Here is a 48,838-nt window from a genome sequence, read left to right as displayed (position 1 = left end):
CCAGCGCGAACATCACCGCGGGCCCGACGACCCAGTTCACCACGACCGAGGAGACCAGCAGCCGGGTGTCGCGGGTGACGGTGTCCAGCCGGTCGTAGCGGACCTTGGCCAGCACCGGGTACATCATCACCAGCAGGCCCAGGGCGATGGGCAGGGAGATCCCGCCCACCTCCATGGAGGCCAGAAGTTCGTTCAGCCCCGGGACCAGGCGCCCCAGGCCCAGGCCCACGGCCATGGCGAGCAGGATCCACACCGCCAGGAACCGGTCCAGGAAGGAGAGTCTCGCGACGACGGACTCACCCGTACCAGTGGTGGTCTTGTCGGTCGAGGCCATCAGCAGGGCCTCCTGTTCTGGGAGGCGTTGCTGGTACGGGCGGTGGCGGCCAGGTCGGCCAGGGACTCGGACAGGGCTTCCAGGGCTTCGGGGCGCAGCCGGTAGTAGGTGAACCGGCCGCAGGGCTCGGTCTCCACCACCCCCACCTCGCGCAGGATCCGCAGGTGGTTGGACAGGTTGGTCTGGCGCGCCCCGGTCTCCTCGACCAGGTGCGTCGTACACAGGGTCTCCCGGGCGAGCAGGGACACGATCCGCATGCGCAGAGGGTCCGCCACCGCCCTCATCATCTCAGTGTCGACTGATATCAGCATGTGCTGATACTATCCCATCATCCGAGGCTGATGAATTGTCGAACGGCCTCTTCCCTCGCAGAGGATTCAAGAGTATGACCACTCCCGAGCCGCAGCCGCTCCTGCACGAGAGCGTCCACGTCGGCGCCGCCCGCCTGGCCACGCGTCACCGGGGCCGATTCTCCACCGAGACCGTGCAGGCGCTCATCCTCGACTCCTACCAGCGCCTGGCCGCCACCGCCCGGGTCACCGCACACCTGAACGTGCTGGCCGAACGCCTGGCCGCCGAACGCCTGGACGCCCTCGCCTCCATCCAGCAGGCACCGGACTCCCGGTCACCCCGAGTGCTGTTCGTGTGCACGCAGAACTCCGGACGCTCCCAGATCGCCGCCGCTCTGCTGGCACACCACGCCACGGGACCGGTCACCGTCTCCTCCGCCGGCACCGAACCCGTCGCGGACGTGGAGTCGGATCTGGCCAGAGTCCTGCACGAGGTGGGGGTCGACCTCGGTCCGGCCTATCCCAAGCCGCTGACCCAGGAGGTCGTCGAAGCGGCCGACATCGTGGTCACCCTGGGCTGCGGCGACGCGTGCCCGGTCGTACCCGGCAAGCGCTACCTGGACTGGCCCACCGCTGATCCCCACGGCGCTTCCCTCGAGGACCTTCGCCACATCCGCGACACTATTGACACACACGTCGGCGACCTCGTGGCCTTCCTGGCCTCGCCGTCCATCACCACCGAAACGAAGTAGAGGCAGTACCCATGACCAGCTCCGCCAAGCCGTCCGTCCTGTTCGTGTGCGTCCACAACGCGGGCCGCTCCCAGATGGCCGCCGCCTGGCTGTCCCACCTGGCCGGGGACCGCGTGGAGGTCCGCTCCGCCGGATCCGCGCCCGCCGACGCGCTCAACCCCGCCGTGGTCGAGGCCATGGCCGAGGTCGGCGTCGACATCACCGACCAGCACCCCAAGATCCTCACCGTCGAGGCCGTCGAGGCCTCCGACGTGTGCGTGACCATGGGCTGCGGCGACACCTGCCCCATCTTCCCCGGCAAGCGCTACCTCGACTGGACCCTGCCCGACCCCGCCGGACAGGGCGTGGAAGCCGTCCGCCCCATCCGCGACGAGATCAGGAAGCGCGTCGAGGAGCTGATCGGCGAGCTCTCCCCGGGCGGCGGCGAATAGCGCACCGTGTCGGTGAGCGCCGACGTCAGAGGGTCTTCGTCCTCCTCCGGCGTTTCGCGTACCTGGCGGATCCGCAAAGCAACCCCTGGCTGCCCTCCGGTCCGGAAAGACGGCGCGGGCGACGGTGACGGGGTCGAAGACCCCTCGTACTCCTCCTCCAGGTCGCGTGAGGCGACCTTCAGGGCGTATTGCTGGCCGACGGTGAACCGGTGGAAACGGTCGGTCACGGTCTCTTCTGGTGCCGGACCGCGGGTGCGAGTCGCTCGATGTGGCCGCTGATCTGGGCGAAGGCGTCCTCGAAGGCGGTGGCGGTGTCCGCCCGTATCGGATCGGGGACCGACCAGTGCAGGCGATCGCGGGCGGGAGGAAGCTCCTCGTGGGCGCTGTCGCAGACCGCCACGATCAGGTCGTCCTCGCGCAGCACGTCGTCCACGTGGGCGGTGGTTCGGGACCCCAGCCGCAGACCATGGCCCCGGGCCGTGGCCAACGCGCCTTCGTGGACGCGAGAGCCGGGATGGGTACCGGCCGAGGCAGCGGGGACCGGGCTGTGGTGTTCCCAGAGCGCGGCGGCCAGTTGCGAGCGGGCCATGTTGTGGGTGCACACGAACACCACGCGGGGCGTGTGCAGGAGGGGCGCCAGTGTCAGGGCCGTGAGCGCCTCGGGGCGAAGGCGGATGTAGACCCGGCGCTGGTCGGCCTCGGAGCGGACACGGGTGATGACGTCGGCCTCCTCCAGAACGCGCAGGTGGTAGGCGACGAGATTGGAACGCATCCCCAGCAGTTCGCCCAGTTCGGTGGGGGAGGCGTCACCCGTTCGCAGGGCGTCGGTGACGGCCAGGCGGGCACTGTCCGCCAGCACCGCGTGCAGCCTGGCCCGCTGCTCCAAAACAAGCTCAGCGCTCATCGGACCAACGTTCGCAGGGTGAATATCCGAGGACAAGACCTCGCTCCTTCTACTCGCTCGAAACCCACCTGGGCCTCGGTGACCGCTCTGGAGTGCGCCATGCCCGTCGCGCGGGGACCACAACGCTTCCGATGCACTCGTACGTCGCCACCCACCTTCGGCCCGACCTCCCCAGGCTCGACCCGGGTACCCCGCTGTCTTCGGGCGACGGGGGTTCCCGCTTTCCTGGAGAGCCCGGCCGACTCCCCGTGATGCCGCCCAGCCAACGGTTGACGGCCTCCGCGCCCCGGACCGTGGTGAATTCTCTGCCGGCGTGGAGGAGAGACGCCGTCGCTTCGAGCCCACCGCACGCGAGCACCCGCCCGAGTACGCCCCGGTGGTCACCGGCCTCGAAGCACGACACCAGACGGCAGTCGAAGTAGGCCACTCCTTCGACCGCCACGGGGAGGCCCGTGACCGGGGCCGGGCGTGACGGGATTCCCTTCCAATACCGGAAGCCTCTCGGCCGCCCGGGGGCGGAGAAGCGTAAAGCGACAGATTCCTGGTGCACGGCTAGGCAATGTTTTTTTGGGACCTCCGCTTCGCTTCGGTCCGCGTTCGGGCACCCGAAGCACGGGAACCTTCGGCGCCTACGGCGGGTTCGCTCGTGCCCACCCGTCACCCACCACCACCCTCAACCGACGCCTACGGCGCAGCTCTCCCACGGAAACCCGCCTCCGCCACCTCCAGAACCCCGTGGGTGCCCGAACCAACCCCCCACAAGCTGAGGCCGGTTCAAGAAACAGACCCTAGGGCGGTCACAGCGAACTCGCCGCTGTCACGGATCGTGCACAAAGTCCTCGACACCCCTTTCAGGTAGCACACCACCAGCGGCGGTTCCATCGAGGCGGTCGCCAACGAGCTCACCATGACCGTGCATAAGCCCCCGTCAGCACCGGTCGCGCTCACGACCGAGACACTGGAGGGAATAGCCCGAGAGGTTCCCCGAAGATCGGCCTCCGGGGTGTCCAGAAGATTCCTGGAGGAAAGGGGCATGAATTACTCCGTTGAGGTGAGGACAAATCCCACGCGTCAAGGGCTCTGTCGAGTCCGTGGGGCACTGCTCTCCGACCGGCCTCGACCGCGGTGTGAGTACCAGCAAGTCGGGGTCCGGGCATGTGGAGGAGCATTCGTGCAGGGAATCGCGGGTGTCGTGGTCGATGAGGATCGTGACTACGTGTGCCTTCAGGGCGCAGGACCCGCGGCCCGGGGGAAGTCCGCCGCGCTACCCGTCGTTCACATGGATATCCTAATCCGCCGACACCGCAGAGGAAACGGCAGTCGCAATGATGATTCAACGACACAGAACGTGGTACATCCCATGGGAGATTTCAGCCGACGTCACGTTCTGCGCTTGACAAAAACTCTCTGGCGCGTATCGGGTGTACTTGCGCTCCCCATTTCACCCTCGCTGTTCAGAGATGACTCTCTCACCACCCAAGGCCCATCCCACGGCGGGAGTCGGTTGTTGGAAATAGCTCCAAACAGGATACGGAAAAGCCCGGCCAAGTTCCCTTGGCCGGGTTCCGGTCCATGCACACCGGTCGTCAGGTGATGGCACTCGCGGGGATCGGCTGATCCCCGCGGCGTTCCAATAGGGACGCGATGACGTTCCAGTTCGCGGCGCAGGCACGCGCGACGACTGCGATTCTGGCGGCCTGATGCGGGGGGATGTGTTCTACGAGATCGGCCTCATCGTGGCGTATGACGCGGGCCTCGAGCCAGCGGATCATCGCACGGCCCTCGTCGCTGTACCGGAGAGTGGGGTCCCTCTTGAGTGAGTCGAGTACAACCCCGAGGTCGATGGGTCGGACCTCGGCGGAGTGCTGCCTCGCGCCTTTCACCCTCGCACGGACCCGTCCGTTCAACGCGGTCGAAGCCAACTGCTCAGCGGTGATCAACGCGTCGCCGACAACATCGCCGCCCGTCCGGGGCGCGGAGGTGTCATCGCAGGGCGGGGGGTTGCCTTCGCTTCTCAGCCGGTCACGGATGTCCCGCACCGTCTCCACGGAAACACAGGTCAGCCTGGAGATTTCCCGAAGCGATGTCTCCGGGTTCTGCGACAGGAGGTCGGCAGCCTGTCGGCGCCTCTCGTCAGGGTTGACGGCTCGGACGCGGCCGTCGAGCCCGACCCGGACCGCGGACCGGGCCGCGGGGTCGGTCGAGGCGCGACGCAAGGCACCGATCGTCTTTCCGGACAGGCCGACCCTGGCGGCGATCGCCCGGTCCGACCATTGGGGGTGACTGGCCAGGATCTTCTTCGCGGACTCCTTACGGTCGGACAGGGTCAGAGGGAGCCCATGGCGGATGTTCGCTTCGACCGCGGCAAGAAAACAGTCGGGGACCGAGCCGTCGAAGTAGACCACTTCGATGCTTGTGCGACCGCTCACCCGTGTCGCGTGCAGACGGTGCATGCCATCGATAACCCGCATCGTCGACCGGTGGACGAGGATCGGAGGTAATTCATCAATCTGTTCGGCCAGAAGTGTCACGTGATCGCGGTCGATCCCTTCCACCCGGGGGGAATCGGCGTCCAACAGGACGTTGACCGGGACTCGCTCCGAAGTGGTCGCCATCTCAGCTCCTTTGACAAAGAACGCCATCCATGGTCAGCGTGACGGATTCGGTACGGCCGCCGGCGATGCGCCCGATTTCTTCGTGGTCGGCCGAGGCCGGGACGGATTCGGCGCGGAGCGCGTGGGCGTGGGCGTGGAGGCCGTGGTCGAGCCGGGCGGGAAGAAGAAGACCGAGGACATGCCGACATGCACGGAGTGTCGGCCCAGTGCTGGGGTGAGTACTCACGGAGATCAAGGATAAAGAGTATTCTCTCCATTTTCAATCGGCAGCAGACCGCCTGCTCTGTTTTTCTTGGTTGTTTGGAACCGCACGCGCACGACGATGGCACCGGGTCGGACACGGATAGTCGCGCTATTGGTTCTTGTCGCAGGTGGCGGACGCGCACTCCCGGCGTTCATGATCATATCGATCTCGGAAGGCAGGACAGTGACGAGACAGGAACAGTCGGAGCGGACGCGTGTTCTTCTCACCAAGGCCACGAGCGCGGAGTCCTTCGGTCCGGATGCGCTGGTACAACTCTGAATCGGGTCAGTAACAGGGTTGACGTGACCATAGGATCACTGGCCTTCCACTTTTCGTCCACGCCGGCGTTGGCCGAAGCCGCGCGCAGGAGGTACCGGCGTCACGCGCCGTGCGGTACAGCACGCGACCCGGACCGCAGGTTTCCCCTGGAACGGGCTCGATGCCGTCCTGCGGATCCTCACCGAGCCCCACGAGAGGAGGCCTCGGCACGGGCGGCGGCACGGCTCTCCCTTGAGTGACCGGGGGCCTGACCACGACGGCGGAACTCCTGGCCACCGGAGCCGAAGCAGCGATGGTGCGGGATCTTCCCGCGCAGCCGGAAACAGGCGCGGATGATGTCCACAGCAGACTCCCCGAGGCCTGGCGGGTGGTTCCTCCCCGCCCTCGCCCCGGCCCCGAGTGCCAAGAGGCCGCAAGAACGGACTTGGATCCGCAGCCTCCACTCATGGCAACAGTGCTCGCTACTGGGATCATGGGTGATGCCACAACGGCACCCTGATCGAGAAGACGTCGGTGCTCTTTGCCCGGTTCGCGAGGCGCCACCGAATGACTCAACAGCCAATGCTGTTGACATGAATGATTACTGTTGATAGGAGTAGGGTTATGTCGAAGGAACTGGACATCCGGCTGCTCGAAGGCGAAGAGCTGTCGAACTGGGAGCGGGCGCGGCGGCTCGTTCCCAAGCTGAAGGCGCTGGCCGACGAGAACCGTACGATCCTGTGCCTCCTTCTCGCCGAGCGCCCGCACACCGTCAAGGAACTCCAGGAAGCCACCGGACTCAGCCAGACCCTCATCAGTCACCACCTGCGCCCCCTGCGCGAGCAGGAACTCGTCAAGGTCGTGCCCCGTGGCCGGTCCAACGTGTACGCGCTCTGCTGCGAGGAGTTGGGGATGCCGGTCCGCTGGCTTGCCTCGCTCGCGGCGCTGACCCCCGAAGGCGCCAAGGCGTGCTGCCTCAGCGAAGAAGACGACGAAGCGACTACCCCCCCAGAGGAACCAACAGATGTCTGAAAACTGGATCGAGACGATCAGGACGTTCGGAACGATCGCGATTGAGCTGGTCCTGCTCTTCTTCGCGGTCGCGTTCCTCGTCGCCCTGCTGCAGCGTCGGTTGGGTGAGGAGAGACTCCAGCGCTGGCTGGCGGGAGGAAAGCTGACGGCCCCTCTGAAGGGTGCCATTCTCGGTGCGCTCACCCCCTTCTGCTCGTGCTCCACGCTCCCGATGCTCATGGGCATGCTGAAGGTCGGGGCGCCCTTCCGAGCGGCGGCGGCGTTCCTGCTCGCCTCTCCCCTGCTGAATCCCATCATCCTCGGTATCACCTGGATCCTCTTCAACTGGCAGGTCATGGTCGGTTACTTCCTGGTGGTCTTCGTCAGCACGATCTTGCTCGCTCTCCTCCTGGAGGCGCTGGGGATGGAGAAGTACGTCCGCCGGGTCAAGGTCAGTGCGGAGGGACACAGCGACGCCCCCTGGCAGGGCCTCAAGGCCGAGGCCCGTCCCGCCTGGGACCAGGCCGTGTCGTTCTTTAAGCCGCTGGCGATTCCGATGCTGATCGGTGTTTCGATCGGCGCCTTCATCTACGGTGTGGTTCCCGAGACCTTCCTGGCCTCCGTCGCGGGTCCTGACAACCTGTTCGCCGTGCCGGTCGCCGCGCTCATCGGCATCCCCCTCTACATCCGCACCGAGGCCGCCCTTCCCATCGGCCTCGCCCTACAGGCGGCAGGGATGGGGCTGGGCCCGGTTTTCGCCCTCATCATCGGTGGGGCCGGAGCCAGTGTTCCCGAACTGGCCATGCTGGCCGCGATCTTCAAACCGCGTTTGGTCGGCGCCTACGTCGCCTGTGTTCTGTTGGTCGCTATCGCCGGTGGCCTTCTCATCCCCCTCCTGGTCTGATTCCCTCCGTTCCCACACCCGCGGTTCCTCTCCGGTCGACGACCGTGAGAGGGGCCGCGACCGTCGTTCCGTGGGTAGGGCGGTGGCCGGTTTCCCACAGCGGAGGTCATCGGCACATCGCTGCCGTCGGTGCGGCGACGGTGCGCGGTGGGTTCGGCCGTAGGCAGAGCAAAGAGCCGGTGGCCCCGTCGAGGGACGGGGCCACCGAGCCGGAAGTCCGATCCGCCGGGGATCAGAAGTTGACCGAGACGACCTTGGCCGGGCCGGAGCCCTTGGTCGCGGTCAGGGTGTGGGGGACGTTCGGAGCGATGTAGAAGCTGCCGCCCTGGGGAATCGTCGCCTCCTTGGGGTTGGCCGGGTCACCCCACTTGAAGTGGATGTCGCCCTCCATGCAGAAGATGATCTCGTGGGCGTCGTGACCGCTGTTGAACGCCGCCTTGTCCGGGTCGTCGACGTTGACCTCGAGGAGCAGCGGGACGAGCTTGGGCAGGGTCCGGGTGCGCACCAGGCAGTTGTAGGTGTAGTACTCGGTACCGTCCCGCATGCCCTCAACCACCGGGTTGTCACTCGGCATCTGGACGCGGACGCCCTCGTCGAGGTCGGTGACGAACCCGGGGGTGAGCTCCGAGGTCGAGGTCCCCAGGATGCCGGCGATCTGGGTCAGCTTCTCGAGGGTCAGCTCGCCGCCGCCCTTCTCCTCCATGGCGACGACGTCGTCGACGCTCAGGTCCAGCATCTTCGCGAAGGACCCTCGGTCCATCTTGATGTGTTCGCGGCGGTCCTTGATCTTCTGACCGTAGGTCTCTTCAAGGGCAGGAGTCGCTGCCATTTCTCTTTCTCCTTCGGTGATTCGGTGGTGGCGAAGCGGCAAAGGAAACCAAGCGGTGGTTCGGCTGACACGTCCGATGGCGAGTCCGCCGAGCGGGACCAGGTGGCCCTGGCACCTCCTTCTCCCCTTCGCGGGTCACGGTGCGGGCTCGCACCGTGAGGTCGTGATGGCTCCGCGCCGTACAACGGCTCAGGTCGTGGCCGAGGGGGACGAGATGCGCGTGCACGAGACGCCGTCTGGCCAGTCGCCGAAGGGACGGAACAGGTGGGAGTAGTCCGTGCCCTGCGCCGATCCGCGCATGATGAAGCATTCGGCCCCGACCGAAGCGCAGGCCAGGAGCGCGTCGAGTTTCGTCTTGAGCGCCCCAGTCGAGTCCCACGGGCTCTTCGCCCACAGCGCTGAGTAAGCGCGCTCGGGGAAGGCCGGGTCGACATGGGCCAGGATGTTCTTGCCGTTGGGGCCGTCCAGCAGGATCCCGGGGACGTCCGTCAGGCTGACCACCCGCAAGTCGGCGTCCAGGGCTCGGACGAGGAACTCCGGCACTCGGTCACTGGAGATGCCGTGGAGCCTGCCGTCCACGTCCAGGACGCTGTCGCCGGACAGGACCGGAAGGGCACCGGAGTCGAGAACCTTGGTCAGGACGTCGCCGCGCACCGAGAACGATCCGTCGTCGTCCAGGACCGACATCGCGCCGAGCTGGAGGGGAAGCGCCCGGACACCCTGGCGTCGCAGGGCTTCCGTCCACGACCAGCGGACATCCGCAAGCGCTTTGGTGAGGGGGATGCACCCGAACGGGTCGGCGCCGTCGTTTCCGCGGAGTGCCCCGTGGCCCACGGCCCCGCCGCCGGTGATGAAGACGAGACGTCCGCGGTGCCCCTGGAAGAGCCTGGAAACCATTCGAGCGTAATCCGCTATCGCTGACATGTCGAGGCTGTTCTCAACGCTCTTGTCGGAGAAGAGGCTTCCGCCGATCTTGAGGGCGAGGACGGTTGTCTCCTGCGAGCCCTCACGGGGATCTGGACGTTCTCTGCCGAGTCGCGTGTCGATCACGGGGATGACGCTCACTGTAATCGTTCTCCACTTTCATGCAGGGTAGACAGGTTCGCGTCCGCAGCAGGGCGATCCGCCGCCCGGCGGAGTGAAGTGCGAACATGAATTCCGAATGAGCGACTTCCGAAATACCTGCGGCGCGCTCTCGGCCGACGGGGAGGACGGTGGGGGTGTCGGTTCTCAGGATCGCTCTTCGGAGGCGGCCCTGCTACTTCGAAACAGCAATTGTTCGACTGAGATGAACCTTAGAGGCGACATGTCGGACATGTCCAGAGGGTGTGGCACATGCTTTCCCTTGGCGTACCTCGATCGGCCCGTTCGATACGGCAAGGGAGGAGTTGTCGCACGTGGGAACACCTGAAGGCAGACATCTCGGTTTGACGGCGTCAGCACCGAAAGGGATTGCGCGTTGCACCTGGCAGAAAAAACAGCCTGCACCGATCACTTGATCGATGCAGGCTGTTTTTTCTGCTGGTCGATATTACTTCCAGGGAAACCTTGCCACGAGCCCCCGAGAGTTCTTTTCGGTTGTCGACCTAGCGGGAGGAGGTTTCCTCAGCCCTCACGTCGACCTTCGCCGGGGTCTCCGCCTGGGGCGTCTCGTCTTCCTCCTCGGTGACGCTCACGGCGCCGCAGCAGCTGTCCAGCTCTTGCTTGGAGCCACCGCCGGTGAGCTTCTTGAAGAATCCTCCAGCCATGTTCGGCCTCCAATCTGTTTTCGTTCCGACGAACCGCTGGTGTCCGCCAGAGGGAAATCGATGTCCCGCTCTTCGAATAGCCGTTGGAACAAGAGGTCGGGTCAAGGACCCCAGCACACGGGAATCCACGTCAGGATGGTTCCCGGATGGATTCCTTCCGGCCTGCGGAGCGTCGTGATGGACCTCTGGGATGGGGAACGTCTTTCTCCTCTCCATTAATAACAACAGCCAACGCTGGTGTCAACCATGGAAGTTGATCGAACTTCGGTGGTCTCAGCGGACCAAACGCCTCAGGAGCATGCTGACCAGTTCAAGGGCGAAGACCACTGTGAATGTCATGAGCGTGATCAGGGTGATGACCTCGTATTCACGCGTCTGCGTTGCCTGCAGGAGATAGAAGCCCACCCCGCCGGCTCCGACGAGCCCGAGCAGGGTCGCGGACCGGATGTTCACGTCGAGTTGGTACAGGAGTCCGCCGATGAGTGCGGGGGCCGCTTGGGGAAGGACCGCGGTGAAGTAGCGCTGGGTCCTGGACGAGCCGAGCGCGGACATCGCCTCCAGTGGCCCGGCATCGACCTCTTCGAGAGAATCGGCGACGAGTTTTCCCAGGAGGCCGACGGACCCGAGCGCCAGCGCGAGCACCCCTGCCACCGGCCCCAACCCGATCACCACGACGAACACAATGGCCACGACCAGTTCCGGCAGCCCGCGGACCACGAGGACGAACCCTCGGAACAGCCCGTGCACCGCCTGGTTGCCCGAGATGTTCCGGGCGGCGAGTGTCCCGACAGGCACCGCCAGCAGTGCACCCAGGAAGGTAGCCGCCAGGCCGATCTGGACGGTCTCCACCAGGGCAAGCAGCAGTCGGTCCAGCATTCCCGCGTCCCCGGGCGGCCAGAACAGGCCCAACGTCGTGAAGAATCCTGTCCAGCCGGCCGAGGCCCTGGCCTCCAGTGCACCGCTACCGAACAGGGACGCCACCACAGCGACGACGACGATGACGCCGTACACCCAGCGGCGTGCTCGGGCGAAGCCGAAGGGGGGAGAGACCCGTCGTGCCGTTCCCGCTGGTGAGGCCGTGAGGGACGGTGCGTCCGTTCCAGAGGCTGGGCGTCCGGGGAACAACCGGGTACGGAAGCCGTGCGCACCGAATTCGTCGTCCCCGGACCCACGCAGGAGCATCCTGCGGATCGAGGCGGACACCATCTCGGTCAGCAGGCACAGCAACAGCAGGATCAGTGCCCAGGAGATCCCGAGCCCGAAGTCGAGGCGTGCGAACGCGTTCGTCATCTCGAAACCGATGCCCGCCACGCCCACGATTCCGAGGACGGCCGACACCCGCAGGTTGATGTCGAAGCGGTGGAGCCCGATCGCGATGAACGACGGCAGGGCCTGGGGAACGACCGCGGTGAGGAGCCGTTGGGCACGGGTGGCGCCGATACTGTTCAGGGCTTCCCGAGGACCAGGCGATGTCTGCTCGATCGCGTCGGCGTAGAGCTTGCCCACCATTCCGATCGAGTGCAGTCCCATGGCGAGGATGCCCGGGAGCGCCCCCAGCCCGAACAGCCGGACGAAGAGAATGGCGAGGACGACGTCGGGAACGGCGCGGGCGGCCACGATCAGTCCACGTGACGTGAGCCGGTGCGGTCTACTGGGGGCTGTCACCGATGACGCCCACACGGCCAACGGAAGGCTGAGCGCGACGGAGAGCAGTGTGGCCAGGAGGACGGTGCCCAGTGTGATCCCAGTCTGCTGAAGCACCTCCTCAGCGCTGGGGAAGGACAGGGGCCAGGTCCGCCGTATGAACATCTCGGCATTGGAGATCCCTTGGACCAGAGCCGCGATGTTCACTCCGAGGGAGTTCAGCGACCAGGTACCGGTCCCGACGAACAGGCAGAGGAATCCGAGGACCACCCCCGTACTCCGCGAAGGGCGCCGCGGGCCCTCCGGGAGGGGCCCGCGAACAGGTGAGCGTACCGGTGGTGGCGCGATCATCCTGTGGCGTCCAATGCCACCGTTCCCACTCCCGGCGCGGTGCTGTAGACACCCATCGCGGTCGTGGTGTCCAGGGTGGCCGTGGAAGCGTCCAGCATGACCTCGCCGTCGCGGAGCCCGATGACCCGGTCCGCCCACCCCAGGGCCAGGTCGACCTGGTGCAGACTGCCGATGACTGTCAGCGACCTCTCCCGCGCGATCTCGCGCAGCAGCCGCATGACCGTGTCGGCACTGTCCGGATCGAGCGAGGCGACGGGTTCGTCGGCGAGGAGAATAGCCGGATGCTGCATCAGCGCTCGTGCGATGGCCACACGCTGCTGCTGACCGCCCGAGAGGGTGCTCGTGCGCTGGAACGCGTGATCGGCCATACCGACCCGGTCGAGGTGCTCCAGCGCTTCCAGACGGAGGACGCGTGAATAGGAGAACAGGCCGAGCCGGGGACCCACCAGTCGCCCGAGCGCGCCGCTGCACACGTTCTCCAACACGCTCAACTGTCCGACAAGGTTGAATTGCTGGAAGACGAAGCCGGTTCTGCGGCGGAGCTGACGCAGCTGGGACCCACGTGCGCGTGCCACATCGGTGCCCAGCACCCGCAGGCTGCCACTGGTCGGCCTGTGCAGACAGCAGATATGCCTGAGCAGAGTGGACTTACCGGAACCGGAGCGCCCCAACAGCGCCAGGATCTGTCCCCTCGGGACATCGAACCCGACCCCGCGCAGCGCGGTCACTCCCCCGTCGAACTCCTTCGTCACCTGTGTCAGTGAGACGACCGGCCCACGACCGACATCGTCGAATACCGCTTGACCTGCCATGTGAACCTCGTATCGTCCGTCGGGGTGGGGATGCCGGTGCGCACGTGCGCTAGCCCGTCTCGCAGGCTTCGGCCTGGGTGATCTGGCAGATCTCGCGGATGGGGTCGTAGAACGAGTCGTCGGCCTCCGTGAACCCCCAGTAGCCGGCGATGTCGTCGACGCCGAGGGCGTCGGCGTTCCCCCGCTCCAGCACCGCTTCGGTGATCGCGTCGCGGAGTTCGGGATCCAGGGAGTTGAGGATGGCCAAAGGGGAGTTCACGACCGGGTCGGACGTCCAGATGACGGTGTAGTCGTCGTGGTCGATGCCCTCCTGCTCCGGCAGGACCTCGTCGTACAGCAGGTCGCGGACGGCTCCTGCGTCGCACTCTCCGTCCCGGACCGCCAGGAGGGAGGCGTCGTGCCCGCCGGAGAACCTCTCGGTGTAGTCACCCTCGCTCAGACCTGCCTCCATCAGTCCGGCCAGCGGGTAGAGGCGGCCAGAGGTGGAGTTGGGATCGACGAAGCAGACCGTTTTTCCCCGCAGATCGGCGAGTTCGCTGATGCCACTGTCGGCTCGCGTGACCATGTAGGAGTGGTAGCTGGGGTTGCCGCCCTTCTCGTAGAGTTCGGCCGCGATCGGGGAGATGTCGACCCCCGAGTCCCTCGCCAGGACGTAACTGAAGGGCCCGTACATGGCGATGTGGACGGTGCCCGCACGCTGGGCCTCGATGAGCGCGGCGTAGTTCGTCATGACCTGTAGATCGACCTCCTTGCCGGAGGCGTCGGCGATCAGGTCCGCGAGCGGCTCGTACGAGGCGTTCAAGGAAGCGGCGTTCTCGTTCGGGATCAAACCCAGGACGAGTGTGTCGGGGTCGGAGGCGCTTTCGGCGCTTGAGGCGCCGCCGCAGGCGGTCGCCAGCGCGACAGTGAGGGCCACGGCGCAGAGCGCAGTCGTTCTGGAGAGCTTTCCGGGCATGGTGCAAGCCCTTCCGGTCAGAGGAGGACGAGTTGTCTGGGGATACGGACTGTGTCAGTCGCCCACAGCACTTGAGGGGAGCCTGCGCACCGCGGCCGCGAAACGGTCCCGCATGACCTCGGGCGGGTGAGTGCTGGTCGCGCGCGGAGGCATGGGACCGCTGCGCGCACGGGTCGGCACGACGAGCATGTGCGGCCCCGGGGAGGACAGCGCCGCGGTGACACCCGTGTGGAGTTGCTCAGGGGTGGCGCATCTCCTGGCGTCGGCGTACCCGGCCGCCGCGGCCACCTTCTCCAGACCCGTGGTGTCCGATGTCGTGCCCTGGCCGCCGGTCGACTCGTGGATACCGTTGTCCAGCACGACGTGGACGAGGTTGGGCGGCGCCTGGGCGCCGATCACCGACAGCGCGCCCAGGTGCATGAGCGCGGCGCCGTCGCCGTCGAGGGCGACGACGGGGCGGTCGGGCCGGTTGAGTGCGATGCCCAAGGCGATCGAGGAGGCGTGCCCCATGGAGCCCTGCATATAGAAGTTGGCCGGCCGGTCCTCGACCCCGAACAGCTCGCGTCCGGTGTAGCCGGTGGTCGCGACCACCGGGGCGTCACCGATGAGCTTGGTGATCAGGCGGACGGCGTCGACGCTGTCCATCCGATCGGTGCCCGCGTGTCCGCGCGCGGTCCCCCGGGCCCGTCCCGCGGCGTCGACCGCGTGCTTCTCCACGAGTACGAACGGCGCGTGCCCCTCGTCCAGTGCCGTCGTCACGGCTTCCAGGATCTCCTGGAAACGCGCTTCATCGGCATCCGCGCGCAGTATCCAGTACGGCAGGCCCAGGAGGTCCAGGTAAGGAGCGGTGGTCGGTCCCATGACGGCGTGCTGGGGCTCGTCGTCAGCTGGGTCGGGCCAGCCCCGCAGGCTGACAAAGGTGAGCACCGGAATCCGGTAGGTCATGATCAGCGAGGTCAGGGGGTTGACGAGGTTACCGAGCCCGGAGTTCTGCAACATGATGTAGGCGCGCTCACCGGCCAACGCGGCACCGGCGGCCGTGGCGAGCGCACCACCCTCGTTGGCCGCGGCGACATAACGGCCCGGAGTCCGGCTCAGCAGGGAGATCGGTCCACCGAAGTACGAACAGGGGACGCCGCTGGCGAAGCCGAAGCCGTGCCGCTCCAGCTCGTCGCAGAAGAACGCGGCGGAGATCATCGTCGTCCCTCCTGGGCGGCTCCGGTCGGGCCCGGCGCTGCCGGGTCGAGGGCGGGCTCCCGCAGAAGCGAGGGCGCGGTCATCGGCGGGGGGACGGGAAGCCCGAGGAGGCGCAGGACGGTCGGGGCGACGGAGGTGATCGCCGCCGGGTCCGTGGACAATACGGCATCGCTCCGTGTGCCCGCCGGAGCCAGGACGCAGTGGACGGGATTGTGCGTGTGTCCCCCGTAGGGGACGGCCTCACCCTTTCCGGCGGACCGCAGCATCTGCTCGGCGTTACCGTGGTCGCCGACGACCAGCATCCACCGGCCTGCGGCTCGTGCCGCTGCGTGGATGCGCGACACCGCCGTGTCGACGGCCTCGGCCGAGCGCCGGGTCGCGTCGAAGTTTCCGGTGTGCCCGACCACGTCGATGTTGGCGAGGTTGGCCGCGATGAGGTCGATGTCGTCGCGTCCGCACGCTTCGGCGATGGCGTCGGCCACCCCCGCGGCGTTCATCTCCGGGTGTTCGTGGACCGGCCCGTCGGGGGCACCGGTGATCTTGAGGTGTTCCTCCCCTTTCCTCGGCCGGGAGTCCCGTCCGTTGAGGAAGAAGGTGACGTGCTCGAATTTCTCCGGCTCCGCGACGCGCAGCGACCGTGCGCCGGCTTCTTCGAGCACATCGCTGAGTCCTCCCGAGGCGTCCGCCCGGGAGACGAGTGCGGGGATCGCGGTGCGGGTGTCGTACTGGGCCAGACTCAGCAAGCGCACCCGATCCCGGCCGCTCGCGGCGAGGAGGTCCGCGACCATGTCCGCCAGCGGCGCCGTGCGGTCGCTGCGGAAGTTGGTGAACAGGATGCCGTCGCCGTCCTCGACGCGTGCGCGGTGTCCCGAGAGGCCGGTGACGGCCGTGGGCGGGATCGCTCCGTCACCGACCGAGGGGAGCAGCGCGTCCTGGGGGGTGACGGCGGTGTGCTCCGCGTCGCCGTCCAGGAGGAGCCGCGCTGCCGCGGCCGTCAGGTGCTCCTTCCCGCTCTTGTCCATCGCGTAGTCGCGGCCGACCACTCCGGAGATCGAACCGACCCCCCGTTCCTCGGTCATGGCGGCGAGCCGGGACAGGTACCGCGCGGCTGTGCCATCGGCCACGTCACGGCCATCGGTGATCACCCAGATCCGGACCCGGTACAGCGCGGCCTCCCAGGCCGCCCGCAGGATCTCCGGAAGGTGACCGATGTCGGAGTGGATCCGCCCGTCCGAGCACAGGCCCACCAAGTGGAGGGTTCCCCCGTTCCGTGCCAGCGCAGCACACATGTCACGCAGCAGCGGGTGGGACCGCAGATCGCCTGAGGACACGTCCCGCTCGACGCGCAGACTGTCGTACTCCACGGCACGGCCCGCCCCCATGACCAGGTGGCCGGTCTCCGAATTGCCCACGGTTCCCTCGGGAAGGCCGACCGAGGCCCCGGAGGCGTCGAGAAGCCGTCCGTTGGGTCCGCCGGAGAGGGCGTCGAGGAACGGAGTGCGGGCCGCGGTGAGGGCGTTTGCGGGGCTGTGTGGTGCGTACCCCCAGCCGTCGAGGACGAGAAGGACGCCAGGTGCGAGAGTGGTCACCGGTCGCCTCGCAGGGCCTCGAAGCGGTCCCAGAAGTCAGGGAAGGACTTGGTCACGCACGCGGGGTCGCGGATGACGACGCCGGGGGTGCGCAGACCCGCGACGGCGAAGGCCATGGCGATCCGGTGGTCGTCGTAGGTGTCGATCACCGCTCCCTGGGGCTCCTTGCCGCCGTGGACCGTCATCGTGTCCTCGGTGGTGTCGACGGAGACGCCCATCTTGCGGAGTTCGGTGCTGACCGCGTCGATCCGGTCGCACTCCTTGACGCGCAGGTTGCCGATTCCGGTGATGTGGGTCGTTCCGCGGGCGTAGGCGGCGACGACGGCCAGGGTCGGGGCGACGTCGGGCATGTTCGACATGTCGATGTCGATCCCGGTGAGCGGTCCGCCCGTCAACGTGATGCCGGTGGTGTCGGAGCGGTCGGCGCACCCCATGTCGGCGAAGGCGGTGACCAGGCCGACGTCTCCCTGCGCGGAGTCCAGACTGATCCCCGGGATGGTGACCCTCCCGCCGGTGATCGCGGCCGCGGCGAGGAAGTAGGACATGCCCGAGGCGTCGGACTCCACCGTGATGTCGCCCCCGCGGTAGCGCACGGCACCCGGTACGGCGTAGCGCTCGTACCCCGACCGCCGGAGGGGGACCCCGGCGGCGGCCATCGCGGCGATCGTCATGTCGACGTAGGGCTTGGAGACGGGGTCTCCGTCCACGACGAGTTCGAGGCCCGACTCCGTTCCGACCGAGCCGATGAGCAGGCTACTGGTGAACTGGCTGCTCACGGTGCCGTCGACGCGGGTGAAGCCGCCGCGCAGGGTGCCGCCGCCGATCTCGATCGGCGGCGAACCGTTGCCCGCGGTGCTCCGGACCTCAGCGCCGAGCTTGCCGAGCGCGTCGAGGAGGTGGCCCATGGGCCGCTCGCACATGCGCTTGTTGCCCGTCAGGACCGTGCGGCCCTCCGCCAGGGCCGCCATGGTGATCAGGAAGCGGATCGGCGTACCCGCGTTTCCCATGTCGATGGCGATGTCGGGCGCACGCATGGGGCGGCCGTTGGGGACCACCGAGAACGTCTCGCTGTCCGCGTCGGCCTCGACATCCACGTGTCCGAAGGCGCGCAGGGCCTTGGCCAGGAGCAGGGTGTCCTGGGAGTGCAGCGCGTGGCGAAGGACCGTCGGCTCCGGAGCCAGTCCAGCGATCGCCAGAAACCGGTTGGTGTAGCTCTTCGAACCGACGACGGTGACCGTGGCGTCGAGTTCCCTGAGGGGGGCGATGCTGACCTCGGGGAGGTCCATGACCGGATTGCGGGTCGAACGTGTCACAGCTGTGCCCATCCTTGGGTCGGGGTGAGGGTGGTCGCGGTACGCGGGTTGGCGAAGTGTCAGGTCCGCCGGTGGACCTTGTGCTGCGCGGCTTGGGCTCGGGGTCTCAGGACGAGGAAGTCGACGTTCACGTGTGCGGGACGGGTGACTGCCCAGGCCACGGCGTCGGCGACGTCCTCGGCCAGGAGGGGCTGGTCGACCCCCGCGTAGACGGCTGCCGCACGGTCTTTGTCACCTCGGTAGCGGTTGAGGGAGAACTCCTCCGTGTGGACCATGCCGGGGGCGATCTCGACGACGCGCACAGGCTGGCCGCACAACTCCAGGCGCAGGGTTCCGGCCAGGGCGTGTTCGGCGTGCTTGGCGGCGCTGTATCCCCCACCGCCTTCGTAGACGGTGAAGGCAGCAGTCGAGGAGATGACGACGATGGTCCCGTCCCCGCTCTCGGTGAGGAGCGGGAGCAGTGCCTGCGTGGTCGCAAGCACTCCCACGACGTTCGTCTCGAACATGGTGCGCCAGTCGGCGGGGGCTGCGTCCGCGACCTCTTCGGTCCCGATGGCGCCGCCGGCGTTGTTGACGAGTACGTCGCATCGGGTCAGTCCGTTGACGACGGCCGCGATGGCCGATGGGTCGGTGACGTCCATGGGCTGGACGTCGACCGCCTTCCCGTCCGCTGCGATGCGTTTGGCGACCTCTTCCAAAGCGCTGACCCTGCGGCCGGTCAGGACGACGCGGTAGCCCTCGTCGGCCAGCCGGTAAGCGGTGGCCGCACCGATCCCGCTTCCGGCACCGGTGACGAGAGCGGTCCTCTGGGCCCCCTCCGGAGAAGAGCTCATCGGTACGCGTCCTTCCGCGGCACAGAGGTGGTGGAGAAGAGCGGTTCCTCGGTCGGTGCCGCGATCTGGGTCAACCAGACGTGGGCTCCAGGCTCGAGGAGGAGACGGAGATCCGCTCCACTCTGCCCGGACGTCTCGACCGAACCGCCGAGGAAGGCCAAGTGAGCCTTGCTCGCGGCTACCTCGGGAAAGCACGAGGTAACGGTGAACTCCGCCTGAGTCGAGGTGGGATTGTGCACCCCGAGCAGGCTGACCAGCGTGTTCGGGGTGCGCTCGAGGCCGTTCGGTGATACGCGGAAAGTACTTCGCAGTCCGCTTCCCAGATCCAGGCTCGATACGGAGGCTGCAGGTGAGAGAACGTGGGAAAGATCCAGATCGTTTCCCGCACAAGCGGACGGATAACCGACCCCAAGTGGTTCGCAGACCATCTCTTGGCGGCGCAGTCCGGTTTCACCCATGATGCTCGTCATCGATTTCCGCATTTCGTCTTTGGCTTTTGTTTCGATATTGGATCCAATGACGATTTTGACTGTCAAGGGACCTTGGGTGTCAAAAATTCAGCAGGCGAAGGAAGGCATGAGAGAGAAGGTATGAATCAGCAGAAGAATTGTCAATGAGCCGACCAGGGAGGCATGCAACGAAGGTGTCGCCTGTGACTCTCGTGAAAGCAGAGAACAAAGAGGCAGTAAAGTTACAAATATCACCTTGGTGGCTATTTATGGTGGATTGCCGGACACCGTTGCGTCACGGAACCTTGCCTGCCGGAAAAGCCGGCCCAGGAGACGTTCACCGCAGGGGTTTCCCCATGGCAGGGCGTCTCCGGGGTCGGTGGCCGGGGCTTCGAGTTGCATAGCTCGATCACACCCCTCGGCCTCCCCAACACCCGATCGAACAGGACGCCACCGGTGCCCTCGGTCACTGTCCGACTGAGGAATTCCTCAGTCGAACTTGAGTCATCCCTCCTCGAGTAGTCGAAAAAACCCACAAGGAAGCCCCTTGACCTGGACCGATCACCTGGGAGCGGTGTTCTGACCTCAGGGCTCGGGCGGTCGCCCGGGACCCGCTGCCTCATCGGCGAAGGCGTGCCTCCCGTAGGAATCAGGAAGCGGTGACGGCCACTGTGAGCCCACGGACCGAGTGGCGCTCGAGAGAGGAGGACGATCCGTGAAATCGCAGAGCCAGGCCCTCTCGGCGGGAGGAATCCCGGCTCCGGGCTACCTGCTGCGTGTCAGCGGGTGCTTTCCCGTTTACACCTTGGTGACGCGGCAGGCGAAGCACTTGTAGGCCTGCTGCCCTGAGACATTGTCGAAATAGCGGTCGTCGGTCAGCAGATTGGCGGACTCGTAGCGGTCCGCACCCGAGACGTCACCGACCACCTGCGAGGGGCCGAAGGTGCTGGGCACGAAGATCGTGTCCTCGCGGATGCCCTCCCAGAGAAGAGCGGTTCCGGTGACCGCTCCGCGGGGACTCTCCACACGAACTTGTTCCCCCTCGGCGATACCGTTCCTCTGGGCTGTTCGAGGATGGATCTGGATCAGGCGTATCCCGTTGAGTTGTTTGCCCATGGGGGTCCACTGCGTGACCGAGGCAAAGTGCACCACGCTGGGCCTGCCGGTCATACCCATCAGTGGGTAGTCCCTGTGCACGTCACCTCGGGCCTGGACGCCCAGCCGAACCTTCACGGTGTTGGCGTGGGGGTAGAGGGGGTTGGTGACGAAAGCACTGGTGTACTCGATGGTCGGGTGCCCGCCGGTTACCTCGGGATGGGTGTAGAAGATCGGCAGAGCGGAGTGACCGGCCCCGGCCAGGGCCTCCTCCAGTTCCTCGGTGTGGATCTCAACCTTCCCAGAAGGGGTGAGGAAGCGTTTCCCCTTGCTTTCCTCCCCCAAGGAATCAGCCGCTTCGTACCAGCTCGGGTGATCCATGTAGAGGGTGCTCACTCCAGGGTGCTCGGAACCGGGGCAGGGCCAGCGCAGGGGTTCCCTTCTGGCGCTCATCCGTTCGGCGTCCATGCCCTTCATCCCCGGGGTGTGCGCCACGAACTGCGACCACAGGGTTCGGTAGTCCTTCCACTCGGCAGGAAAGGCGTTTGCCCAATAACCTCTGGGACTGCTGGTGTCCACCTCTTCCAGGGTATGAGCGAGGTCGATCCAGATCTCCCAGTCCGGACGTGACTCCCCGACCCGCGGCACAGCCTGGTTCTGCCATCGAATCGCGCGATCGTCCCGACGCATGTAGACGCCCTCCATCTCCAGACCACTGCACACCGGCAGGATGATGTCGGCGAAGTAGGCGGCCTCTTCCATGAACAGGCCGGTATAGACATAGAAGTCGAGCTTTTCAAACGCCTTGCGCACCCTGGCGGTATTCGCTGATGACAGGAGTGGGTTGCCCTGGGTGATGACGGCCCTGAGCTGGTAGGGCTTTTTTTCCAGGATGGACTCGGCGAAGTAATCGGGGCCTACCGGCAGCGCCTCTGTTGTCTCGGGAACGGTCGATTCGAGCGGAGGCAGGTACATTTTTCCCGGCCATGTGTTGTGCATGAAGTTGCAACCACCGCCGGGTCGACCGATGTTGCCGGTAATCGCGGCAAGGAAGGCCAGGCAGCGATAGGTGTCGAAGGCCCCGAGTTGATGGGAGATACCAGCGTTGCAGACGATGGCGGCAGGAGGCGCGCTGGCGTACTCCTCAGCGATCTGCTTGATGGTCTGGGCAGGCACACCGGTGACATCGGCGGCCCATTCGGGTGTGTAGGCGTGGTCGACCAGATGGCGGCGCAATTCCTCGAATCCCACCACCCATCGGTCGATGAAATTCCTGTCATACAAGTTCTGCGCCACGACGTGGTACAGGATCGCCAGCACAAGCGCCTGGTCGGTGTGGGGTTTCGGGGATACCCACAGGTCGGCCTGGGCTCCGGTGGGCGTGAGTCTGGGGTCGACCACGACCAGTTTCGCTCCCGTCCTGGCCCGCTCACGCAGCAGGTACTCGAAGGTGACTGGGTGGGTTTCAGCCTGATTGGTTCCGAGGAACAGAAAGTACCTGGCCGAACCGAGATCGTGTTCACCTGTGGCCTCGTCCACGCCGTAGCCGTTGGTGAAGTAACCCAGTCCGAAAGTGCTGGACAGGGCATTGGCCCCTGCGTCGTTACAAACCGGCCCCACGTCGGTGTTGTTGGGGCTTCCGAGTAGCGAGAACAAACGTGCGATCAGGTCCGCGGAGCCCCGGGGCATACGGCCGGTGGTACGGTTGGCGACGGCTCGGGCTTCTCCTGCGTCACGTAGTTCCACCATCTTCTCAGCGATGGTGCGTAGCGCCTTGTCCCACGAGACGGGCTCGAAACGCGATTCCTTGCTGCCCTTCTGTCCTGAGACCCGGTGCAGGGGCGTGGTGATCCGGTGATGGTTGTAGACCAACTCGGGCATCATCTTCGCTTTAACGCAGAGGTTTCCGTCCTGGACGCGGTCCTCGTCTTCACCACTGATACCGATCACACGTCCAGACTTCAGAGACACCTTCATGCCGCAATGAGAATTACAGAACTGACATGCGGTGTCGACGATCTCTTCCGGAGATAGCGCAGCAGATTCCTGGGTGAAGTCGAACCCGTCTCCGCTCACCACGGAATTGCTCGACGTTGCGCCATGGCCGGAGTCCGGACCCGACGAGAGAGACGTCGGAGACGGGGCAGACGAAGTTTGCAAGCCCAGTGCCATACCACCTCCGACGAGACCGCCCTGGAGAAAGAAAGAACGACGACTTGATCCCGGATTTTCGACTGACATCTGAATTCTCCCTTTGCCACGCCTGGTGCATGGGCGACAGGCACGAGGACAGATTTCGACCCCTGCCCCAAAAGAAATGATCGCACCCAAATCTTTATAAGACACACCTGCACTCCAGAAAATCTCCCGACACCCACCATGGAAAGACTGAGGCCCTGGAGCCACACCAGGCTGCCACCCTCCACTTCAGAGAGCAACCCTTTCGTGGTAGGCGGTTATTGCACATACCTGCCTTCTTCCCTGTTGTTTGACATTGGGATGAGCCCCGTGGATCATGAGGCGTTTGCCATCCCACGTCGCATGAATTAGTGGTCGATCACCGTGCTGCTTCGCGGATACTCGAGCACAGGTCACAGCCAGAGCGAAGGTGCACCACCCAAAGCGGGACAGCTGTCCCAAAGGAGGGCAAAGAGAAGCACAGAGACCAAAACTGTGGCCGAACCCGGTCACAGCGGAGATCTCTACTCACACGAGAGGACAGGGCTTCTGGAGCTGACTCTGCTCCATTACCACACCCTGATACAAGAAGGAGACATTAAAAGGATGCACCTTCTGGAAACCTTGAGATGGTGTCTGTTCGTGTCAACTCAGGGTTCTGCTATCACAGTGAGCCGGAGGACGGCATGTGGCCGATTTCCTCGACCTGGGGAGGGAAAGATCAGCACGGATCCGCACGGCGCAATTCCTCGCCGGAACGTCGACGGCCGAGGCCAGCACTGGTCAGCAGTTGGGCCCAGCGCAACGCCAGATACCGCACGCCCTGGTCCCAGGGGTGAGGCGCTCCAAGTTTCCCGGCAGGGGCCAATAGCATGGCCCCGGCAGAAAAGAAAGGGCGAAGGAGCAGGCGTCCTGTGCTGCAATCGAGATGCCAGGGCCGGGTTGGAAGTCAGCTTCCTCCACGAACACTTCTGCCGGATACTGGCGCCCATGGCGATCATTCACAAAGCTACTGTCACCCCGAGCAAAATGACGTTGATCAGCGCCTGGTTGGACAGCCAATCGTGGGCGGGTCAGGGGTCCGACGAGAACCTCGGCAAGTACAGGTTCGACGACCCGGAAGGGGAGGTTGGCGTGGAGGCCTTCCTGCTCCGACGCGGGGCACGATTGCTCCACGTGCCGCTGACCTACCGGGGCGAGCCCCTACACGGTCACGAAGAGCACCTCGTCGGCACGTTGGAGCACTCCACTCTGGGGACACGCTGGGTCTACGACGGAACCAAGGACGCAGTGGCCGTCGCCTGCTTCCAGCGCGCCCTCGCCGGAGAGCAGGCACAGGCGGAGCTGGAGGTCTGGCAGGAAGGCCGCCTCCTGGAGCGGAGGCCCCAGCAGGTCCTGGTCTCCAGTGAACCAGAGACCGCCAATGACGCCGATCGACTGATTCCACACAGGAAGATGCTGCTTCCGCGTGTCCTGGGAGCCGCCCCCGAGGGGAGACGATGGCTCCGGGCCCGGTGGGGCGACGAACAGGCGGTGGTCGCGGTGCTGGTCTAGATGTACCGTCCTGAGGGGTTGGGTGCTCTGGTCAGCAGTCGCAAGCAATCAGTGATCGCTTGATCGGGGCGCCCACCAGGCGGCTGCGCCACATCGCGGTACTACGTCCGGCTTCGTCCAGGACCAACACTTTGCACCGGAACTCGGCTGGGTAGCCACGAAGTCACACGATGTTCTCCTTGAGGATACGTGGTCTCCAAATCTAGAAACCCGTCTCCAGAAAACCCAGGACGCATCAGGCCAGTACTGGCTTACTCTGGAACGGCTACCTGTCTACGCTCCCGAGCTCAACCCCGTGGAGATGTTGTGGTCAGCCATCAAGGCACGGGAGCTGGCTAACCCTGCCGGTGACCACCTGGCAGAGGTCGGTGACGCAGCCAAACAAGGCACCAATCGCGTCTGCGAAGACGATCGGCTTCCATGGTCCTTCCTGACCCACGTGGGCTTGAAGATCCATCCTCCAGCCCCACGCAGATAACGAAAAACTGAGTAGGCTGCCTGTTCCACTACCTCCAGCACGGCGTTCCCTACGACGAGACCACCGTCTTCCCGAACCCGCTCGAACTCGAGCTGCGGGTCGTGGCTTGACACCTTGTATCCATCTGATGCCTGCGGGTAACAGCCGATCGCCGAGTACCAGCGCTGCCAGCCCGGGTCATCGTGGCCGTCGCCGGTCTTGCCACCGCCACGATGGCTGCCTAAATCTGGCCTACCGCACCACAACCCCACTCGCGGGCCGCATCGGTGCATAGCGTATCCGCATCAGCCTTTGGAAGACCTACCAACAAGATGACCGCATCCGGCCGCCACGGCGGGCGGTCAAGGCAAGAAGTAGCAGGTCAAGTACAGTCCGACCTGATCCTGCCTCCGACAAAGACCACCGTTAGCTCCTGTGGTACTTGCTCCCGAAGTTTTCTATGTATGACACTTGTATCGGTTGTGATAATTGATTCGAGTCGCAGGGAGCTCGGGTTGAAGCGATCGGAAGAGCTCAATAGCAAAACAATTTGGTCCAGCGATCCGCACTTGCAGGTGAAGCACCTCGTCTACCGAAAATACATGAACTGCTGGATGGCGAAGATCCTGCAGAGTTTCCCGAAGGCGACTATCGTGGACGCGTTTTCTGGACCGGGGATATACGAAGACGGGGCCCCGGGGTCACCTATCCTGGCTGCCAAGGCCTATCTGGAGCACAACTCGCGTCCGAGGTTCAACAAGCTTGACCTGATATGCCTGGAAGAACGAGACGATCGTGTCGAGGAGCTGCATCGGCAGTTCGCCAAGCTTCCCCGTGACGAGAACCTGAACGTCATGATCCAGCCACCCGGGATCTTCGCTGGGCACCAGGAACGCCTGTCAGCGCTTGCGCGGCGCGACAACCCGGGTTGTCCAGTGCTCTGGATCATCGATCCGTTCAAGATCAGGGACGCTCCCTTCGAGTTGGTTCGCCGATGCCTCGAGAACCGGCGCGACGAAGTCATCCTCACCCTCTTCACGGGGTACATGCATCGGTTCTGCGAAAAAGACGGATACGACAGAACCATGGACCGTTGCTTCGATGGGGAGCACTGGAAGTCAGCGGTGACCGTGTCAGGGGACGGCCCGAGGAAGGCTGCCTTCGCCTCGGCCTACGAGGAGGGTTTGCGGCAGCTCGGTCTATTCACGGGCAGCTTCGGTGTCCGTGTCAGCAACACCACCGAGGTCTACCACCTGATCATGGCCACCCACAGCGAAGCCGGGCTTAGGTGCTGGAATCCGGTGGGCTGGAAACTGGACAGCTACACCGGGCGCAGTGCCTCGGCCGACACCGCAGCCGCTGACACCCTGTTCGCTGACTCCCCTGTGGTAGACGCTCTGGAGGCCGCACTCGAAGCCCATGCCGGGACTGAACGGGCCTGGTCCCAGCTGTCCCGGGAGGCAGCTGAGCACCGGTATGTCGACAGGCACCTGCGCCAGGTGCTGGACCGACTCGCTCAACGAGGACTGGCGATGCGTATCGAACCGATCACGGCTCGCACGCCATGGCCGGAGGGGTGCCGGGTGCGCTTCTATTCCCCCGACGACATTCGTGATGCCGATGCCTACGGCTAGCCTTTGGCCAACACGGGAGACTGCGGCTTCTCATCCCAGGTACGCCCGTCGAGGAGGCGCCCATTGGCCTTGGGGGTACGTCCACCCCACTGCTTGAAAAAGAAGGCGGTGGAGCTCTGCTGGCAAGCGTCGCGTATCTGGCGCACCCAGTCGATATGCATGGGACGATGACCGCGACCGCTCTCACCACCGGCGATCACCCAGTCGATGCCAGACAAGTCCAGCTCCGGCAACGGCCCCAGCAGCGGCTCACACGACAAGAACCGTACGGCCGCAGGAACCCGGCGCAAGTGGTCAACGCGTTCGAGCACATCAGCCGATTCCACTGAGACCCCCATCCAGACGTTGGGCGGCCAAGGCAGTTGATCAGCGAGGCGGGCCAGGCGCAGAGAGCGCTTGGTCAGGATCTGGTAGGTGTGCTGGGGCGTCTCGGCCATCACGGCGAAGACCTGGGTGATGAAGTCCTTGGGCACCCGGGCGTGGAACAGGTCGCTCATCGAGTTGACGAAGACCAGACGCGGGCTCTTCCATTTGCGTGGGATGTCCAAAGCTCGCGGGTGGATGGTCACGTCAAACCCGGGGCCTGAGGTGCGTGGGTCGCCGTCGTTTTGGTACTTCTCCGCACCCATGGCCTTGAGACGTTTGGCCAAGGTGAGGGCATAACAGTTGTCGCAGCCAGAGGCGACACGGTCGCAGCCGGTGGTGGGGTTCCAGGTGGCTTCGGTCCACTCGATCGAGCTTCGTTCTGCCACGGCGGCACCAGCTTTCAAAGACGGATAAGGGCAAGCGGCCCCAGCTGCGGGCCGGTCAGTCAGTGAGTATGAGCAAGGCTCTATTCGAACAACTGTCCGTACGTTAACAACAGGCGATGCCTGTTGCAAAGGATCCCGGAAAGATGGTTGCACAGGTCTCTCGCAATGCGTCACCCCTCACTGGTTTCCACTGTCCGGTCGACGGTTGCCCGCGAAGCTGTTGCCCACAGCTACCACCCAGTCTCCCAGAGTCCCCCTTTGCCTGGATGGATTTCGTTGTCTCCATACCAGCAGAGCGGCGCCCCAGGAGCGCAAGAACGCGGACAGTGCAGCTAGTACTCCAGTGTGACTTCGCGATCTTGTCGCGGACCCGGCTGGGAACGGGTACGGCCACCGCGTGATCATCAAGGGTTGTGTGGACTCATGACGATCGTGCGGTGGCCGCAGGTCACAGCATAGACGGCGCCCGATGGCGGGCGATGTTCGAGCAGGCCATGGACCGGATCGCGGGCCGGTTCAGCCGGGTTGAACCGCGGAGGACGGCCCGTGCCTATCTGCTCGGGCTGCTGTCGCGTACCGAGCGGAAGAACTGCTGGCAGCTGGCCGAACAGGCCGGCTTGGCCCAGCCGGGCCCGATGCAGCGGCTGCTGCGCTACGCCCGCTGGGACGCCGACGCCGTCCGTGACGATATCCGGGCCTACGCCGTCGAACACCTCGGCACCGAGGGCGCGGTGCTGATCGTGGACGAGACCGGCTTCGTGAAGAAGGGCCGCGCCTCGGCGGGCGTCCAGCGCCAGTACACCGGCACCGCGGGACGCATTGAGAACTCCCGGGTCGGCGTCTTCCTCGCCCTGGCCACCAGCCGGGGACGGGCCCTGATCGACCGCCGCCTCTACCTGCCCGAACAGTCCTGGTGCACCGATCCCGAACGCCGCCGGGTGGCCGGGATACCCGACGAAGTCCGGTTCGCGACCAAGCCCCGCCTGGCCGGGGAGATGATCGCCGCCGCGCTGGACACCGGGGTGCCGGCACCGTGGGTGATCGGTGATGAAGCCTACGGCCAGGACCCGCGACTGCGTGCCGCCCTGGAGGCACGCGGGACCGGCTACGTTCTCGCGGTCGCCTGCTCGACCAGGGTGCGGATCAACTCAGGCCGCACCCCCATCCGCGCGGACACCCTCGCCGCACGCCTGCCCGCCACCGCCTGGCAGCGGCACAGCGCAGGCAACGGTGCGAAGGGCCTGCGCCACTACGACTGGGCCTGGATCCACATCGGCACCGACTGCCACCGCCACCTGCTCATCCGTCGCAACCGCACCACCGGTGAACTCGCCTTCTACCTGTGCTGGTCACCCGCCGAAGTGCCTCTGGCCGAACTGGTCCGCGTCGCCGGGATCCGCTGGAGCGTCGAGGAGTGCTTCCAGGCAAGGGCCAGGTCGGACTCGACCACTACCAGGTCCGCAACTGGACCTCCTGGCACCGGCACATCACGCTCGCGCTGGCGTTCCTGACCGCCCTTGCCGCCGACCCGGCACCACAACGGCCCGTCGATCCACTCCACCCCACCCGCGGCAGCGACCCGATCACGTTGACCGTCCCCGAGATCCGCCACCTGCTCGCCGCCGTCCTCACGGCACCGGCCGTGACCGCGGGCAGACTGCTGCACTGGTCCCACTGGCGCAGACGCCACCAGGCAACAGCCCGCCGCAGCCACTACCGACGACGATCCTGCTGGATAGATCACGAAACCGTACTGGAGTACTAGGTACGAGTCGTGATCGACGCCCATGAGATGGGCCGCGAGAGCAGTACGCCCGAGGTCGTGCGCGTGCGCGGACGTGGTGACTTCCCGGGACACAGCCGTCATCCAAACGGTGCCGCTCCTGCGCTGCACCTCCCAAACCAGAGTCGGACTACCGACGTCTGTCCTGGCTGGGCCGTGACGGCCCTCACCTTTACTCCTCGGAGGTCTCCCTGTTACGTTTGTTATTGTTCAACCACTAACAGAGGAGTATTCATGAGCGTCAACCCGACCCGCGAGCTCACCCCCGCACAGCACGCCCTGGCAGAGCACCTTCGGCTGGTGTCGTCCGGCCAGATCGACGAGTGGATCGAGCTGTACGCCGCGGACGGCACGGTCGAGTTCCCCTTCGCCCCCGCCGGTGTGCCTACCCTGGTGCAGGGACGCGAGGCGCTGATCGCCCACATGCGCGGCTTCCCGCAGACCTTCGACGTGAAATTCGTCGACGTGAAGTTCATCGAGACGGCCAACCCCCGGACCGCGGTCGCCGAATACCGCTCGGAGGGAATCGCCCTCAGCACCGGCAAGCCGTACGAGCAGACAGTCATCACGGTGATCCGCCTCGATGAGGCGGGCCTGGTCGAGCAGTTCGTCGACTACTGGAATCCTCTCGTGGTCATCGAGGCCATGACCCCCGACGAGGCGGCCAACGGCCAAGACGTGTCGTGGCCCTCGGAGCGTTGATCCCGGTTCGACGGGGTGAGACGGGTCACCCACCCGTCTTGCCCCGTTGCACCCTGTCCCACTCCGCAGTGAGAGACTGGGAGACATGCCCGCCCCTGGCTCCAGAGTGAAGAGCGATCAACGCCGTCGAGTCGTGCTGGACGCTGCCGTGACCTGCTTTGCGCGCAAGGGTTACTACGGCACGACCACTGGTGAGATCGCCGAACGGGCCGAAATCTCTCAGCCCTACGTCTACCGCCTGTTCGCCAGCAAGGAGGCGTTGTTCGCCGGTGCCATCCTCCACGTGTCCGAGCTGATCTCGGATGCTCTGACCGGCGCCGAAGCCGGCGCCGATGAGGCCGGGCCGTACCGGCAGCCGGAGGCGGTGATGCGTGCGATCCGGTCCGCCTACAGCACCCTGATCGAGGACCAGGACGTCATGCGGTTCCTCATGCAGGCCAGTTGCGCAGCCGATGAGCCGCTCGTGGCTGAGGCGTTGCGCACGTGCTATGCCAGGCAGGTCGAACTCGTCAGTGAGCTCCTGAACCACGACGACGCTGCGGTCCGGCACTGGTTCGGCGCCGGTATGCTCGAAAATGTCACGCTGACCCTCGGCCTGGCCGACGTCGACGAGCCCTGGGCGCGGACCCTCAGCGGACAACGGTCTCGTTCGGACGGCGGTAGCTTCACCCACCGGGAGTCGCCGTAGCTTCCGCCGAAAAACAGGCGGCTATGTAGGCGGCCGGCCAGGCCGTCCCACTTCCTTGGAACTGGGACGCCGTCCGACGGTGTCGACGTCGATCGACACTGCCCAGGTCAGGACCGTCCCAGAAGTTGTGCCACAAGTGCGTCCCGGATTAGTACTCCAGTCTGGTTTCGCGATCTTGTCGCGGACCCGGCTGGGAACGGGTGCGGCCGCCGCGTGATCATCGGGGGTTGTGTGGACTCCTGAAGATCGTGCGGTGGCCGCGGGCCATAGCGTAGATCCTGCTCGCTGGCGAACGATGTTCGACCAGGTCATGGCCCGGATCGCGGGCCGCTTCGGGCGAGTTGAGCCGCGGGCCGCGGCCCGTGCCTACCTGCTCGGGCTACTGTCGAACGTCGAGCGCAAGAACTGCTGGCAGCTGGCCGAACAGGCCGGCCACAGCCGACCCGGGCCGATGCAGCGCCTGCTGCGCTACGCCCGCTGGGACGCCGGTGCGGTCCGCGACGACCTGCGCGCGTACACCGCCGAACACCTCGGCGCCGACGGCGCCGTTCTCGTCGTCGACGAGACCGGCTTCGTGAAGAAGGGCCGCGCCTCGGCGGGCGTCCAGCGCCAGTACACCGGCACCGCGGGACGCATTGAGAACTCCCGGGTCGGCGTCTTCCTCGCCCTGGCCACCAGCCGGGGACGGGCCCTGATCGACCGCCGCCTCTACCTGCCCGAACAGTCCTGGTGCACCGATCCCGAACGCCGCCGGGTGGCCGGGATACCCGAGGACATCCAGTTCACGACCAAGCCCCGCCTGGCCGGGGAGATGATCGCCGCCGCGCTGGACACCGGGATCACCGCGTCCTGGGTGACCGGCGATGAAGCCTACGGCCAGGACCCCCAGCTCCGCGCCGCCCTCGAGGCGCGCGGCACCGGCTACGTGCTGGCCGTCGCCTGCTCGATGCGGGTGAGAATCAACCACGGCCGCACTGCCGTCCGCGCGGACACCGTCGCCGGCCGCCTGCCCGCCACGGCCTGTCAGCGCCACAGCGCCGGAAACGGTGCGAAAGGCCCGCGGTACTACGACTGGGCCTGGATCTACATCGGCACCGACTGCCACCGCCACCTGCTCATCCGACGTAACCGGACTACCGGTGAACTCGCCTTCTACCTGTGCTGGTCACCCACAAAGGTGGCCCTGTCCGAACTGGTCCGCGTCGCCGGTGTCCGCTGGAGCGTCGAGGAGTGCTTCCAGGCAAGGGCCAGGTCGGACTCGACCACTACCAGGTCCGCAACTGGACCTCCTGGCACCGGCACATCACGCTCGCCATGCTCGCGCTGGCGTTCCTGACCGCCCTTGCCGCCGACCCGGCACCACAACGGCCCGTCGATCCACTCCACCCCACCCGCGGCAGCGACCCGATCACGTTGACCGTCCCCGAGATCCGCCACCTGCTCGCCGCCGTCCTCACGGCACCGGCCGTGACCGCGGGCAGACTGCTGCACTGGTCCCACTGGCGCAGACGCCACCAGGCAACAGCCCGCCGCAGCCACTACCGACGACGATCCGCCGACAAATCCGCTGGGTAGAGCACGAAACCGCACTGGAGTACTAGCAGATGAACAGCTACCCGGTGGTTCCCAAAGCACGACTTTGCGACGTGCTGAGAAACCTCGTTTCATGCGGCGGATCTCCACCAGGCCGGGGAAGGGTTCTCATCCGGCTTGGGCGAGGAGGCCTCTTCCTCGCAGTCCTCGCTGCTTGACCAGCCTCCCCCAACGTTCCTTACGGTCGAAGTGGGCCGCGATCTCTCGACCGCTCGGCAACTCTCCTGTCTCTCGCTGCTGTTCCAATGCCCATCGCCAAGCTCGGTCTTGAAACGGTGATAGGGCAGCTTCCGTGGTGTCCACGGCGTCCCTACGGTGCACGACTTGCAGGTCAGTGCTTCCCGAGGTAGCCGACACGCCGGGGGTGTGGCCTTCAGGAGTCGTGACCTCAGAAGCTGAAGAGCGAGTCTGTCCATCATCTGCGGACGCAGTGCGTACGCTCTTCGCCGTTGTGCGGAACTCGCGCATGAGCAGCTCGTACGCACCGATGAGCGCGAAGCTCGGCCAGGCGTGGATGATCCGCGACCACATCGTGGGGTCGGCGACCGCGACGTTGGCCGCCAGGGACGCGCCGGAGCCGACGATCAGCAGCGTCCAGGGCAGGAGGCTGCCCTTGCGGCCGTGGCGGGCATCGCTCAGCAGCGTCATAGAGGCGCCGACGATCATGCCGTCCACCGACAGCGGGAACAGGGCCGCGCGCCACTCCGGTTCCCCGTGGCGCAGGGCGAGTTCGTACATGTGCGAGTAGGACACCACCGCGGCGATACCCGCGAGCAGCAGCACGGCCGCGATGGTGACCCATCGTGACCAGCGGGAGGACTCCATCCCGATCACCCTTTCCCGGTGACCGAGGAACCTTCACAGGGCCGAAAACGCTCTACCGGGCGGGGTGGGAGACGCCCGTCTCCCACCCCGCACTGGGAGGTTTCTGGGAGACGCGAACCTCTCCCAACGGCTTCCAACCACCGCGAAGATCCCTCAACGAAACCCTCCGACCTGGGTGGATGCTCATCGGCGCAGGTCGCTGCGGAGCCGGAACTACCTTGACACGGTAGAGGTCACAGGTTCGAATCCTGTATCGCCCACCATCTTCCCAGGCCGGAGCACACGCTCCGGCCTGAGTCGTTTCCGGGCAGCACGGTGGGAGACACGCTTCCGAATCGGATCCATCCGTGAACCCGCTTTCACCATCTCCACAGCCGGAGCCAGCAAAGGCATCTCACTCTTGTCTGGAGCGAGATGCCTTCGACTGATGAGAAGGACCTGTTCGCGGCCGACGCATCCGACGGAACGTCGGGCTGACCCCTCAGGAGGTGGCGTGCTGTGTTCCCGCCAGCAGGGCGGTCCACTCCGCGTCAGCGTTCGGTCGGCGCCGCAGCACGGCCGCGTCGATCACCGTCCTGTACACGGTGGCGGAGGAGGCGAACCTCTGAGCTCGGGCGAGGCGCGACCGGACGCTGCTCTCGACCTCGTCCGGCGTCATCCACGGGGAGAACACGCGCACCGCGGCGTAGGCGTAGCTCTCCACCTGGAGCACGGAAGGGAACAGGTTCGTCTGGACCTCCATGATGGACACGGCGTCCCGTTCCACCTGGTCCAGGTCGTCCAGCCAGACCGGTTCGCCGTCACCGCTGAGCTGGCCCCAGAATCTCTCGAGTCGCCCGTTCGCGGCCAGAACCTGGTCCAGTTCGGTCACGAGCTTCAGGTCGGGAGAGCGTTCGCCGCGTTCGATGTTGCCGATGTGCCCCTGGCTCACTCCGACCTGCTTGCCCAACCGCTCCTGCGTGTAGCCGCTCGCCCGACGGCGGCGGCTGAGTTCCCGGCCGAAGCGAGCGTTCGCCTCCGGGTGTTGTTCCTCCATGCTTCCAGCGAAACAAAGATTCTTCCAAGCGAACACGGTGCAATCCACGTTAATCGCTGAATGGGCATGGCCTGTGTTTTCAGGGCCTCGGAAACCACAGTTGGACACAAGTCAGCCCCGCGACGGTGTGGGCCGTCCGGGGCACGGCCAACAGAACGGAGCTGTTGACGATGCCCGGCCTAGCGAAACGGCGTCGCTCCCGTCGGGTGCGCACCTACGTCATCGGGGTCGTGCCCGTCCGCCTCTCTCCCGGGGCGTTGACGACGGGAGGCGACTGATGGACGTAGTGGAGAGCGTCCTGGTCAACGACGGCGAGGAGTTCGACCGGTGGGTGCGTGCCAGGCACGCGACGGTCACCGTCGCCGAGGAGGACTGTGGGAGTGCGTGACCCTCGAAGCCCGCGCGGACGTGTCCGGCGTCGGTCAGCAGCGCTGCCGGTACACCTACCGGCTGCCGCCCGCCATGGCGATGCGTCGGCTGCACAACACCTACGTCGTCGGTCTGGAGCACTCCGCCGCGGACGGAGGCCGATGCCTGCACGTGCGTTTGGTGCGCCCTGGGCTGGCGTTCGAGACCTGGGAGGTGGGCAAGCAACAGGCGGCCCTGGTAGCGATGGCCCGGGTGTGCCTTGAACGCCGGACCGTGTGCGGGGCGACCTCCGCCAACCTGAGGCCCTACGTGGTGACCAAGGTCCTCGACTGGCGCGGATAGCACCTCGCGCGGCTTGTCCGCGTGGTCACACACCAGTGGACGAGCCGGGCGTCCGCGTTGGTGATGAGAACATGTCGACTGCTTTCTTCTTCGGGAGCGCGCTGCATCGTGACCATGAGGATCGATCGGAAGGGATCCGGTAAACAGCCGAGGCCTCCGAGATCCGCTCCGAGCAGGCCTGAGGAAGAGATCTCAGCACCTGGCCAGGAAGTCATTCGATCTGCATGCGGCACGCCAGGAAGAACCCGTCGGGCTCTGCGAAGCCCGCTTCCATCTCACCGCTGAAGGCCTGACAACGCTCAGAGATACCTCTCAAACCCATGCCCCAGTCCACTGGCCCTCTGGCAGCTCCGTTGTTGTGCGTCCTCATGGTCACGGTAGTACCGACTCGGCTGAGGGAGAGCCGGACCTCGGTGGCCTTGCTGTGAACCAGGATGTTGGTGACTGCCTCGCGCAAGCTCAGTGCCAGTGCCTGTTCGACGTCGCCGGGCAGGGCACAGGGGTGGAAGTCCACAACGACACCTATGGAGGCATCACTCAGGAGCGCGTGTGCCAGCGCGAACTCCTCCCTCAGGGACGTGGACCAGGAGGAGGTGGCGGCGGAGCGTATCTCGGACCGGGCTCCCCGCGTCAACGACAACAGATTCTGTACTTCTTCCTGCAGCTCGGGGTGCCCTGAGCTCATCTTGTGCAGGAGCTGCCCCTGGAAGGCGATACCAGCGATGGTCCTCCCCAAGATGTCGTGGATGTCTGCCGAAATACGGGCCCGCTCACTGCGCTGGACGGCCCACGTGTGGGCCTGCAGGAAACGGATGAAGCACACCAAGGACCAGATGATTCCCACGACCACGAGGTGGCAGCACAGCCAATGGACGCACTGCTCCCATGACAGGGTCAGCAAGGCGGACAGGGGTGCGATGGCCGCGGTCATGACTACAGCCGTCCATCTACCATGGCGTGTTGGCAGCACCACCAGCGCGGCACTGGCCAACAGACCGGTCGCTCCGTGCCACAACCACCCTCCAAGCATCAGAAGGGCTACAGCCAGAGTCGCTTGGAGGACGAGCAGCCACAACGACACGGTGTAGCGGTGCGCCAAGGCCGCTCGGCGCATCTGCACGGCGTAGACCCCGGCCAACAGGGCGAAACCACAGGTGGACAGGACCAACAGGAGCGCATCGGTGTCCACGGCCACCGTGTTCCAGGCCAGGACCACACATCCGGTCACCAGAGTCAGCGCGACCACGGAGACGAAGGCGGCCACCGCGCGAACATGGTCGCCCTCCGCGCTCTGCTCCGTTCCACGGTTACCCAACGGTTCGTCCAATGACGTGTCCAGCTTCACAGGACTCCTCCTTCGCTCAGCCTTGTTCCCAACAGCGGGTGCAACGTCTCCGACCCCTGGAAAATCATGGCGCACCCGATGTCCGCAAAGAAAGGATGGATCTACTCCGTACCATTTGATCAACCTTTTTTCCATGTTTACGGGTGGCCACTATCAGCCATGTTGGCTTGGCGGGGCAGCGCAAGGAGGAGCACACGGAGGATAAGCGCTGGTCAAAGGATCGGAACACCGCTTCAGCAACGCCTCAGCGATCCCGCGCGCGTGAGCCAGGAGATACTCTCTTCTCGAACACCACCTTTGGAAAGGAAAACGGAAAAGCTTCATGGCGACCCATGGCAAGCACTCGTGATCCGGGTACTTCTGGCCGAGGACCTCGTGATCCTACGCCAGGCGCTGACGAAGACACTCGCCCTCACTCCCGACATCAGGGTGGTGGCCGAGTGTCATCAAGGCGAGGACGTCCTACCAATGGCCGAGAAGACCGAACCGGATGTGGCGGTGCTCGACGTACGACTTCCCGGCGTCAGCGGCTTCGACGCCGCAGGGGATCTTACCGCAGCGCTCCCCCAGTGCCGGACGTTGTTCATCACCAACTACGCCACACCGGCCAATCTTCGACATGCCCTACGCATCGGAGCTCTGGGATTTATCAGCAAAGATGTCTCACCCGAATACCTTGCCGAGACCATTCGCAGCGTGAATTCCGGAGTGAAGGTCTACGATCCGAAAATCTTAGCCGACGCCATGGCCCACGACTCCGGCCCGCTCACAGCACGAGAAACACAAATACTGGAAATTTCATCCAAAGGAGAACCAGCGAAATCCGTGGCCCGAAAATTATCACTGGCGGAAGGGACGGTCCACAACTACTTGCGCGCCTGCATCGTCAAACTCGGGGCTCGGAATCGGGCAGATGCCTACAGGATAGCCAGAGAAAACGGTTGGATTCACTAGGGCCGCCAAGCCCACCGAAGAGCCGTCTGCGCGACAAACAGGGGTGTCGCCACGCGCGAACGGCCGCCGGGTTCACAGCGGGTCGCCTCCGCGTAGGCGCACCTGCGTGATCTGGCCAGGTGGAGGTGTGCGATCGGCCTCGACGTAGCTGCGACGCCACCGGCCCTCCGCCGCGCCAGGGTCGATGGACCTGTACGGACCTGTGGCCGTCACACACGTGCAGGACTCGGGTCTGACTGACATGGACGGCTCAGGCCCGTGCCCTGCACGGCGAATCCTGCTTCCGGGACAGGACCGTATGCCGCCTGTCCCGCCCCGCCCAAGGCCTGTTGGCGCGAGGCCCCAGACCAGCAGGCGCCCGTGTCACGGGCGAGGGCACCACGATCCCGAGCCAGTCGCGTACTTCCGTCTGTTCGTTGTGCTGGTCATCGCGTGCGCTCGGAACGTGTGAGGTACTCCGTGATCAGGGCGACGGTGGGTTGGTTCATCCTGCCGACGATCTGACCGTCCCTGAGGAAGAGGACCTGGTCTGCGTAGGACGCTGCGGTCGGCTCGTGCGTGACCATAACCACGGTCTGTTCCAACTCGTCCACGGCGGATCGCAGCAGGGCCAGGATCTCCTCCCCTGTGCGTGTGTCGAGAGCACCGGTGGGCTCGTCCGCGAAGATGACCTCAGGTCGCGCCATCAACGCCCGACACAGCGCGACGCGCTGCTGCTGTCCGCCTGAGAGCTGGTGCGGGTAGCGGTCGATGTGCTCGCTCATGCCGGTACGCCGCAGGATGGCCTCCAGCCATTGGGCGTCCACTGGGCGCCGTGCCAGCAGCAGGGGAAGTACCACGTTCTCCCGCCCCGTCAGCGCGGGAAGCAGATTGAACCCCTGGAAGACGAATCCCATCCTCTCCCTGCGTATGAGGGCCAGTTGGCGTTCCGCCATACCCGCGATGTCGGTGTCCTTGAGCATGACACTTCCCCGCGTGGGCTCGGCCAGCCCTGCAGCGCACTGCAGGAGTGTGGTCTTTCCGGATCCCGAGGGGCCCATGATCGCGGTGAAGGACCCGGCAGGCAGGTCAACCGTCACATCGCGTAGCGCCGTTACTTCCACGGACTCCTGCCCGTAGACCTTCCAAAGACCTTCCACGCGCACGGCGGCGCGGGGGCGGACGTCTGCACTCCGGCCATACCGGGGATCCTCGTTTGACAATGCCATAACGTACGCCTTTCTCATGTTTTGTCCGGTTGTTGAGGGCACCGGGAATCGGCCGTTGCTCACACCTGGTGTTCTACGGTTTCCTGTGCCATCACAAGCCTTCGGTAGGGCCCCTCGTCCTCCAGGAGTTCGGTGTGGGTGCCCCGCTGCCGAATACGGCCGTGTGCCATGACCACGATCTGGTCGGCGTCGCGCACGGTGGCCAGGCGGTGCGCGACGACCAGGCGTGCGCACCCGGCCAACTCCACCGACATGGCCTCTTGGACGGCTCTCTCCGTCTGGTTGTCCAGGTGGGAGGTGGCCTCGTCGAGGATGACCACGGGCGGCGCCTTCAGGAACAGGCGGGCCAGGGCTATCCTTTGCCGTTCTCCCCCGGACAGACGCACGCCTCGGTCGCCCACCATGGTGTCCAGCCCCTCAGGCAGGGCGCGCACCGTGTCCCAGATCTGCGCTGCTCGACACACGCGCACGAGGTCTTCCTCGGAAGCGTCGGGTCTGGCGAGGGTGATGTTGGCACGAATGGTGTCGTTGAACAGGAACGTCTCCTGGGTGACGATGCCGACCGTGGAGAAGAGTGCGTGCGAGGACAGGGCACGGATGTCGGTACCGCCGATCCGCACCACGCCTGTGTCCGCGTCCCAGGTACGGGTGAGCAGACGGGTCAGGGTGCTTTTGCCCGCTCCGGAATGCCCGACCAGACCCACGGTGGCCCCTGCTCGCAGGACCAGGGAGATCTCGTGCAGAGCACTGCCGCGGTGGGTCTCGGCCAGTTCGTGTTCGGATGCCAGCGAAGGCACCACCAGCTTCTGCGGCGGCGGATAGGCGAAGGAGACACGGTTCAGGACCACGGATGAGGAGTCGTTCCACGCGGGCGGAGAACTCGATGCTTCCGGTGGAAGACTCTCCGAGACCGCGAGGGTTGGGCGGAAGAGCATGACTTCTCGGACACGGTCGAAACTCACCAGGCCCGCGATCATCTCCATCTTGACGCTGCTGAGCATCGTGATGGGGCCGTACAGACGGCCCAGGATGGCGATCACCGCGACCAGTGTCCCCATGGTCATACTCTGCGAAGCGACCAGGATGCCACCGACGACGTAGACGGCGGCACTGATGACTCCGGTCGTCAAAGACGCGCCGGAACCGAACGCGGCGCCCAGTCTGGTCTGGCTCAGAGCGTGCTCCCTGACATGCGAGGCCCGATCGAAGAAGTCGGCGGCCATCCGGTCACGGGCCCCGTAAAGGCGGACTGCTTCGGCGCCTCCGGCACTGAACTGCTCCGATACGCAGGTGTCCAGGTCTGCGTAAGCGTCCAGTTCCCGCTGGGAAGCGGCGCGGACCCGAGGCGCGAAGTACAGCGCCAGACCGTACATGACCGGAGCAAGGATCAGAACGGCGGCCGCGGCCCGCCACTCCAGGAACAACAGGCTGACCCCCGCGAAGAGCAGTGTGCCCACAGCACCGGTGGCTGTGGGAACGGTGAAGGCGACCATCCTCTTCACACCGCTCACGTCACCGTGCAGGCGCGAGACGATCGCCCCGGGGCGGGCGTAGGAGAAGAAACCGAGCGCCTGCTCGTGCAGGTGCGCGAAGAGATCCTCCCGCAGTCTCAGAGTCAGTCTTTCTCCCAGCGACGCCGAGAACACGCGTTCGGCGTAGGCGATCACCGCCTGGGCCGCAGCGAGTGCCACCAGCACCGCACCTAAGGACAAGACCAAGTCTGTGTCGCGCTGGAGCACACCGTCGTCGATCAGTCGTTGGCCGACCAGAGCGGGGACGACCACGAGGGAGGAGTTGGCCAGGATCAGGAGTACCTGGAAGGCGATCCTCCAAGAGAACACGCTGAGGAACCTCGGAAGCGTCGTATACCTGTTCGTCACGTCACTCACCGCTCCTGCGGACACTGTGCACGGCACCCAGCGCACCCAAGGTGGAGAACACCAGTGCCAGGGCACCGAGTGCGAGGACCGGTCCGAAGGGCAGCAGATGCGGAATCACGGCCAGCGTGTCACCGCCGTAACCGAGCCCGAGGAGCGTGGCGATCCATACGGTCACGACCGCCGCCATGGCCAGGATCGCTCCCACGGTGAGAGCCACTTCCGAGGACACCGTTCTGAAGGTCTGCGACCAGGTGATTCCCAGGAACCGCATACTCGAGAACTCGCGTTTGCGGTCGAACTGGGCGACGCTGATCGAGTTCGCCGCTCCCAGGGCGAGGAACACGGCGATCAGGATCACGGCGTTGGAGCCGAAGGCGTTCTGCTGGGCCCACATCTGTATGGAGTAGTCCCGGATGCTGTCCTGGTCATGGATCTGGAAGAGGTCGGACGAGGACTGCGCGGGAAAGATCTCCTCCAGTCGGTCTCGCACGGTAGACATCTGAGCCGTGTCCTCGAGCGCCAGGTGCAGGGTTGCCGACCACACCGGACCGATGCCGATGCTCTCTGCGGCGGCAGGACCCAACGTGGCCTGCCGTCCCAGGAAGCCTCCCGTGTAGATTCCCGACACGCTCAGTTCCCGGGAGAGGTCGGGATCCGGGCCGTGCAACGTCACGGTGTCGCCCAGCCCCAGGCCGTTGGCTTGGGCGAAGTAGATGCTCACCATGGCCGCCTGCGGGTCTTCGGGGGAGAACTCGCCCTCGATCAATCCCAGGTCGACGGCCGCGTCGGCGTCGTGTGTGATCACGGTCGCCGTCATCTGCTCCGGAGCCGAAGACGCGGTTCCCGCCTCCACCGGTAGGTCCGCGTACGACATCGCGGCCGCGACACCGGGAAGGTCGGAAACCGCGGTGAGGGAGGTTGCGCCGAAGCCGTCCCTGGGGGCGGCGACCACCATGAGGTCGGAGGAGAAGGCCTCAACTCCGCGGTCACCGGCAAGCCAGTTGTTGTACAGCTGCAGGGCTCCGGCCGCGCCGGCCAGTGTCAGCCCCAGGAGGAGCGAACCGGCCACACTCGCGAACCTGCGGTGGTAGAAGGCCACGTTCGCCACCGCGAGCCCAGGCCTCCTGCGCCGGAGCCCACCCGCCAGGCGACGCATGAGGCGTGTGGTCCCCCTCAACAACCAGGGTGCCAACAGACCCGCCCCGGCCACACCCAGGAGCACCGTGGCCGTGCTGGCCAGGTCTCCTGCGGTGCCCTCCAAGGAGAGGAGTGCCAGGGCGAAGGCTCCGACGAGTGAACCCGCCAGAGCGATGAGGCCGGCGACGATACGGCCGCGGCCCAGCTCACGGCCTTCGGTGGTGGATTCGGCCAGGGCTTCGGAAGGACGGATCCGTAGGGCATACCGTGCGGCGATCACTCCCGAGACCTGCGCCGAGGCCAGGACGAACAACACCGCGACCAGGATCGCCGGCAGCGTGACATGGACACGGTAAGCCGGGCTGAAGCCACCGCCCAGGCTGAGGCCGCCCGTAGCCAGCCCTTCAGCTATCAGGGCTCCCAGGGGGAGCCCCAGGAGCAGGGCCACAAGGGAGAGCACCAGGGCCTCCCCGGCGACCATGAGCCGTACTTGCCGCGGGGCGGCGCCCACCGCGCGCAGGACGGCGATCTCCCGGCCGCGTCCGCGCACGGCCAAGCCGATGGCACCGGCGACCACGCCGGTGGAGACCACGGCGGTCCACACCAGCAGCAGGAAGATGGAAGAGGCCGCTGCCTGGTCCGCCTCGGCGGAGATGTTCTGTTCGGCCTCCCCGCGTTCGGCACCGGCGAGCGCGCGATACTGGCCACCGTCCGCGTCCCGGAGGACTTCACTGACCGCGTCCTGGAGAGCCCGCGGGGTGACTCCCTCGGCCGGCATGACGCCGATCGCGCTGGCACGGTCTGGAGCGAGTTCCCACAGTTCCCGGGCGTGTTGGTCCGTGAAGAAGAGGGCGGACTGATAACGCCAGGAGGCGCCCTCCGCCGGGGCCGCGATCCCCGACACCCGGTACTGGGAGATCTTGCCCAGGGCCAGGACACTGACCTGGTCTCCCACCTGGACGTCCGCGGTCTCGGCCAGGGTCTGGTCGAGAACGGCGTCGGTGTCCGCCTGCGGTGGTTCGCCCTCGACCATGGCGAAGGGGGTCAACGGTGCGCTGCCCCAGCCGTGTCCGAAGCTGTTCTGGGTTCCGGGCACAAGAAGCGCCTGCCCCTGCGGGGACAGTACCGCAGCGGGAAAATTCACCTCTGCGACCGTCTCGGCCGATTGGGGCAGCTGCTCGATCTCATCGGTCAGCGCCGTGGGAACCTCGCTGAGGGGGTAGTCCGAGGCCACCACGACCGGAGCTCCGGCATACCGTTCGACCGTGGGGACCTGCCGGTCCGCGGAGTAGTAGATGAAGGCGAACGCGCTCACGAGCGTCGCCGCGATGGTCAGGACGATCGCCGCTCCCAGAACGGTTCCTGGCCGGTGGCGTACCGATCGCCATCCCAGCCATGCCGGAGTCGCATGCATGAAGGTTCCCTTTTCGCAGGGGTAGATTGAAACACGGCTTGCCGGTGGTCCGCCTCACGTGCTTTGAGGCGGACCACCGGCAGCTGTTCGTCACACAGGTTCAGTCAGTGCTGACGGTCTACAACGGGTCGCAGGCGATGGACACGCTGCTGTTGCAGGTGGTGTCGATGTGCGACTGGTAGGAGCATCCGAAGCTGCCGCCGCTGTGCAGCAGCTCGTTGTCGCTGCTGGCAGCGAGTCCCTGAAGGTCGTAGAGCGACATGTTTTCTCTCTTCTTTCAGATAATGGATATGGCATCCTCATCGCGGTTCCGTGACATGGTCACGTCATCGCGATGAGAGAAAGGGGAGGCCGACCACGGCCGCGGGCTGCTCCGAGCGCTCGTTGACCGCCTGGTCGGCGGCTCCCAGGGCGAGCAGGACTCCCGCAGACCCGGTGGCCAGATCGGATGAGAGCTTCATGAGTTGGTCTCCGGGGAAAACCCGGCGACCGTTCTTGTGTAGGACGTGCCAGTTGAGCCCTTGTACCTGATCGGCCACGCGAGCGCGGAAATCCGCGTCTCGGTGGTCGTAAAGACCCGTCGCCGCCAGAATGAGGCCTGCCCGGCCGTCGAACAACCCGGAGAAGACGCAGAACTTGCTGCTCACCGCTTTGGCGATCGCCGTGACCTGGCTGCTTTGGTCCGGGGCGTGCACGTGCTCGAGGTAGCGGCGCAGTACCAGACCGATGCCGGCGCTTCCGGAAGAAAGGTAGGGCAGTACCCGGAACTCGTCCTTGAGCAGAAGCGAACCGTCGGGGTCGTTGTCGCATTTGTCCAGGTCGAGTCGGAGGGCCTCGGCGGCCGTGTCCAGGTAGTCCTTGTCTCCGGTGACCTCGTACATGTGGATGAGGAAGAGGGCGGCCCCGGAAAACCCGTCGATGAGGCCGCCGGGGGAACGCGCCGAACTGTAGGAATCGTGGACTGGGACCGTGGACAGCCGAGGGCCCAACTCCTGGGCCGTGCGTACCGCTCGCTGCAGGTAGCGCTCGTCTCCGGTGGCGGTGTAAAAGTGCAACCAGTTGAGGCCGATTCCTGCCGCGCCTTTGCGCAGGTCGATGGAGATACGGTCTTGGCCCTTGCGGTGAACGCGTTCGAGGAGTTCTGTCGCTTCGTTCGTGTATCCGAGGGAGTGGAGCGCGTAAGCGATGCCGTGGTCGCCTTCGTAGAAACCTCGCGCCGCACCGTCGCGTTCGGCCATCGCACGCTCACGCAGCCACTGTTCGCCCTCGGGACAGCGGACCGCCTGCGTCTGGTGGAGCGACCAGAGCACTCCGGCGGCGCCGTGGGCGAAGCCGAGCCCACCGTGGGCGGAGGTGAACTGGGCGATGTCCCCGGGGAAGAGCCGGTCGCCTCGGTCGGGAGTCGCGGTCTCCAGAATGGCCTCAGCGATATCGGCGCGGACGGCGGCCCAGGTACCGGACTGCTGGGCCATCTCGTCGGGGGCGAAGCTCCGCGCGTGCGCCAAGGCCGCTTCGCTGCTGTCGGCGACGGAGTTGAGTTCGGTGGTGAAAGCGTCGGAGCCCAGCCCGTAAGCCTGGCTGACCAACTCGGCCACGTGCCAGACCTTCGCCGGGGAGAGCCTGCTGAGCGTGGTGATGGGGGCGAAGAGCGCCAGCTTCATGAGCGCCAGCGCGTAGGCGTCGATCTGGAATCCGTGGCGGTCCTCGGGAGCCATGAATCCCGGGTTGCCGATGGGAGGACGCCTGTCATCGCTGTGGAACGAGGCGACTTCCCAGTCGATCAGCCAGATGTGCTCGTCCTCGGTGATCATGATGTTATTGGGGTGCAGGTCACCAAAGATGATTCCGCGATCATGTACCTTGCGGATCGCTGAGGCGACCTTCTCCCAGGTTTCCAGAGCCCATGATGAGTAATCGTGCAACTGCTCGAACGTGGGGTGGAGTTTCCTGGTCAGAGGGTTTCTCTTCACACCTTCGGAATAGAGGGATATTCCTTTGATGTATTCCTGGACCAGAAACTCGTGGTCGCCGACCACATGGTAGCCGAGGCACTCCGGCACCTCGGGAACCTCAGCCAGGTACTGGAGCATGTCCCGCTCACGCCTCAGTCGGGTGATGGCGTCGTCTCCGCTGTTGTCCACGCCCGCGAAAGGACGTGCCTCCTTGAGAATGACGGTTCGGCCGCTTCGGCGGTCGGTGGCCTTGTACACCCCTCCGCCGTTGGAGAAGTGGACGGCCTCCGTAACCTGGTAAGGGAATCCATCATTGATGGGCCGCCGGTGGCGCTCGATGTGGGGTCGCAGAAAATCAGGCGGCTCGACCCAATCCGGAGGAGAGAAGACGACGTCTCTGGGGTCCGGCTCCAACTGGCCGTCCGGATTTTCGATGGATATGCGTCCGTTGCCCTTGCCGTCATCGGAGAGCCGCTTGGCGAAAGCTCCGTAACGCGTGTAGAGCGGCCCGTCCTCCCAACGCACATCGCTGAGGATGTAAGGGCCCTGCTCCCCGCGGAGCTCCTCACCCAACTCCTTGAGGGTCGTGTGCAGCTGCTCTTCGTTGGTCGGGTAGATCGTGAAAAGCTTTCCGCTCGCCACACGGGGAGCGTATTTCACGTTTTTACTGCGGAACCTGCCCAGACCAGGAGTCAGTTTGAAGGCAATTCCTTCGCGGACACAGTAATCCCACACTCGCGAGGAGATGTCTTCGGCGTTTTCCAGTCGGGCCGAGACATGGATCTTCCAACCCTGCATGGGGATGTTGTGGACCTCAGGGAAGAAGTTGACCCAGTCGTCGCCGTCCACGCGAATCCACCCGGCAGGCGCCCCTCCTCCCCTGAGCACGGAGAAAAGGCCTGAGGAGTCATCCGCAGAAAAAGGCGAAGGAGGAAGGTCGTAGTAAAATTGGTCAGCCGTGCAGTAAGCATCGTATTCTGACACTTTACCGACCCCTCTTTTCACCTGTGACCCTTACGCCCGAACCAGACGAAACCCTACGGCAGGGGTTGAGGGCTGACAAGTGAGAATTTCATGTCTTCTTCATGCACCACTCACATGGGCGGCAGCGACACCGCTCCGACCAGACCAGACAGGCCGACCAGCACTCGACCTATGCGGTGCTGTGCCATCCTTCCCATATCACCACGGAAACTATCGGACCAGAGAAAATTTTCTCCCCGTGCCATTCGCCCCTGGCGAAGTCGGGGTCTGTCGTAGTAGAGGGCCTCTGCGAAGCGCCCTGACATTCACTAGTGATCACACGGAACAGTGAGCAGAGGCAGCATTCAGGCATCGTTGAGCAGAACCGCGGCAAGGCTGGCGCTCCCAGTGAGGCGGGAGCCCTGGCGGCGAGGTTACGTCGTCCAGCTCAGCAACCTTGGGTCTAACGAGTTGGTGCGTGACAGCGGGTGAGGTGCGATAACCCCGTTCGCCGTGCTTGTCAGACGTTCACGGCGCGGTCGAAGACCGATCCGACGATGACCTGACAGGTGGCCGGGAGGTTCTCGTACCGGTGGGTCCAGCGCACCAGTTGCTCCCAGCGTTCGCCTTCGGCCAGGGCGCGCTCAACCTTGATCTGATCGGAGGGATGCGCATGAAGATGGCGCTTTCACCGCTCATGAACATCGGCCAGAGCACTCTTGTTCGGCTTACGGGGTGGAGAGACGGCCTTCCCGGAGTGATCACGTCGCAGGCCGAGATAACCGTCGACCAGCAGCACCTCCACCTGCGAGAAATACCGGAAGCAGGAGTCGATGTCCCCCAAGACAGGGCCACGGTGGCATCCTGCATCCTCCCGCCCGCTTCCTCTCGCCCTGACCCCTTTCCCTCACCCCCGGCACGAAGGACCTGCTTCACCATGCCCGAAAACGCCTCCCCTCCGAGATCCACCCCCAACCCGAAGCTGTACAGCCACCGCAACCTCCAGCGGTACCACCACCTGGTCGTAAGGCTGTCCCACCGGTTCGCGTGGAAGGTCGACAACACCGCGATCGCGGCTCTCTACGCCCGCCACCTGGCCGCCTCGCACCTGGAAGTCGGCCCGGCCGACGGCCACTTCCAGGTCAACGCCCCCGACCCCGTCGGCCCGGACGGTATGCCGCTCTCACCGCGTCTGCGCCAGATCCACCTCCTGGACCTGCACGCGGCACCGTTGGAACGGTGCGCGCGCTTGCTGGGCGAGCGCGCCCAGGTGAGCGCCCATCAGCACGATGTCCTCGTTCGTCCGTGGCCGCTGGCGGACGAGGCGGTGGGGTCGGTGGCGATGTTCCATGTACTGCACTGCGTCGAGGGCGCCTCGCTGTTCGCCAAGCACACGCCCTTCTCCGAGGTCGCCCGGGTTCTGGCACCCGGCGGGGTGTTCATCGGCTCCACCCTGCTCGGCGTGGAAGATCCCTTCACCCACAACAACTGGCTCGCCCGCCGGTTGCAGCGCTTCTACAACAGGGCCGAGCCGACCGTGTTCAACAACCACGGTGACCGGTTCGTGGAACTCCGGCACATGCTGAGTCTGCACTTCACCGACGTGCAGGTGAGCGTCATGGGAGCGGCCGGGGTGTGGGTGGCCAAGGGGCCGCGCCGATGACCACCACCAACCGTGAACCCGTGGCGATCATCGGCATGGGATGCCGCCTCCCCGGCGGCATCACCACCCCCACTGACCTGTGGGAGGCACTGCTCGAAGGACGGGACTGCGTCACTCGTATCCCGGACGAGCGGTGGAAGCAGATGGTCGAGCACCTGCACCCCGAACAACTCCGATGTGTGGAACCGAGCGATCTTCGAAACCGCCTGGTGGGACAGCTCGCTCCCCGTCATGGCCGTCCACTGGCACCCGTGGGACCGCACTGATCGGCTGCACTCCGCCCTGACCGCCTCTGGACTACTGGGGCCCGAGAGGTTCGCCATTCCCGCCGGGGACTTCAACTGCTCCCCCAGCGGAGACTCTGCCCTGTGGCCGTTCACCGACTTCAGCCAGATGCCGATTCACCAGCGCCATCACAAGGGGTGGCAGCCCAACGGGCCGTCGGGTCCGTGGGTGGCACATACCGCACCCCTGGATCACCTACTCGGTACCTGGGACCCGCCACCAGAGCTCGAGTGGGAGGTATTGGGTGGCATACCGCGGTCGAGGTCGCATGAGAGCTGCGCGGCCGCCCCACCGAGCTCTTCCCCGCCACGGTCAATGACGGCATCGACTTGGGCGGAGGAATGGTCATCGACCACGCCCTGCTCAGTCCGGAGCTGGCCGGGACCGCGCTGCCTGAGGAGGCAGCGGTCCACCTGCCCCGAGGACCGGTGGTCAGTGACCATCGGCTGCTCACGACCGCACTACAGGCAAGTTCGCCCCTGTGCGCCTGAGGATTCTGTCGGTGAACGTGCGCACGGCGCTCTACTCGTCTCCGACAGCACCGACGACAGCCGCTGAAGTCCCACGGCTGGCTGATACGCGACCTGGTGCCCGGGCAGCGATGTGCTGGCCCTACAGCAAACACAGCGGGTCTCCTGGAGGTGTCCGCCGTTACCGCAGTCCCAACGGTGAAGGCGAGAGCAACGTGGTCATCGGTGGTCTCAACCAGGCCCAGCTCGAACACCTTCTGGACCCGTCAACGCAAGTCCCGATCCGGAGAGCCTGCCTGCCGCCAATCTGTCCGGACGGTGGAGAGGCCATCCAGGCGCGCTGGTGCCGAATCGGGACGTATCCCAGCCTCTCGGTGGACCGACACCGCGCACATCATCGCTGATGGCACCGGGCGCACCGACGTGCCCACTCCCACCGGCCGCGGTAGATGGCGTGTGGACCAGGCATGGGTCACCGAAGGTTTGGTGCCCGCCGTGATCGGCCAGACTCAGGTCGACATCCCTGGCTCCGACCACAAAGGTCTGTACTTGGTCTTGAACACCGACCTGATCAACCCTTTAGAGCTCATCTCATTTGGTGAGTCTGCGGTAGCAAATGAGTGTGCAGGCGATGCCCGCGAAGGCCAGGAAGTGGTCGGCCTTGCGCTCGTAGCGGCGGTGCAGGCGACGGCATCCGGCCAGCCAGGCCATGGTGCGCTCCACCTGCCACCGGTGCCTGCCCAGCCGCTGTGAGGACTCCACCCCTTTGCGGGCCAGGCGGTGGACGATCCCCCGCTGGCGGAGCCAGCGGCGCAGGTGGGTGTAGTCGTAGCCCTTGTCGCCGTGCAGCTTGGCCGGTTTGCGCCGTCGGGGGCCGCGGCGGGAGCGGATCGGTGGGATCCCCTCCACCAGGGGTTGCAGGGCCTGGCTGTCGTGGGTGTTGGCCCCCGAGATCGCCATGGACAGGGGCAGACCAGACCGGTCGGTGATCAAGTGGATCTTCGACCCCTTCTTGCCCCGATCGACAGGATTGGGACCTGTCAGGTCCCCCCTTTGAGGGCCCGCATGTTCACCGAGTCGATCGCGCACCGCGACC

General features: G+C 65.5%; 40 protein-coding genes, 1 tRNA gene and 3 pseudogenes. 16 read left to right on the top strand and 28 right to left on the bottom strand.

What is annotated here, in order from left to right; all coding sequences use genetic code 11:
• Both FYW99_RS30435 and FYW99_RS30430 read right to left on the bottom strand, forming a co-directional pair.
• On the bottom strand, positions 1-334 hold a 334-nt coding region (locus tag FYW99_RS30435; protein ID WP_394350388.1), incomplete at its 3' end, for an arsenic resistance protein.
• Complete coding sequence (locus FYW99_RS30430; RefSeq protein ID WP_150255848.1) at positions 334-618, bottom strand: ArsR/SmtB family transcription factor; 285 nt, start codon at positions 616-618, stop codon at positions 334-336. The genes FYW99_RS30430 and FYW99_RS30435, both read right to left, overlap by 1 nt.
• Before the next feature lie 101 nt (positions 619-719).
• Here FYW99_RS30430 and FYW99_RS30425 point away from each other — a divergent pair, with 101 nt between their 5' ends.
• Together FYW99_RS30425 and FYW99_RS30420 are read left to right on the top strand one after the other, a co-directional pair.
• Positions 720-1,376: an arsenate-mycothiol transferase ArsC gene (locus tag FYW99_RS30425; protein WP_150255840.1), complete on the top strand. Its 657-nt coding sequence runs from the start codon at positions 720-722 to the stop codon at positions 1,374-1,376.
• Positions 1,377-1,387: 11 nt separating this feature from the next.
• Positions 1,388-1,807, top strand: coding sequence for an arsenate reductase ArsC (locus tag FYW99_RS30420; RefSeq protein ID WP_150255838.1), 420 nt, complete (start codon positions 1,388-1,390; stop codon positions 1,805-1,807).
• 223 nt (positions 1,808-2,030) lie between these two features.
• Here the strand turns inward: FYW99_RS30420 and FYW99_RS30415 are convergent, their stop codons facing one another.
• The 4 genes from FYW99_RS30415 to FYW99_RS30400 form a co-directional block, all read right to left on the bottom strand.
• Positions 2,031-2,711, bottom strand: coding sequence for an arsenate reductase/protein-tyrosine-phosphatase family protein (locus FYW99_RS30415; protein WP_150255836.1), 681 nt, complete (start codon positions 2,709-2,711; stop codon positions 2,031-2,033).
• A 49-nt stretch (positions 2,712-2,760) separates the two neighbouring features.
• A complete protein-coding gene (locus FYW99_RS33145; protein WP_190394879.1) occupies positions 2,761-3,261 on the bottom strand; it encodes a flavin reductase family protein in 501 nt (166 codons plus the stop codon).
• A 224-nt stretch (positions 3,262-3,485) separates the two neighbouring features.
• Complete coding sequence (locus FYW99_RS33140; RefSeq protein WP_150255831.1) at positions 3,486-3,746, bottom strand: flavin reductase family protein; 261 nt, start codon at positions 3,744-3,746, stop codon at positions 3,486-3,488.
• Between the two features lie 551 nt (positions 3,747-4,297).
• On the bottom strand, positions 4,298-5,326 hold the full coding sequence (locus tag FYW99_RS30400; protein ID WP_190394877.1) for a ParB/RepB/Spo0J family partition protein: 1,029 nt from the start codon (positions 5,324-5,326) through the stop codon (positions 4,298-4,300).
• Between the two features lie 1,126 nt (positions 5,327-6,452).
• On the opposite strand from FYW99_RS30400, the gene FYW99_RS30395 reads away from it, so the two are divergent.
• Together FYW99_RS30395 and FYW99_RS30390 are read left to right on the top strand one after the other, a co-directional pair.
• Complete coding sequence (locus FYW99_RS30395; protein WP_150255827.1) at positions 6,453-6,860, top strand: ArsR/SmtB family transcription factor; 408 nt, start codon at positions 6,453-6,455, stop codon at positions 6,858-6,860.
• Positions 6,853-7,743, top strand: a complete 891-nt coding sequence (locus FYW99_RS30390; RefSeq protein ID WP_150255825.1) for a permease — start codon at positions 6,853-6,855, stop codon at positions 7,741-7,743. Before FYW99_RS30395 ends, FYW99_RS30390 begins: the two co-directional genes overlap by 8 nt.
• A 232-nt stretch (positions 7,744-7,975) precedes the next feature.
• Here the strand turns inward: FYW99_RS30390 and FYW99_RS30385 are convergent, their stop codons facing one another.
• The 12 genes from FYW99_RS30385 to FYW99_RS30335 all read right to left on the bottom strand — a co-directional run bounded on the left by FYW99_RS30385 (position 7,976) and on the right by FYW99_RS30335 (position 22,730).
• Complete coding sequence (locus tag FYW99_RS30385) at positions 7,976-8,572, bottom strand: cupin domain-containing protein (protein WP_150255823.1); 597 nt, start codon at positions 8,570-8,572, stop codon at positions 7,976-7,978.
• A 189-nt stretch (positions 8,573-8,761) separates the two neighbouring features.
• Positions 8,762-9,622, bottom strand: a complete 861-nt coding sequence (locus FYW99_RS30380) for an amino acid kinase family protein (protein WP_190394876.1) — start codon at positions 9,620-9,622, stop codon at positions 8,762-8,764.
• 536 nt (positions 9,623-10,158) lie between these two features.
• A complete protein-coding gene (locus tag FYW99_RS32040) occupies positions 10,159-10,320 on the bottom strand; it encodes a hypothetical protein (RefSeq protein WP_190394875.1) in 162 nt (53 codons plus the stop codon).
• Positions 10,321-10,593: 273 nt separating this feature from the next.
• Positions 10,594-12,234: a phosphonate ABC transporter, permease protein PhnE gene (gene phnE / locus FYW99_RS30375; protein WP_150255819.1), complete on the bottom strand. Its 1,641-nt coding sequence runs from the start codon at positions 12,232-12,234 to the stop codon at positions 10,594-10,596.
• Positions 12,235-12,311: 77 nt separating this feature from the next.
• On the bottom strand, positions 12,312-13,127 hold the full coding sequence (gene phnC / locus FYW99_RS30370) for a phosphonate ABC transporter ATP-binding protein (RefSeq protein ID WP_150255817.1): 816 nt from the start codon (positions 13,125-13,127) through the stop codon (positions 12,312-12,314).
• Between the two features lie 49 nt (positions 13,128-13,176).
• Positions 13,177-14,082 carry a phosphate/phosphite/phosphonate ABC transporter substrate-binding protein gene (locus FYW99_RS30365; RefSeq protein ID WP_150255814.1) on the bottom strand — a complete coding sequence of 302 codons (906 nt, stop codon included), beginning with the start codon at positions 14,080-14,082 and terminating at the stop codon, positions 13,177-13,179.
• 54 nt (positions 14,083-14,136) lie between these two features.
• On the bottom strand, positions 14,137-15,279 hold the full coding sequence (aepY, locus tag FYW99_RS30360; RefSeq protein WP_150255812.1) for a phosphonopyruvate decarboxylase: 1,143 nt from the start codon (positions 15,277-15,279) through the stop codon (positions 14,137-14,139).
• Positions 15,276-16,868 carry a 2,3-bisphosphoglycerate-independent phosphoglycerate mutase gene (gene gpmI / locus FYW99_RS30355; RefSeq protein ID WP_150255810.1) on the bottom strand — a complete coding sequence of 531 codons (1,593 nt, stop codon included), beginning with the start codon at positions 16,866-16,868 and terminating at the stop codon, positions 15,276-15,278. The genes aepY and gpmI overlap by 4 nt, the downstream gene beginning before the upstream one ends.
• Complete coding sequence (gene aroA / locus FYW99_RS30350) at positions 16,865-18,181, bottom strand: 3-phosphoshikimate 1-carboxyvinyltransferase (protein ID WP_223839812.1); 1,317 nt, start codon at positions 18,179-18,181, stop codon at positions 16,865-16,867. The genes gpmI and aroA overlap by 4 nt, the downstream gene beginning before the upstream one ends.
• A gap of 59 nt (positions 18,182-18,240) precedes the next feature.
• The gene (locus tag FYW99_RS30345) at positions 18,241-19,014 is read right to left on the bottom strand and encodes an SDR family NAD(P)-dependent oxidoreductase (protein ID WP_150255807.1); all 774 of its coding nucleotides are present in this window, start codon (positions 19,012-19,014) and stop codon (positions 18,241-18,243) included.
• Positions 19,011-19,550, bottom strand: a complete 540-nt coding sequence (locus FYW99_RS30340) for a hypothetical protein (protein WP_150255805.1) — start codon at positions 19,548-19,550, stop codon at positions 19,011-19,013. The genes FYW99_RS30345 and FYW99_RS30340 overlap by 4 nt, the downstream gene beginning before the upstream one ends.
• Before the next feature lie 711 nt (positions 19,551-20,261).
• On the bottom strand, positions 20,262-22,730 hold the full coding sequence (locus tag FYW99_RS30335; RefSeq protein ID WP_223839810.1) for a molybdopterin-containing oxidoreductase family protein: 2,469 nt from the start codon (positions 22,728-22,730) through the stop codon (positions 20,262-20,264).
• A 996-nt stretch (positions 22,731-23,726) separates the two neighbouring features.
• Between FYW99_RS30335 and FYW99_RS30330 the strand changes: the two genes are divergently transcribed.
• The gene (locus FYW99_RS30330; protein WP_150255801.1) at positions 23,727-24,290 is read left to right on the top strand and encodes a CG0192-related protein; all 564 of its coding nucleotides are present in this window, start codon (positions 23,727-23,729) and stop codon (positions 24,288-24,290) included.
• A 972-nt stretch (positions 24,291-25,262) separates the two neighbouring features.
• On the top strand, positions 25,263-26,381 hold the full coding sequence (gene tcmP / locus FYW99_RS30320) for a three-Cys-motif partner protein TcmP (protein ID WP_190394874.1): 1,119 nt from the start codon (positions 25,263-25,265) through the stop codon (positions 26,379-26,381).
• Here the strand turns inward: tcmP and FYW99_RS30315 are convergent.
• Positions 26,378-27,133 carry a DUF5131 family protein gene (locus FYW99_RS30315; protein WP_150255797.1) on the bottom strand — a complete coding sequence of 252 codons (756 nt, stop codon included), beginning with the start codon at positions 27,131-27,133 and terminating at the stop codon, positions 26,378-26,380. The two genes, tcmP and FYW99_RS30315, sit on opposite strands and share 4 nt — an antisense overlap.
• A 479-nt stretch (positions 27,134-27,612) precedes the next feature.
• Between FYW99_RS30315 and FYW99_RS30310 the strand changes: the two are divergent.
• The 4 genes and pseudogenes from FYW99_RS30310 (at position 27,613) to FYW99_RS30295 (ending at position 31,881) form a co-directional block, all read left to right on the top strand.
• A pseudogene (locus tag FYW99_RS30310) lies at positions 27,613-28,924 on the top strand (IS701 family transposase).
• Positions 28,925-29,150: 226 nt separating this feature from the next.
• Positions 29,151-29,618, top strand: coding sequence for a nuclear transport factor 2 family protein (locus FYW99_RS30305; RefSeq protein ID WP_150255795.1), 468 nt, complete (start codon positions 29,151-29,153; stop codon positions 29,616-29,618).
• An 85-nt stretch (positions 29,619-29,703) separates the two neighbouring features.
• Positions 29,704-30,306: a TetR/AcrR family transcriptional regulator gene (locus FYW99_RS30300; RefSeq protein WP_190394873.1), complete on the top strand. Its 603-nt coding sequence runs from the start codon at positions 29,704-29,706 to the stop codon at positions 30,304-30,306.
• A 295-nt stretch (positions 30,307-30,601) separates the two neighbouring features.
• Positions 30,602-31,881 (top strand): annotated as a pseudogene (locus FYW99_RS30295) (IS701 family transposase).
• A 126-nt stretch (positions 31,882-32,007) separates the two neighbouring features.
• Here the strand turns inward: FYW99_RS30295 and FYW99_RS30290 are convergent.
• Positions 32,008-32,724, bottom strand: a complete 717-nt coding sequence (locus FYW99_RS30290) for a DUF2637 domain-containing protein (RefSeq protein ID WP_190394872.1) — start codon at positions 32,722-32,724, stop codon at positions 32,008-32,010.
• A 173-nt stretch (positions 32,725-32,897) separates the two neighbouring features.
• Here FYW99_RS30290 and FYW99_RS30285 point away from each other — a divergent pair.
• Positions 32,898-32,987: transfer RNA gene (locus tag FYW99_RS30285), tRNA-Val, on the top strand.
• A gap of 218 nt (positions 32,988-33,205) precedes the next feature.
• Here FYW99_RS30285 and FYW99_RS30280 read toward each other — a convergent pair.
• Positions 33,206-33,760, bottom strand: coding sequence for a Scr1 family TA system antitoxin-like transcriptional regulator (locus FYW99_RS30280; RefSeq protein ID WP_150255790.1), 555 nt, complete (start codon positions 33,758-33,760; stop codon positions 33,206-33,208).
• 384 nt (positions 33,761-34,144) lie between these two features.
• On the opposite strand from FYW99_RS30280, the gene FYW99_RS30275 reads away from it, so the two are divergent.
• Positions 34,145-34,471, top strand: a complete 327-nt coding sequence (locus tag FYW99_RS30275; protein ID WP_150255788.1) for a hypothetical protein — start codon at positions 34,145-34,147, stop codon at positions 34,469-34,471.
• A gap of 211 nt (positions 34,472-34,682) precedes the next feature.
• Here the strand turns inward: FYW99_RS30275 and FYW99_RS30270 are convergent, their stop codons facing one another.
• The gene (locus FYW99_RS30270; RefSeq protein WP_190394871.1) at positions 34,683-35,816 is read right to left on the bottom strand and encodes a sensor histidine kinase; all 1,134 of its coding nucleotides are present in this window, start codon (positions 35,814-35,816) and stop codon (positions 34,683-34,685) included.
• 261 nt (positions 35,817-36,077) lie between these two features.
• Between FYW99_RS30270 and FYW99_RS30265 the strand changes: the two genes are divergently transcribed.
• Complete coding sequence (locus FYW99_RS30265) at positions 36,078-36,770, top strand: response regulator transcription factor (RefSeq protein WP_223839808.1); 693 nt, start codon at positions 36,078-36,080, stop codon at positions 36,768-36,770.
• A gap of 425 nt (positions 36,771-37,195) precedes the next feature.
• Here the strand turns inward: FYW99_RS30265 and FYW99_RS30260 are convergent, their stop codons facing one another.
• The 5 genes from FYW99_RS30260 to lanKC form a co-directional block, all read right to left on the bottom strand.
• Positions 37,196-37,978: an ABC transporter ATP-binding protein gene (locus FYW99_RS30260; RefSeq protein WP_190394870.1), complete on the bottom strand. Its 783-nt coding sequence runs from the start codon at positions 37,976-37,978 to the stop codon at positions 37,196-37,198.
• A gap of 59 nt (positions 37,979-38,037) precedes the next feature.
• Positions 38,038-39,819, bottom strand: a complete 1,782-nt coding sequence (locus FYW99_RS30255) for an ABC transporter ATP-binding protein (protein WP_150255784.1) — start codon at positions 39,817-39,819, stop codon at positions 38,038-38,040.
• A 40-nt stretch (positions 39,820-39,859) separates the two neighbouring features.
• On the bottom strand, positions 39,860-42,409 hold the full coding sequence (locus tag FYW99_RS30250) for an ABC transporter permease (protein WP_150255782.1): 2,550 nt from the start codon (positions 42,407-42,409) through the stop codon (positions 39,860-39,862).
• A 118-nt stretch (positions 42,410-42,527) separates the two neighbouring features.
• Entirely contained in the window at positions 42,528-42,671 is a 144-nt protein-coding gene (locus FYW99_RS32035) for a hypothetical protein (RefSeq protein WP_190394869.1), read from the bottom strand.
• Positions 42,672-42,735: 64 nt separating this feature from the next.
• Positions 42,736-45,345: a class III lanthionine synthetase LanKC gene (gene lanKC, locus FYW99_RS30245; protein WP_190394868.1), complete on the bottom strand. Its 2,610-nt coding sequence runs from the start codon at positions 45,343-45,345 to the stop codon at positions 42,736-42,738.
• Positions 45,346-46,261: 916 nt separating this feature from the next.
• On the opposite strand from lanKC, the gene FYW99_RS30240 reads away from it, so the two are divergent.
• The 3 genes from FYW99_RS30240 to FYW99_RS32030 all read left to right on the top strand — a co-directional run bounded on the left by FYW99_RS30240 (position 46,262) and on the right by FYW99_RS32030 (position 47,763).
• The gene (locus FYW99_RS30240) at positions 46,262-46,987 is read left to right on the top strand and encodes a methyltransferase domain-containing protein (protein WP_150255778.1); all 726 of its coding nucleotides are present in this window, start codon (positions 46,262-46,264) and stop codon (positions 46,985-46,987) included.
• Positions 46,984-47,253, top strand: coding sequence for a beta-ketoacyl synthase N-terminal-like domain-containing protein (locus FYW99_RS30235; RefSeq protein WP_150255776.1), 270 nt, complete (start codon positions 46,984-46,986; stop codon positions 47,251-47,253). Before FYW99_RS30240 ends, FYW99_RS30235 begins: the two co-directional genes overlap by 4 nt.
• Positions 47,254-47,613: 360 nt before the next feature.
• Positions 47,614-47,763 (top strand): hypothetical protein, encoded by a 150-nt coding sequence (locus FYW99_RS32030; protein ID WP_190394867.1) that lies wholly within the window; start codon positions 47,614-47,616, stop codon positions 47,761-47,763.
• 570 nt (positions 47,764-48,333) lie between these two features.
• Here the strand turns inward: FYW99_RS32030 and FYW99_RS30230 are convergent.
• Positions 48,334-48,838, bottom strand: a pseudogene (locus FYW99_RS30230) (IS5 family transposase); the annotation flags it as partial.

It is taken from the genome of Nocardiopsis deserti, from assembly GCF_008638355.1.
Classification (GTDB): domain Bacteria; phylum Actinomycetota; class Actinomycetes; order Streptosporangiales; family Streptosporangiaceae; genus Nocardiopsis; species Nocardiopsis alborubida.
Note: the sequence above shows the minus strand (reverse complement) of the source record. Positions and strands in the feature narration are given on the sequence as shown.

What these genes read in the sequence shown, in the direction of transcription:
- FYW99_RS32030 (WP_190394867.1), top strand. Translation starts at nt 47,614, where the DNA reads ATGGTCATCGACCACGCCCTGCTCAGTCCGGAGCTGGCCGGGACCGCG.
- FYW99_RS33140 (WP_150255831.1), bottom strand. Translation starts at nt 3,746, where the DNA reads ATGCCCCTTTCCTCCAGGAATCTTCTGGACACCCCGGAGGCCGATCTT.
- FYW99_RS30430 (WP_150255848.1), bottom strand. Translation starts at nt 618, where the DNA reads ATGAGGGCGGTGGCGGACCCTCTGCGCATGCGGATCGTGTCCCTGCTC.
- FYW99_RS30335 (WP_223839810.1), bottom strand. Translation starts at nt 22,730, where the DNA reads ATGGCACTGGGCTTGCAAACTTCGTCTGCCCCGTCTCCGACGTCTCTC.
- FYW99_RS30400 (WP_190394877.1), bottom strand. Translation starts at nt 5,326, where the DNA reads ATGGCGACCACTTCGGAGCGAGTCCCGGTCAACGTCCTGTTGGACGCC.
- FYW99_RS30260 (WP_190394870.1), bottom strand. Translation starts at nt 37,978, where the DNA reads ATGGCATTGTCAAACGAGGATCCCCGGTATGGCCGGAGTGCAGACGTC.
- FYW99_RS30365 (WP_150255814.1), bottom strand. Translation starts at nt 14,082, where the DNA reads ATGCCCGGAAAGCTCTCCAGAACGACTGCGCTCTGCGCCGTGGCCCTC.
- FYW99_RS30425 (WP_150255840.1), top strand. Translation starts at nt 720, where the DNA reads ATGACCACTCCCGAGCCGCAGCCGCTCCTGCACGAGAGCGTCCACGTC.
- FYW99_RS32035 (WP_190394869.1), bottom strand. Translation starts at nt 42,671, where the DNA reads ATGTCGCTCTACGACCTTCAGGGACTCGCTGCCAGCAGCGACAACGAG.
- FYW99_RS30330 (WP_150255801.1), top strand. Translation starts at nt 23,727, where the DNA reads ATGGCGATCATTCACAAAGCTACTGTCACCCCGAGCAAAATGACGTTG.
- FYW99_RS30385 (WP_150255823.1), bottom strand. Translation starts at nt 8,572, where the DNA reads ATGGCAGCGACTCCTGCCCTTGAAGAGACCTACGGTCAGAAGATCAAG.
- FYW99_RS30235 (WP_150255776.1), top strand. Translation starts at nt 46,984, where the DNA reads ATGACCACCACCAACCGTGAACCCGTGGCGATCATCGGCATGGGATGC.
- FYW99_RS30250 (WP_150255782.1), bottom strand. Translation starts at nt 42,409, where the DNA reads ATGCATGCGACTCCGGCATGGCTGGGATGGCGATCGGTACGCCACCGG.
- FYW99_RS30345 (WP_150255807.1), bottom strand. Translation starts at nt 19,014, where the DNA reads ATGAGCTCTTCTCCGGAGGGGGCCCAGAGGACCGCTCTCGTCACCGGT.
- aepY (WP_150255812.1), bottom strand. Translation starts at nt 15,279, where the DNA reads ATGATCTCCGCCGCGTTCTTCTGCGACGAGCTGGAGCGGCACGGCTTC.
- FYW99_RS30300 (WP_190394873.1), top strand. Translation starts at nt 29,704, where the DNA reads ATGCCCGCCCCTGGCTCCAGAGTGAAGAGCGATCAACGCCGTCGAGTC.
- FYW99_RS30305 (WP_150255795.1), top strand. Translation starts at nt 29,151, where the DNA reads ATGAGCGTCAACCCGACCCGCGAGCTCACCCCCGCACAGCACGCCCTG.
- FYW99_RS30420 (WP_150255838.1), top strand. Translation starts at nt 1,388, where the DNA reads ATGACCAGCTCCGCCAAGCCGTCCGTCCTGTTCGTGTGCGTCCACAAC.
- phnC (WP_150255817.1), bottom strand. Translation starts at nt 13,127, where the DNA reads ATGGCAGGTCAAGCGGTATTCGACGATGTCGGTCGTGGGCCGGTCGTC.
- FYW99_RS30290 (WP_190394872.1), bottom strand. Translation starts at nt 32,724, where the DNA reads ATGGAGTCCTCCCGCTGGTCACGATGGGTCACCATCGCGGCCGTGCTG.
- FYW99_RS30240 (WP_150255778.1), top strand. Translation starts at nt 46,262, where the DNA reads ATGCCCGAAAACGCCTCCCCTCCGAGATCCACCCCCAACCCGAAGCTG.
- FYW99_RS30280 (WP_150255790.1), bottom strand. Translation starts at nt 33,760, where the DNA reads ATGGAGGAACAACACCCGGAGGCGAACGCTCGCTTCGGCCGGGAACTC.
- FYW99_RS32040 (WP_190394875.1), bottom strand. Translation starts at nt 10,320, where the DNA reads ATGGCTGGAGGATTCTTCAAGAAGCTCACCGGCGGTGGCTCCAAGCAA.
- FYW99_RS30390 (WP_150255825.1), top strand. Translation starts at nt 6,853, where the DNA reads ATGTCTGAAAACTGGATCGAGACGATCAGGACGTTCGGAACGATCGCG.
- FYW99_RS30395 (WP_150255827.1), top strand. Translation starts at nt 6,453, where the DNA reads ATGTCGAAGGAACTGGACATCCGGCTGCTCGAAGGCGAAGAGCTGTCG.
- FYW99_RS30415 (WP_150255836.1), bottom strand. Translation starts at nt 2,711, where the DNA reads ATGAGCGCTGAGCTTGTTTTGGAGCAGCGGGCCAGGCTGCACGCGGTG.